41 protein-coding genes and 1 pseudogene are annotated in these 43,929 nt (G+C 71.5%); 28 read left to right on the top strand and 14 right to left on the bottom strand.

Translation table 11 applies throughout. The features are described from left to right. Positions 1 to 44 precede the first annotated feature (44 nt). From G6048_RS21930 to G6048_RS21885, 10 genes are all read left to right on the top strand, one after another. A complete protein-coding gene (locus G6048_RS21930) occupies positions 45 to 233 on the top strand; it encodes a ferredoxin (RefSeq protein ID WP_165341283.1) in 189 nt (62 codons plus the stop codon). Positions 234 to 238: 5 nt separating this feature from the next. Further along, entirely contained in the window at positions 239 to 1,447 is a 1,209-nt protein-coding gene (locus G6048_RS21925; protein ID WP_328826625.1) for an NAD(P)/FAD-dependent oxidoreductase, read from the top strand. 10 nt (positions 1,448 to 1,457) lie between these two features. Beyond that, on the top strand, positions 1,458 to 2,270 hold the full coding sequence (locus G6048_RS21920; protein WP_165341282.1) for an acetoacetate decarboxylase family protein: 813 nt from the start codon (positions 1,458 to 1,460) through the stop codon (positions 2,268 to 2,270). A 134-nt stretch (positions 2,271 to 2,404) separates the two neighbouring features. Further along, on the top strand, positions 2,405 to 3,865 hold the full coding sequence (locus G6048_RS21915; RefSeq protein WP_165341281.1) for an aldehyde dehydrogenase: 1,461 nt from the start codon (positions 2,405 to 2,407) through the stop codon (positions 3,863 to 3,865). Beyond that, positions 3,858 to 4,784, top strand: a complete 927-nt coding sequence (locus G6048_RS21910) for a 3,4-dihydroxyphenylacetate 2,3-dioxygenase (protein WP_165341280.1) — start codon at positions 3,858 to 3,860, stop codon at positions 4,782 to 4,784. Before G6048_RS21915 ends, G6048_RS21910 begins: the two co-directional genes overlap by 8 nt. A 14-nt stretch (positions 4,785 to 4,798) precedes the next feature. Continuing rightward, positions 4,799 to 5,644, top strand: a complete 846-nt coding sequence (locus G6048_RS21905; RefSeq protein ID WP_165341279.1) for a fumarylacetoacetate hydrolase family protein — start codon at positions 4,799 to 4,801, stop codon at positions 5,642 to 5,644. 25 nt (positions 5,645 to 5,669) lie between these two features. Next, a complete protein-coding gene (locus G6048_RS21900) occupies positions 5,670 to 6,329 on the top strand; it encodes a TetR/AcrR family transcriptional regulator (protein WP_165341278.1) in 660 nt (219 codons plus the stop codon). Between the two features lie 184 nt (positions 6,330 to 6,513). After that, complete coding sequence (locus G6048_RS21895; RefSeq protein ID WP_165341277.1) at positions 6,514 to 7,983, top strand: APC family permease; 1,470 nt, start codon at positions 6,514 to 6,516, stop codon at positions 7,981 to 7,983. A 204-nt stretch (positions 7,984 to 8,187) separates the two neighbouring features. Continuing rightward, entirely contained in the window at positions 8,188 to 9,678 is a 1,491-nt protein-coding gene (locus tag G6048_RS21890; RefSeq protein WP_165341276.1) for an aldehyde dehydrogenase, read from the top strand. Then, the gene (locus G6048_RS21885) at positions 9,675 to 10,400 is read left to right on the top strand and encodes a gamma-glutamyl-gamma-aminobutyrate hydrolase family protein (protein WP_165341275.1); all 726 of its coding nucleotides are present in this window, start codon (positions 9,675 to 9,677) and stop codon (positions 10,398 to 10,400) included. Before G6048_RS21890 ends, G6048_RS21885 begins: the two co-directional genes overlap by 4 nt. An 8-nt stretch (positions 10,401 to 10,408) precedes the next feature. On the opposite strand, the gene G6048_RS21880 is transcribed toward G6048_RS21885, so the two are convergent. From G6048_RS21880 to G6048_RS21860, 5 genes are all read right to left on the bottom strand, one after another. Beyond that, the gene (locus G6048_RS21880) at positions 10,409 to 10,981 is read right to left on the bottom strand and encodes a MarR family winged helix-turn-helix transcriptional regulator (protein WP_165341274.1); all 573 of its coding nucleotides are present in this window, start codon (positions 10,979 to 10,981) and stop codon (positions 10,409 to 10,411) included. Between the two features lie 130 nt (positions 10,982 to 11,111). Further along, on the bottom strand, positions 11,112 to 12,809 hold the full coding sequence (locus G6048_RS21875) for an amidohydrolase (RefSeq protein WP_165341273.1): 1,698 nt from the start codon (positions 12,807 to 12,809) through the stop codon (positions 11,112 to 11,114). 35 nt (positions 12,810 to 12,844) lie between these two features. Next, a complete protein-coding gene (locus G6048_RS21870) occupies positions 12,845 to 13,843 on the bottom strand; it encodes an ABC transporter permease (protein WP_165341272.1) in 999 nt (332 codons plus the stop codon). Further along, positions 13,840 to 15,393, bottom strand: a complete 1,554-nt coding sequence (locus tag G6048_RS21865) for a sugar ABC transporter ATP-binding protein (protein WP_235990153.1) — start codon at positions 15,391 to 15,393, stop codon at positions 13,840 to 13,842. Before G6048_RS21865 ends, G6048_RS21870 begins: the two co-directional genes overlap by 4 nt. 9 nt (positions 15,394 to 15,402) lie before the next feature. Then, positions 15,403 to 16,443, bottom strand: coding sequence for a sugar ABC transporter substrate-binding protein (locus tag G6048_RS21860; protein ID WP_165341271.1), 1,041 nt, complete (start codon positions 16,441 to 16,443; stop codon positions 15,403 to 15,405). A 248-nt stretch (positions 16,444 to 16,691) separates the two neighbouring features. On the opposite strand from G6048_RS21860, the gene G6048_RS21855 reads away from it, so the two are divergent. From G6048_RS21855 to G6048_RS21835, 5 genes are all read left to right on the top strand, one after another. Beyond that, the gene (locus tag G6048_RS21855; protein WP_165341270.1) at positions 16,692 to 17,714 is read left to right on the top strand and encodes a helix-turn-helix transcriptional regulator; all 1,023 of its coding nucleotides are present in this window, start codon (positions 16,692 to 16,694) and stop codon (positions 17,712 to 17,714) included. Further along, positions 17,711 to 18,655, top strand: a complete 945-nt coding sequence (locus G6048_RS21850) for a TIGR03619 family F420-dependent LLM class oxidoreductase (RefSeq protein WP_165341269.1) — start codon at positions 17,711 to 17,713, stop codon at positions 18,653 to 18,655. Before G6048_RS21855 ends, G6048_RS21850 begins: the two co-directional genes overlap by 4 nt. Positions 18,656 to 19,247: 592 nt before the next feature. Continuing rightward, complete coding sequence (locus tag G6048_RS21845) at positions 19,248 to 19,556, top strand: hypothetical protein (RefSeq protein WP_165341268.1); 309 nt, start codon at positions 19,248 to 19,250, stop codon at positions 19,554 to 19,556. A 50-nt stretch (positions 19,557 to 19,606) separates the two neighbouring features. Further along, entirely contained in the window at positions 19,607 to 20,866 is a 1,260-nt protein-coding gene (locus G6048_RS21840) for a nucleotide sugar dehydrogenase (RefSeq protein WP_165341267.1), read from the top strand. A gap of 197 nt (positions 20,867 to 21,063) precedes the next feature. Then, entirely contained in the window at positions 21,064 to 21,597 is a 534-nt protein-coding gene (locus G6048_RS21835; protein WP_165341266.1) for an EF-hand domain-containing protein, read from the top strand. A gap of 103 nt (positions 21,598 to 21,700) precedes the next feature. Here the strand turns inward: G6048_RS21835 and G6048_RS21830 are convergent, their stop codons facing one another. The 6 genes from G6048_RS21830 to G6048_RS21805 all read right to left on the bottom strand — a co-directional run bounded on the left by G6048_RS21830 (position 21,701) and on the right by G6048_RS21805 (position 27,551). Next, on the bottom strand, positions 21,701 to 22,117 hold the full coding sequence (locus G6048_RS21830) for a DUF6917 domain-containing protein (protein ID WP_328826617.1): 417 nt from the start codon (positions 22,115 to 22,117) through the stop codon (positions 21,701 to 21,703). Positions 22,118 to 22,143: 26 nt separating this feature from the next. Beyond that, positions 22,144 to 23,094: a Gfo/Idh/MocA family protein gene (locus G6048_RS21825; protein ID WP_165341264.1), complete on the bottom strand. Its 951-nt coding sequence runs from the start codon at positions 23,092 to 23,094 to the stop codon at positions 22,144 to 22,146. Further along, positions 23,091 to 24,218 carry an Ldh family oxidoreductase gene (locus G6048_RS21820; RefSeq protein WP_165341263.1) on the bottom strand — a complete coding sequence of 376 codons (1,128 nt, stop codon included), beginning with the start codon at positions 24,216 to 24,218 and terminating at the stop codon, positions 23,091 to 23,093. The genes G6048_RS21825 and G6048_RS21820 overlap by 4 nt, the downstream gene beginning before the upstream one ends. Positions 24,219 to 24,281: 63 nt before the next feature. Continuing rightward, the gene (locus tag G6048_RS21815; RefSeq protein ID WP_165341262.1) at positions 24,282 to 25,574 is read right to left on the bottom strand and encodes a M20/M25/M40 family metallo-hydrolase; all 1,293 of its coding nucleotides are present in this window, start codon (positions 25,572 to 25,574) and stop codon (positions 24,282 to 24,284) included. Beyond that, the gene (locus tag G6048_RS21810) at positions 25,571 to 26,476 is read right to left on the bottom strand and encodes a sugar phosphate isomerase/epimerase family protein (protein WP_165341261.1); all 906 of its coding nucleotides are present in this window, start codon (positions 26,474 to 26,476) and stop codon (positions 25,571 to 25,573) included. Before G6048_RS21810 ends, G6048_RS21815 begins: the two co-directional genes overlap by 4 nt. A 1-nt stretch (position 26,477) precedes the next feature. Then, positions 26,478 to 27,551 carry a Gfo/Idh/MocA family oxidoreductase gene (locus G6048_RS21805; protein WP_165341260.1) on the bottom strand — a complete coding sequence of 358 codons (1,074 nt, stop codon included), beginning with the start codon at positions 27,549 to 27,551 and terminating at the stop codon, positions 26,478 to 26,480. Positions 27,552 to 27,907: 356 nt separating this feature from the next. Here G6048_RS21805 and G6048_RS21800 point away from each other — a divergent pair, with 356 nt between their 5' ends. From G6048_RS21800 to G6048_RS21750, 11 genes are all read left to right on the top strand, one after another. Beyond that, positions 27,908 to 29,002 (top strand): DegT/DnrJ/EryC1/StrS family aminotransferase, encoded by a 1,095-nt coding sequence (locus tag G6048_RS21800; protein WP_235990151.1) that lies wholly within the window; start codon positions 27,908 to 27,910, stop codon positions 29,000 to 29,002. After that, the gene (locus tag G6048_RS21795; RefSeq protein WP_165341259.1) at positions 28,999 to 30,141 is read left to right on the top strand and encodes a DegT/DnrJ/EryC1/StrS family aminotransferase; all 1,143 of its coding nucleotides are present in this window, start codon (positions 28,999 to 29,001) and stop codon (positions 30,139 to 30,141) included. The genes G6048_RS21800 and G6048_RS21795 overlap by 4 nt, the downstream gene beginning before the upstream one ends. Positions 30,142 to 30,253: 112 nt before the next feature. Then, positions 30,254 to 31,228: a UbiA family prenyltransferase gene (locus G6048_RS21790; protein WP_165341258.1), complete on the top strand. Its 975-nt coding sequence runs from the start codon at positions 30,254 to 30,256 to the stop codon at positions 31,226 to 31,228. Next, positions 31,225 to 32,595 (top strand): FAD-dependent oxidoreductase, encoded by a 1,371-nt coding sequence (locus G6048_RS21785; RefSeq protein WP_165341257.1) that lies wholly within the window; start codon positions 31,225 to 31,227, stop codon positions 32,593 to 32,595. Before G6048_RS21790 ends, G6048_RS21785 begins: the two co-directional genes overlap by 4 nt. Next, entirely contained in the window at positions 32,582 to 34,165 is a 1,584-nt protein-coding gene (locus G6048_RS21780; RefSeq protein WP_235990150.1) for a class I adenylate-forming enzyme family protein, read from the top strand. The genes G6048_RS21785 and G6048_RS21780 overlap by 14 nt, the downstream gene beginning before the upstream one ends. A gap of 247 nt (positions 34,166 to 34,412) precedes the next feature. After that, on the top strand, positions 34,413 to 35,234 hold the full coding sequence (locus tag G6048_RS21775; RefSeq protein ID WP_328826612.1) for a methyltransferase domain-containing protein: 822 nt from the start codon (positions 34,413 to 34,415) through the stop codon (positions 35,232 to 35,234). Continuing rightward, positions 35,231 to 37,042, top strand: coding sequence for a CoA transferase (locus G6048_RS21770; protein ID WP_328826610.1), 1,812 nt, complete (start codon positions 35,231 to 35,233; stop codon positions 37,040 to 37,042). Before G6048_RS21775 ends, G6048_RS21770 begins: the two co-directional genes overlap by 4 nt. Next, entirely contained in the window at positions 37,039 to 38,742 is a 1,704-nt protein-coding gene (locus G6048_RS21765; RefSeq protein WP_165341255.1) for a class I adenylate-forming enzyme family protein, read from the top strand. Before G6048_RS21770 ends, G6048_RS21765 begins: the two co-directional genes overlap by 4 nt. Before the next feature lie 161 nt (positions 38,743 to 38,903). Continuing rightward, positions 38,904 to 39,041, top strand: coding sequence for a hypothetical protein (locus G6048_RS21760; RefSeq protein WP_235990148.1), 138 nt, complete (start codon positions 38,904 to 38,906; stop codon positions 39,039 to 39,041). Positions 39,042 to 39,264: 223 nt separating this feature from the next. Further along, entirely contained in the window at positions 39,265 to 40,680 is a 1,416-nt protein-coding gene (locus G6048_RS21755; RefSeq protein ID WP_165341254.1) for a DEAD/DEAH box helicase, read from the top strand. Between the two features lie 214 nt (positions 40,681 to 40,894). After that, positions 40,895 to 41,137 carry a DUF5302 domain-containing protein gene (locus G6048_RS21750; protein WP_165341253.1) on the top strand — a complete coding sequence of 81 codons (243 nt, stop codon included), beginning with the start codon at positions 40,895 to 40,897 and terminating at the stop codon, positions 41,135 to 41,137. A gap of 219 nt (positions 41,138 to 41,356) precedes the next feature. On the opposite strand, the pseudogene G6048_RS50985 reads toward G6048_RS21750, so the two are convergent. Then, positions 41,357 to 41,752 (bottom strand): annotated as a pseudogene (locus G6048_RS50985) (MmyB family transcriptional regulator); the annotation flags it as partial. After that, complete coding sequence (locus tag G6048_RS51450; protein WP_328826627.1) at positions 41,640 to 41,912, bottom strand: hypothetical protein; 273 nt, start codon at positions 41,910 to 41,912, stop codon at positions 41,640 to 41,642. The pseudogene G6048_RS50985 and the gene G6048_RS51450, both read right to left, overlap by 113 nt. A gap of 324 nt (positions 41,913 to 42,236) precedes the next feature. On the opposite strand from G6048_RS51450, the gene G6048_RS21740 reads away from it, so the two are divergent. Beyond that, on the top strand, positions 42,237 to 42,680 hold the full coding sequence (locus G6048_RS21740; RefSeq protein ID WP_165341252.1) for an NAD(P)H-dependent oxidoreductase: 444 nt from the start codon (positions 42,237 to 42,239) through the stop codon (positions 42,678 to 42,680). Between the two features lie 335 nt (positions 42,681 to 43,015). Here G6048_RS21740 and G6048_RS21735 read toward each other — a convergent pair whose 3' ends face one another. Then, a complete protein-coding gene (locus tag G6048_RS21735; protein ID WP_165341251.1) occupies positions 43,016 to 43,300 on the bottom strand; it encodes a hypothetical protein in 285 nt (94 codons plus the stop codon). 75 nt (positions 43,301 to 43,375) lie between these two features. Between G6048_RS21735 and panD the strand changes: the two genes are divergently transcribed. Next, positions 43,376 to 43,804 carry an aspartate 1-decarboxylase gene (gene panD / locus G6048_RS21730; protein WP_165341250.1) on the top strand — a complete coding sequence of 143 codons (429 nt, stop codon included), beginning with the start codon at positions 43,376 to 43,378 and terminating at the stop codon, positions 43,802 to 43,804. Positions 43,805 to 43,929: the final 125 nt, after the last annotated feature.

Below are 43,929 nucleotides of genomic sequence, written 5' to 3'. Positions count from 1 at the left end.
CTCCCCGCCCTGCTCCGACGCCCTCACCCCCTGGAGGACCGGCCATGAAGGTCGTCGTCGACATGAACAAGTGCCAGGACCACGGCCAGTGTGTCTTCGCGGCCCCCGACGTCTTCTCGCTGGACGACGCGGGCCACCTGGCGTACGTCTCCGATCCGGACGACGCGCTGCGCGACGAGGTCGAGGAGGCCGCGGACGTGTGTCCGCTGCAGGCCATCCGGATCGAGGACTGAGCACCGTGACCGGACGCATCGTCGTCGCCGGCGCCTCGATGGGCGGCCTGCGCGCCGCCGAGCAACTGCGTGCGGCGGGCTGGACCGGCGCGATCACCGTCGTCGGGGACGAGCCCCATATGCCGTACAACAGACCGCCGTTGTCGAAGGACGTGCTGGCCGGGAAGGCGCCGTTCGAGTCGCTGGCCTTCACGCCGAAGGCGTCGACGGCCGATGTGGAGTGGCGGCTCGGCGCAAGAGTCGTCGCGGCCCGCCTCGCCGAGCGGACCGTGGAACTCGACGACGGATCGGCCCTCACGTACGACGGTCTGGTCGTCGCCACCGGTATGCGGCCCCGTCGGCTGCGCTGCCCCGGCCCGCTCGCCGGCCGCCACACGGTCCGTACGCTCGCCGACGCGCAGGCCCTGCGAGCCGAACTGACCCGGCCCGGCACGCGTGTCGTCGTGGTCGGTGCCGGGTTCATCGGCTGCGAGGTCGCCGCCACGGCCGTAGGACTCGGCGTTCGCGAGGTGACCGTCGTCGACCCGCTGCCCCTGCCCATGGTGGGCCCGCTGGGCGAACTGCCTGCCCGCGCGCTGCTGAAGCGGCACGAGGAGCGGGCGGTGCGCTTCGCCCTCGGCACGGGAGTCGCCGGGTTCGAGGGCAACGACCGTGTGACCGGTGTCGTCCTCGCCGACGGTTCCGTGCTGCCCGCCGACGTGGTCGTGGAGTCGGTCGGCTCGGTCGCCAACACCGAGTGGCTTCAGGGCAACGGGCTCGACCTGTCCGACGGCGTGCTCACCGACGAGCACCTGCGGGCCGGCGGCCATCCGGAGGTGGTCGCGGTCGGCGACGTCGCCCGCTTCCCCAACGCCCGCTACGACGGCGTACCTCGTCGGGTCGAGCACTGGTCGATCCCCACTGACACCGCAAAGCACGCCGCGAGGACGCTGGCCGCTCATCTGGCCGGTGGGGCCGTGGAGTTGGCGCCCTTCGCGCCGCTGCCCACCTTCTGGAGCGACCAGCACGACTTCCGGCTCCAGTCGTTCGGGGCGCCCGGTCTTGGCCGCGAAGACGTGCGAGTGCTGGACGGCGAGCCGGACGGTGACGTCCTCGTCGGTTACCACGTCGGCGGTCGACTCGTCGGCGTCGTCGCGCTCGGCGGCCACGCGGCCGCCCTGGGTGCCGCCAAGTATCGCGCCCACCTGCTCAAGCAGCCCGCCCTCACCGCGTAAGGAGCTCCAAGTGGCCAGTCTCCGTGGTTACTTCCATCCCAAGACGGCAAGTGGTGCCTCGTCGCTGATTCCGTCGCCGCCGTGGCGTTACTCCGGTGATCTGCTGACCGTCGAGTACCGCACGGATCCCTCGCGGGTGCGTGAACTGCTGCCCGAGCCGCTGGAGTTGGCCGACGAGGACCCGGGTGCGGTAGCGCTGATCTGGGCCGACTGGCAGTCCTGCTCCGAGTCCGGGGCGGAGCTGCTGGATCCGGTGCTGTCCCAGTACAAGGAGGCCTTCGCCGTCGTGCGCTGCAAGTTCCGGGGGCAGACGTATTCGCGGTGCGTGTACATCTGGGTCGACAAGGACTTCGCCATCGCGCGCGGGCTGCATCAGGGGTATCCGAAGAAGCTCGGGTCCATCCATCAGACGCGGCCCCATCCGTACGGGCCCGCTCCGCGGGTTGAGGCGGGTGCCCGGTTCGGGGCGACGCTCGCGGCAGCCGACCGGCGGTTGGCCCAGGCCGTGGTCACGTTGCGGGAGCCGTCGGAGACGAACGGGTTCGTCAACGGGCATCCCATGGTGCATCACCGGTGGCTGCCGTCCATTGAGAAGGGCAAGGGGCTTGCTCTGGATGAGCTGATCGAGTCCGGGGCGGCGTCGTTCGAGGGCGGGCAGCCGTGGGTGGGCGAGGCCGAGTTGGAGTTGTTCGAGGCGTCTACGGAGGAGCTGGCGCGGTTGGAGGTCCGGGAGCCGATTGCCGCGTACTACCGGCAGGTTGGGGTGGTTTGGGACGGCGGGCGGCTGCTGGAGGTCGGTACGTCGGGAGCGTTTGCCGGGTGAGGTTTGTGGCCCGCTGCGGGGCGTATGTGGCTGGTCGCGCCCGCGCGGCGGAGCCGCATATCGATACAGCCCCGCGCCCCGTCGGAGCGCTCCCCCACCCCAAAAGAACCCTCGTTTAGATGGAGCCCTTTCTCATGTCTGACCTCATCACCGTCGCCGGTGTTTCCGTCGACACCCGGCACTGGATCGGCGGTCGACGCGTCGCCTCCGCCGACACCTTCGCCGACCTCTCTCCGATCGATGAAAGCGTCCTCGGCGAGATAGCCCGCGGCACCCCGGTGGAAGCCGCCGCCGCCGTTGCCGCCGCGAAGGCCGCGTTCCCCGGCTGGGCCGCCACCCCCCGCGCCGAACGCGCCCGCATCCTGCACGCCATCGCCGACGGCGTCGAGAAGCGGATCGAAGAGCTGGCCATCGTCGAGACCACCGACAACGGCGCCCTGCTCCGCTCCCATCGGCGGGGCGTCATGCCGCGCGTCGCCCACAACTTCCGCTTCTTCGCGGACTGGCTGCTGAGGCTCGACCACGAGGACTTCGAGACGCGAGGCCACACGAACCACGTGAGCTGGGACCCGGCGGGCCCCTCCGTGCTGATCACCCCGTGGAACGCGCCGCTCATGCTGGCCACGTGGAAGGTCGCCCCGGCCCTGGCGGCCGGCAACACCGTGATCCTCAAGCCGGCCGAATGGTCCCCGCTGACCGCCTCGCTGCTCGCCGACATCGCGGCCCAGGCCGGGCTCCCGGCCGGTGTCCTCAACGTCGTCCAGGGTTACGGCGCCGAGATCGGCGACGCCCTCACCTCGCACCCGGACGCACGCCGGATCAGCTTCACGGGGTCGGTGCCGACGGCGCGTCGTATCGCTGCCTCCGCCGCGCCGAACCTCACCCCGCTCAGCCTCGAACTCGGCGGCAAATCACCCCTGTTGGTGTTCGCCGACGCCGACATGGACCTCGCCGTCGACCTCGCGGTGGAGCAGTACGACAACGCCGGGCAGGTCTGCCTCGCCGCGACCCGCATCCTCGTCGAGGAGCCGGTCGCCGAAGAGTTCACCCGCCGCTTCGTGGAGAAGACGGCGCGGTTGAAGCAGGGCGACCCGCGGGAGGAAGCCACCGACATCGGGCCCAGCATCCACTCCCGCCAGCTGGAGAAGATCGACGGCTTTGTGCGGCGGGCTGTGGAGACCGGGGCGCGCGTCGTCATCGGCGGGTACCGCAAGGAGGGGCAGTACTACGCGCCGACGCTCCTCACGGATGTCGCCCAGGACTCGGAGATCGTCCAGGAGGAGGTCTTCGGACCGGTACTGACCCTCCAGACCTTCGCCACCGAGGAAGAAGCCGTCCACCTCGCCAACGGCACCCGCTTCGGGCTCGCCGCCACCCTCGCCACCGGCGACCACGAGCGCGCCGAACGCGTCAGCGCCCAGCTCGTGGCGGGCACGGTCTGGGTCAACTGCTTCTTCGTACGTGACCTCCAGGCGCCCTTCGGCGGCTCCCGCCTCTCCGGTGTCGGCCGGGAGGGCGGCACCTGGAGCTTCGACTTCTACTGCGACCTGAAGAACACGGTCACGGCCCCGAACGGATGGAACAACCATGGGTGAGATCGTCGGGGCGGGCCTGCTCGCCCATGTCCCCACCATCGTGCTCCCGGAAGCGGACCGGCTGGAGCTGAACGAGGGCAAGGAGATCACCCTCGTCACCGGCCTTCACCAGCTCCGTAAGGACGTCTTCGAGCGCGGTGCCGCCGACGACTACGACACGGTGGTCGTCCTCGACTCCCACTGGGCCACCACCGTCGAGTTCGTCGTCACCGCCCAGCAACGGCGCGCGGGCCTGTTCACCTCCGAGGAGCTGCCGCGCGGCATGTGCCGGATGCCGTACGACTTTCCCGGCGACCCCGAACTCGCCCGCAACATCGAGAAGTTCGCCGACAAGCACGGCACCTGGATCACCGCGATCGACGACGACTACCTGCCGATCTACTACGCCACCATCAACCTGTGGAAGTTCCTCGGCGAAGGGCTCCCGGACAAGCGGTGGGTGACCATCGGTGTCTGCCAGACCGGCGACATGGAGGACCACCTGCGCCTCGGCCGTGCGCTCGCGGACGGTATCGCCGCCACCCCCGGGCGACGCGTCCTGCTCATCGCCTCGGGCGCGCTGTCGCATACCTTCTGGCCGCTGCGCGAGATCCGCGACCACGAGGCCAGCGATCCGGTGCACATCCGCACGCCGGAAGCCCGCGAGGCCGACTACGAACGCATCGCCTGGTTCAAGGAGGGTCGTCACGACAAGGTCCTGGACACCATGGGGGAGTTCTGGAAGGTCAAGCCGGAGGCGAAGTTCTTCCACTACCTGATGATGGCGGGCGCGCTCGGCGAGCAGGCGTGCGTCGCGAAGGCCCGCCAGTACGGCGAGTACGAGAACTCCGTCGGCACCGGCCAGGTCCACCTGTGGTTCGACCGCCCCGCCGACGGCTGGACCGGAAACGGCCTGCCCACCCCCGCCGCTCAGTCCTGACGAGGAGTACCGCCATGCCCGAATACCGCCGCATCCTGCTCGACGGCGCCGCCGTCCAGGTCACCGTCGACGGTGACGAACTCGTCGCCGGTGACGGCCGCCGCGTCAAGACCGACGAGGCCCAGCACCTGCCCCCGGTCGTCCCCTCCAAGGTGATCGCGGTCCACCTCAACCACCGTAGCCGCGTCGACGAGTTCCAGATCCAACTCCCCGACACACCCACCTACTTCCACAAGCCGACCTCGGCCCTCAACGCGCACAAGGGCGCGATCGTCCGCCCCGAGGGCTGCAAGTGGCTCAACTACGAGGGTGAGGTCGCCATCGTCATCGGGAAGACGGCGCGCAACATCTCGCCGGCCGAGGCGGGCGAGTACATCGTGGGCTACACCGTCGCCAACGATTACGGCCTGCACGACTTCCGCGACACCGACGCCGGCTCCATGCTCCGGGTAAAGGGCTCCGACACCCTCTGCCCGCTCGGCCCGGGGCTGGTCACCGACTGGGACTTCCACGGCAAGCGGCTGCGCACGTACGTCAACGGCGAGGTCGTCCAGGACGGTTCGACCGACGAGATGAAGTGGGACATGCACTACCTCGTCGCCGACATCGCCCGCACGATCACCCTGTACCCGGGCGACGTGCTGCTGTCCGGCACTCCCGCCAACTCCCGGCCCGTCCAGCCCGGCGATGTCGTCGAGGTCGAGGTCGAGGGCCTCGGCCGCCTCACCAACCACGTCGTCACCGGCCCCACCCCCATCCGCACCGACGTCGGCGCCCGGCCCACCGAATCGGAGGAGGTGCTGTCCACGGCGCTCGGCGGCGACTGGGAGTTCCGTGGCATCCGTCCGCCCGAGCGGTGAACGGCCGGGCGGTAGGGTCACCAGCATGACGGAGTCCGCCGAGCAGCCCGAGGGTCGTGAGCCGCGCAGGCGCATGAACTACGGGGAGGGCCGCGAGGCCCTGCTCAACGCGGCTGTGCGGGTCGTGGCGCGGGGCGGGCTGCGCAAGCTCACCTACCGCGCCGTCGCGCAGGAGGCGGGGACCACGCACGGGCTGGTCGTCCACCACTTCGGCTCGCGGGACGCACTGATCGAGGAGGCGCTCGCCCACGCGATCCGCACCTCGCTGAGCACCAGCGCGCTCGAACCAGGCACGGGCAAGGTCGCCGACTTCTCGGTCGGGCTCTCCGAGATGGTCACGGCGGATCCGGACATACAGGCCTTCCAGTACGAGCTGCTGCTCGAGGCCCGGCGCCGGCCGGAGCTGCTGCCGCAGATCCGCGCGCTGTACGACGCCTACTTCGACGCCACCAAGCGCGAGCTGTCCCGGATCCTGCCCCACGACGCAGGCCACCCCTTGACCCGACTGGTCTTCGCGGCCCTTGACGGGATCGTGCTGCACCAGCTCGTCTTCGGCGAGCCCGAGACCACCGACGCGGCCGTCGAGGAGCTACGCCACCTGCTCCGGCTCCTCGAAGCCGAAGCCGAAGCCGAAGCCGAAGCCGAAGCCGAAGCTGACGGCGACAGCGGCTCGGCAGATCGCTAGGCAAGGTCCAACGGGCCGTCCCGGCCGGGCATTTGGGCCTCGTTCGTGCTGCCCGGAAACGTGCTGAGGACAACTCCGGCGGAAATCCCGGAGCACCCCCTTGCCAAACGGATAGTTCCCGCCCACGATGAGGCAACTCGTTTGGCCTGAAACGACCCTCTTCCTTCTCTGGCAGGTGATCCGAGTGGACAGTCAGACAGCGGTCGGCAACCAGACCGCGCCCGACGCCTCCACCAAAGGCAAGCTCAAACCCAACTCCCTCGGCGTCCTGGGCATCCTCTTCTTCGTGCTGTCCGCCCAGGCACCGCTCACCGGCGTCGCGGGCGCCGTCCCCCTCTCCGTCGCCCTCGGCAACGGACCCGGCGCCCCTGCCACCTACGTGGCGGCCGGGGTCATCACCCTGTTGTTCTCGGTGGGCTTCGTGGCCATGGGCCGGCATGTGGTGAACGCCGGCGCCTTCTACACGTACATCGGCAAGGGTCTCGGCCGGCACGTCGGCACCGGCAGCGCAGGCGTCGCGCTCTTCGCGTACTGCGCGATCCAGGCCGCCATGTACGGCCTGTACGGAGCGACCGTGAGCGGACTGCTGGCACACCACACCGGGGTGGACGTGCCCTGGTGGGTGTGTGTTCTGGTCACCATGGCGATCGTCCAGGTCCTGGGGGCCTCGGGCATCGAGATGGGAGCGAAGGTGCTGGCGGTCTTCGTGCTGGCGGAGTTCAGCATCCTCAGCGCCTTCGCGCTCGTCACCTTCGTCCAGGGCGGCGGACCCGAGGGCCTCGGCTTCAGCCAGTCCTTCTCGCCGGGGGCGGCCCTCGACGGGGCCCCGGGCGTGGCGCTGATGTTCTCCGTCGCCTCGATGATCGGCTTCGAAGCCACCGCGATCTACGGCGAGGAGGCACGCGAACCCCGCAGGACAGTGCCCCGAGCCACGTATCTGGCCGTCGCCCTCGTCACCGGCTTCTTCGCCTTCGCCTCCTGGATGCTGATCTCCGCCTACGGCGCCTCGAGCGCGACCGCGGCCGCCGGCAAAGCCCTGGAGAGCGGCGACTCGACTGCCTTCGTCTTCGCGCCCATCGCGGACCAGTTCGGCACCTGGGTGAACGACGTCCTGCCCATCCTGCTGGCCACCTCGCTCTTCGCGGGCATCCTCGCCTTCCACAACTCCGCCAACCGCTACCTGTTCTCCCTCAGCCGTGACGGGCTGCTGCCCCAAAGGCTGACGTCGATCAACCGTCACCACTCCCCAGGCGTGGCAGGCCTCGTCCAGACGGCCGTCGCCGTCCTCCTGGTGATCCCCTTCGCGCTGGCCGACAAGGACCCCGTCCTGACCCTGTTCTCCTGGGGCAGCGGAGTGGCCGTCCTGGGGATCATGCTGTTGTACTTCCTGACCTCGGTCTCCGTCATCGCCTTCTTCCGCCGGGAACGCCTGGACGCCCGGCCCTGGAACACCCTGATCGCCCCGGCCCTGGGCGCCCTGGGCATCGTCGGCGCGATCTGGCTGATCGTCGAGAACTTCACCACGCTCATCGGCGGCGAGCAGAGCACCGCCGTCTGGCTGGAGCTCACCGTCCCGGCCGTCCTGGTCGCGGGAGTAATCGCGGCCCGGTTGACGCGCGGCAAGGCGGCGGTCGTCAACTCTGACATGCGGTAGGCGGCCGTCGTCGGCTGACGTACGGCCAGGAGGCTGCCCCGGTGGCGTACGCGCGCCCGTGCGGTCCGGTCCCGACCGGGGCCGGACCGCACGGGCACGGCTCTCCTGGGTCGCCGTGAGGAGTTGTCGGGGCTTTCAGAGGGCCCTGCGACTCATATCGCTTGAAATCAAATGATAAGAACCGCTGTGAGCTGGAGGCCACGCATGCCGGACATCACCCACGACGAGTGGCTGCGCCGCGCCAAGACCTTCGAGGTATCCGGTGCCCATCACATCGACGGCGCCGAGGAGGACGGCGGGGGAGGGACCTTCGCGGCCGTTTCGCCCCGGGACGGCCAGGTCGTGACGCGGATCGCCGACGGGGGCAGCGCCGAGGTGGACGCGGCCGTGGCCGCCGCCCGCCGGGCGTTCGACGCCGGTCCGTGGCCGCGCCTGGCACCCGCCGAGCGGGGCCGCGTGCTGGTGCGGATCGCCGATCTGCTGGAGGAGCGGCGCGAGACGCTCGCGCTCGCCGTCAGCCTGGAGATGGGCAAGCCGATCACGGACGCGTACGCGATCGAGCTGCGGGCCGTCATCAACACCTTCCGCTGGTACGGGCAGTTGGCGGACAAGCTCACCGACGAGTCCCCGCACACCGCGCCGGACGCCCTCGCGCTCGTCACCCGGGAGCCCGCCGGGGTCGTGGGCGCGGTCGTACCGTGGAACTTCCCGCTGACGCTGGTGGGTTGGAAGATCGCCCCGGCGCTGGCCGCAGGCTGCACGGTCGTGCTGAAGCCGTCGGAGAACTCGCCGCTGTCCGCACTGCTGCTGGGCCGGATCGCCACCGAGGCCGGGCTGCCGCCGGGGGTGCTCAACGTCGTCAACGGCAACGGGCCGGTCGCCGGACGCGCCCTCGGCCTCCACCCCGACGTCGACGTCCTGGCCTTCACCGGCTCGACCGCCGTAGGCCGTCATTTCCTGCACTACGCCGCCGACTCCAACCTCAAGCGCGTCTGGCTGGAACTCGGCGGCAAATCGCCCAACATCGTCCTTCCCGACGCCCCCGATCTGGAGAAGGCCGCCGCCACCGCCGCCTGGGGCATCTTCTTCAACCAGGGCGAGATGTGCACCGCCCCCTCCCGGCTGCTGGTGCACTCCTCGATCGCCGAACGCGTCGTCGAGGCCGTCGTGGCGCGCGCCCGGAAGCTGCGGGTCGGCGACCCCCTCGACCCGGCCACCGAGATGGGCGCCCTGGCCGGCGAGGCCCACCTGAGCCGCGTACGGGACCACATCGGCACCGGCATTGACGAGGGCGCCCGGCTGCGGACCGGCGGCGACCGCATCCTCACCGGCACGGGAGGCACGTACCTGGAACCGACCGTCTTCGACCGGGTGGACCCCGGCATGCGGCTGGCCCGCGAGGAGATCTTCGGCCCCGTCCTGTCCGTGCTCACCTTCGACGACCTGGAGGAAGCGGTACGGCTGGCCAACGCCACCGAGTACGGCCTGGCGGCGGGCCTGTGGACCTCCGACTTGTCCACCGCGCACAAGGTCTCGCGAGCGCTGAGGGCCGGCACGGTATGGGTCAACTGCTATGAGGAGGGCGACCTGACCGTCCCCTTCGGCGGCATGAAGCAGTCGGGCAACGGCCGGGACAAATCCGTCCACGCCATCGAGAAGTACACCGAACTCAAGACCACCTGGATCCAGTTGTGACCCGTACACCCGCGCGGCCCCTCATCGCGATCCCGGCCCGCTTCGCCGCCACCACCTCCGCACTGCGTTACGCCGCCGAAGTCAACGCCCGCGCCCTGATCGAGTCCGTGTGGCGGGCCGGCGGCGAACCCGTGAGCATCCACCCGGCCGACCCCTCCGACACCGACGCGGCGGCCCGCCTCGCTCGCTTCGACGGGGTCCTGCTCCCCGGCGGCGGCGACCTCGCCCCGCACCGGTACGGCGCCACCGACACGCACCAAAGCGTCTACGACGTCGACGACCTCCAGGATGCCTTCGACCTCGAAGTCGCCCGCCGGAGCCTGGACTTGAGCCTGCCCCTGCTGGCTGTCTGCCGGGGCATGCAGGTCGTCAACGTCGCCCAGGGCGGCACCCTGGAACAGGACATGGGCGGTCCGCGGGGCGAACACCGGCACCTCATTCATCCGGTGTCGATCCGCCGCGGCACGCTGCTGGAAAAGGCCACCGGAGCGGAGAAGGCCGAAGCCTCCTGCTACCACCACCAGCGAGTGGACCGTCTCGGTGAGGGTCTGGAGGTCACCGCACGGGCGGCCGACGGTACCCCGGAAGGCCTTGAACTCCCCGGAGCGCACGGTTGGTTCACCGCCGTCCAGTGGCACCCCGAGGACACCGCGCACGAGGACGCCGCCCAGCAAGGTCTCTTCGCGGCGCTCGTGCGAGCGGCCCGCGGAAGCTCAGAGTGAGGGGGCTCTCAGCCCTTCGGGCGCCGGCCGCTGCGGCGGGGAGCGGGCTCGGCGCCGTTCAGCAGTGACTGGCGGCGCTCCTCGCCGTTCTCCTCGACCTGCAGCACTACGCTCCGCAGGCCCTCGGCCAGGTTCCGGCACTCCTCGTCCGTCAACTGCCCGGTGACGAACGCCTCTTCCTCGTTGAACTCCGGGAACAGCCGCCGCATCAGCCGCTCACCCTCGTCGGTGAGGCTGAGCAGGACCAGCCTGCCGTCCGACGGATGACCGGCCCGCCGGAGCAGCCCACGCGATTCCAGGGTGCGGGAAACACCGGTGAGCGTCCCCTTGGAGATCCCCGCCTCCTCGGCCACGTGCCGGGTCTCCGACTCGCCCCACACCCATACGACCCACAGCACCACGAACGCCGTCCAGGTCAGGTCGGAGCTACGCAGCACCGAGTTCTCCAGGTGCTGGCGCACAGCGGAGGCGGCCCGGTAGATGTTGGCCACGGCCGCCATCTGATCCCGGCGTATCGGGATGCCGCCGAGTTTCGCCGCGGCGAGCTTCTCGGCTTCGGTGATGGATCGCTGGCCGGGCACGGGCGCTCCCTCGTACTGCCTCGTACTGCGTCGTACTGCATTGACCGTTCGGCCTCAAATTGTACGAAGAGAGTGGCCGAGGGCGGTGCCGGCCCTCGGCCACTCTTCCGGTGCCACGACCGCGTGGCGCTCAGCGCTCGTGGACGACGCGCCCGTCGAAGACCGTCAAGTCCACCTCCACGTCCGTGATTTCGTGGGGATCCAGTTCCAGCAGCGGACGGTCCATTACGCACAGATCCGCGACCTTGCCGACCTCGACGGACCCCTTCCACTCCTCCGCGAAGTCCTGACGGGCCGCATTGATCGTGTACGCACGCACGGCCTCGGCGAGGCCCACACACTGCTCCGGACCGCTGCGCCGGCCGCTCGCCTTCGACTCCCGCAGCATCATCGCGGCCACCCCCTGCCGCCAGTCGGGCTCCGTGATCGGCGCGTCGGAGCTGGCGCAGACCGCGATCCCGGCCTCGACGGCGGACCGTACGGGCCACTGGTAGGCGGAGCGTTCGGCACCGACGACCTCGTCCATCAGGTCGGAGATGGTCCACTTGATGGCCGGGTTCATGTTGATGCCGTAGCCGTGCGCGGCGAGTTTGACGAGGCTGCCGGCGCCGATGAAGTCGCCGTGGATGACGTAGTGCCGGGCGTCGGGCCGCGGTGCCGCCTCGTCGGCCGCGACGAACGCGTCCACAACAGTGTCGATGGCCCGGTCGCCGGTGACGTGCACGCCCAGCTGGAAGCCCGCCTCGTGCGCGATCCGGATCATCTCGCGCAGCTCGTCGACCTGGAGCGCGGGAGAGTCGCCGTGCACGCACAGCGCGCCGTGGCCGCCGTCGGCGTACGGCTCGTTCATCCACGCCGTACGGTTCGGCGGTACTCCGTCGGCGAAGATCTTGACGCCGATCGCACGCAGGAGACGCGGGTCGGCCGACTCCGGGCGGCGCAGTTCGGCGAGGCCCTTGCGTACGTCGTCCGCGGAGCCGCCCATCGGCGCGGGCAGCAGGAGGACGCTGATCCGGGCCTCGAGCCCGCCGGTGGCCGCGAGGTCGGCGTACGCGGTCCAGTTGTCGGTGCTCAGCCCGCCGAACAGGGTCGTCGTGCCGCCGGGGCCGAGGCCGGGCTCGGTGTAGCTGGTGATGCCGCGCGAGTGGAGTTCGGCGATCACGTTCCGGATGGCCTGGCGGCGCTGGGCGACGGTGGGGGAGGGGAGCGCGGCCTGGACGAGTCCCTGGGCGGCCTCGCGCAGGATGCCGGAGGGCTCGCCGTCCGGGTCGAGGTCGATGACGCCGCCCGACGGGGGCACACTCGACGTGTCGATGCCGCACTGGCGCAGGGCCGCGCTGTTGACCCACACCATGTGCGAGGAGAAGTCGGTCAGACAGACCGGGTTTTCCGGCGCCACGGTGTCCAGGTCCCGGCGGTGCGGGAAGCGCCGGGGGTCGGCGAGGCACTCCGCCAGGTAGCCGGGGTCCCAGCCGAGGCCGATGATCCACTCGCCGGGCCGGGAGGCTTGCACCTGACTCCGTACGGCGGCGGCGATGTCGGCGATCGACGCCACCGCCGGATGGCCGACGGCGATGGCGAAGGGCGGCTTGGTCATGCCGTACGCGGCCCCGTGCAGATGGGAGTCGTTGATGCCGGGCAGTACGGTCCGGCCGCCCAGTTCGACGACACGTGTGCCAGGCCCGGTCAGTGCGCGGATCTCGGCGTCCGTGCCGACGGCGACGATGGTCCGGCCGTGCACGGCGACACCTTCGGCCACGGTGAAGCCGTCGTCGACGGTCAGGACCTGTCCGCCGGTCAGGATGAGGGTGGGGGCGCTGTCGCTCACGCGAAACCTCTCTGGGACGAAGGTCGATAGACGGGTCACCGCGTCAGCCGCGGACCGAAGTAGGCGAGCGCCGCGCCCGCCGCCAGGGCGATGCCCTGCGCCATCTGCTGCCAGAACGTCGGCACGTTCAGCAGCGTCAGCCCGTTCTGCAGACAACCGAGGAACAGTACGCCGAGCAGTACTCCGAACACGGAGCCCGAGCCGCCGGTGAGCGCGACTCCGCCGAGCAGGACCGCGGTGAGCACGGTCAGCTCGAAGCCGGCCCCGGATGTTCCGGCGACCGCGCTGTCCAGTACGGACGCTTTGATCGCGCCGGCCAGGGCCGCCGCGACCGAGGTGACGACGAACAGTGCGAAGGGCGTACGGCGGACGCTGATGCCGGAGAGATGGGCGGCCTCCCGGTTGACGCCGATGGCGAAGACGTGCCGCCCGGCCGGGGTGAGCGCCAGGAACAACGCACCGGCGACGAGCACCAGCAGCGCGATGACGACCGGCGCGTCGATCCCGGCGATACGCGACCCGCCGAGCCAGGCGAACCCGGAGCCGAAGCCGCTCAGCGGCAGCGGGAAGAGCTGCTGCGCGAGTCCGCGCACCGCGGTCAGCATGCCCAGCGTCACGATGAACGAGGACAGCCCCAGATAACAGCACAGGATGCCGTTCACGGCGCCCACCGCCGCCCCCACAACGAGTGCGCCCAGCACGGCGACGACCGGTGACAGGTGCTGCTGCCCGGCGAGCCAGCCGGCGACCAGCCCGCCCAGCGCGACAGTGGAGCCGACCGACAGATCGAGGTAACCGCTGATCACCAGCAGCGCCAGAGGCACCGCCACGAGGGTGAGGGTGGCCGCGTCGGTGGCGATCCCGCGCAGGTTGCCTCCGTCGAGGAAGCTGCCGGTCGTCAGCTGGAACACCAGCACCATCAGGGCGAGGACGACGAGCAGCGGATGCCTCCGCACGGTGTCGAGTCCGCTGCCGGCCAGGGCGCGCGGGCCCGGAACGAGGCGGTCGGCGGGGGAGGTGGTCGCGGTCGTCATGCCGCTCCTTCCGAGGTCGCGGGGGCGGGGTCGTGGACGGCCGACAGGAGCGCGGCCTCGGTGAGTTCGGCGCCGCTGAGTTCTCCGGTGATCCGGCCGGCGGAGACGATCAGGCAGCGGTGGGCGAGCGCGACGACCTCCTCGGGGTCGCTGGAGGCGAACAGCACGGCGGTGCCGCCCTGCGCGGCGAGCGAGGAGACGACCTGGTAGATCTCCTGCCGGGCGCCCACGTCGACGCCTTGGGTGGGCTCGTCGAGGAGCAGGACGTCGACGTGGTGCGCCTCGTTGATCCAGCGGCCGAGCACGAGCTTCTGCTGGTTCCCGCCGGAGAAGGCGGCCGCCGGCAGGCCCGGCCGGGCCGGGCGCAGCCCCACGGCCTCGCACAGCGCGCCGAAGATCCGCCGCTCGGCACGCAGCGCCCGTACGCCGCGCCGGGCGAGCGGACGTATCGCCGGCAGCAGCGCGTTGTCCTGCGCGCTCAGCACCGGGAACAGGCCCTGTCTGCGCCGGTCCGCCGGTACGAGGGCGATCCCCGCGGCCAGTGCGTCGGCGGGCCGGGTGGCTTCGACGGCACGGCCTTTGACGCGCACGGTCCCACCCGACGCACGGCGCCTGCCGAAGAGCGTCTCCAGAACGCGCGTACGGCCGGAACCGATGAGCCCGAACAGGCCGACGATCTCGCCCTCGGCCACGTCCACGTCGACGGGACCGAATCCGGGACCCCGCAGGCCGTCCACCGTGAGGCAGACAGGGCGCGGCGCGTCGGAGCGTGCCGGGGCACGCGTTGTCGTGCCCGGCGAGACGGGAGGCGCCGGGCCGACGATCGCGTCGACCAACTCCTGCCGGCTCCGCCCCGACACCTCCGACTGATGCGTCACGCGCCCGTCCCGAAGCACCGTTACGGTGTCCGCGAGCCGCTCCACCTCGGCCAGCAGATGAGTGACGTACACGATGGCCAGCCCCTGGGTGCGCAGGTCCTCCACCCGCTCGGCCAGCGCGTCGCTCTCGGCCCCGGACAGGGCGGCGGTGGGCTCGTCCAGGACGAGGACCGAGGCGCTGCGGCTGAGCGCCTTGGCGATCTCCACCAACTGCCGTTGGCCCATGGGGAGTTCGCCCACCCGGTCGCGAGGGGAGCAGTTCGCCGCCACCCGCTGGAGCAGTCCGGCCGCGACGTCCTCCTGGGCCCGGCGGTCGATCCGGCCGTACTTGGTCCACTCCTGGCCGAGGAAGATGTTCTCGGCCACCGTCAGGGAGTCGACGACGCTGAGCGTCTGGAAGATGATCGCCACTCCGGCGGCGATCGACTCGCGCGGGCTCAGCCGTGTGTGGCTACTGCCACCCACCTCGATCGTGCCCGCGTCCGGCGGGAAGGCCCCGCCGAGGCACTTGATCAGGGTGGACTTGCCGGCGCCGTTGTGGCCGAGGAGGGCGTGCACCTGGCCCGCCGGGACGGTGAGGTCCACGCGGTCCAGTGCCCGGACCCCGCCGAAGGACTTGCTGAGTCCGCGGATACGGAGATTCGGTTCCGCCATGCCTGTCTTGCCCGTCATGCCGGCCGCCTAGGAGTTCTGCGCGAGGAGGTCGTCGATCCGCGCGGTGTCCGCGTGCTGGATGAGCGTGATCGGCACCTGGGCGCTTGGATTCGCCTTCCCGGCGGCGACGGCCAGCGGCACGTCGACGATGGCGTTCGCGATGTCCTTCGGCGCCAGCGCGGCGGAGGCCCGGTAGAACGTGCCCTGCTTGATGGCCAGGAGGGAAGGGGCGGCGCCGTCCTGCCCTCCCACGAAGGTCTTGGCGTCGGCCTTCGCCCGCCCCGTCTGCTGGAGGGCCTTGAAGCCGCCGTACGCGGCGGCGTCCGTGACACCGAGGAGGATATTGAGGTCGGGGTGCTTGGCAAGGATGGCCCGGGTCTTCGAGAGCCCGGTGTCCGGGTCGATGGCCTGCTCCTTCGCGACCACGTCGACACCGGGCGCGTGCTTGGTGAAGGCGTCGATCATGCCTTTGGTGCGCTCACGGCCCAGCTGGATCGTGCTGTCGGTGAGGAAGGCGATCTTGCCCTTGCCACCGAGTTGCTCGTCGGCCCACTTCGCGGCGGCCTCCCCGAGCAGGGTGCCGCCCTCGAGGAAGCTGAACTGGATGTCCGCGCTCTGGTGTTCCAGCGTTCCGCCGTACGTGACCCAGATCAGCCCGGCGTCGAGGGCCCGCTTGGCGGTGGCCTCGGTGGCCTCGAAGACCATCGGGAACGACACGATGGCCGGGACCTTCTGGGAGACCCAGGCACTCAGATTGGTGGCCTGAGTGTCGGCGTTGCTCGCGTCGCTCGTGGTCAGCAGGGTGACGCCGTGCTGCTTCGCGGCCTTGGTGGAGAGTTTCACCAGCGTGGAGTACAGGGGGAGTTGAGTGAACGGATAGTCCAGGCCGATCTTGCTGAGCGTCTTCGCCTCCGCCGACGAGCCGGCGGCCGCGGCGTTCGAGCTCGCGCCGTCGTCCGGCGCCGAACAGCCCGTGGCGGCCAGCGCGGTGGCCGCCGTGATGCCGCCGGACCATGCGAGGAACTGCCTGCGTGAAGCCGTGGACGCGGCTTGCTGGAATCGGGTCATGGCGGGGCTCTCCCAGGGAAACGGGCCCGTCACGGCGGGCGTCCGGCTGTGCCGAACAGGAAAGCGCCGGCCGTTCTGCCCCGCCATCCGTACAAATACCGACTCTCCGAGCGCACGGGCGCCGACCAGGAGGGGCGTGGTCGCGGAACGGCAGAAGGCTTGTCCGGCGCCCCGGACCCGCATATCGTTAGGACCCAAACAATCGGGTCGACAATCTTCGTAGCGACAAGAGCCGTCGGGAGGTTCGCATGCTCGGCCCCCAGCAGATCGCCGCCGCGACACGCATCGGCATGCTCACGCGCGAGCGCGACACCGCCACGGCCTGCGCCCAGGCCCTGCAGGAACTCGGCCGGGCCCTTCCGTTCGACGCCGCGTCCCTGCTCGGGATCGACCCCGTCTCCGGGGCGCACCTGCAGATCGCCGGTGTCGGCTACCCCGCCGCGGCCTCGCAGGCCCTGGCCGCCGAGTTCGTCTCGACCTCCTGGTACGCCAACGTCGTACGGCAGGAACTGCCGCCCTCCATCTCTGAGGACGCAGACGATCCCGGACTGCGCTTCCGGCACGGCTGGTTCTACGCCGAGCGCGTCCGCCCCGCCGGCTTCCGTGACGGGCTGACCGGCGCGCTGCGCCACCAGGGGCGCCTCGTGGGCCTGATCCACCTCTCCGCGGAAGGCGCCGACGTTTACGACACCGAGGCGCGACAACTGCTCGCCTCGATCCTCCCCGCACTGGGCGCCCTCGCCGACCCCACCGCCCACGCCGGTGGCTCCCACGAACTCCCGGCCGAGGCGGCGGCGAACCTCGTCACCCCCGACGGCGTCATCGAGCTGCCGGGCCGGGCGCCCGCCGGGGCGCTGGACGATGAGGACTTCCGACGGATCACGGAGGCGTTCACCCTCTCGCGGGGCCTGCGACTTCGGGTCCTGTGGCCGGTCGGCCCCGGATGGTGCCGAGTGGTGCTGCAACGGTGCACGGCGGGTCCGGCGGCACGCGAGGCGGTCCTGGTGTACGAGGAGCGCGCCGAGCTGCCGTACGGCCTGAGCCCGCGCGAACTCGAAGTACTCACGCGAGCCGCCCGGGGCCAGACCAATCAGGCCATCGCGCAGGCCCTGTTCCTGTCGCCGCGCACAGTGCACAGCCACATCGAGCACCTGCTGCGCAAGACCGGCTGCGCCTCCCGCGCCGAGGCGACGGCGCTCGCCGTACGTGACGGTGTGCTGCGGCCCGCGCCAGAGGACCTCGAGTACTTCGTCGAGAGGGAGCCCAGATGACCACCACGCAACCCCGCATGCTGCTCGTCCTCAGCGAGAACTGGACCCTGACCGGCGGCCGCGCCGACCTGCCGAAGGCGGTCCGGTGGGCCCGCGAGGCCGAGGAGGCCGGCTTCGACTCGGTGATGGTCAGCGAACACATCGTGCTCGGCCCTGACGCCGGCGCCGACGGCATCATGGGCAACCCCCGCGACTACGCCCTCCCGGGCAACCAGGACCCGTACACCCCCTGGCCCAACTCCCTGCTCCTGCTCGCCGCCATCGCCTCCGTCACCGAGCGCCTGCGCCTGGCCGCCGCGGCCGTCCTCGCTCCGCTGCGCCATCCGCTGCTCATGGCACGGGAGTTGGGCACCCTCGACCTGATCAGCGAAGGGCGGCTGCTGGTGCAGCCCACGGTCAGCTGGAGCAAGGACGAGTACGACGCGCTGGGAGTGCCCTTCGGCAGGAGGGGCCGACTGCTCGACGAGCACCTGGAAGTCTGGGCGAAGGCATGGGGACCGTCCCCGATCTCGCACGACGGCGAGAACTACCCCTTCCGGGACGTCTACTTCGAGCCCAAGGCATACCGACCGGAGGGCCCGCGACTGTGGTTCGGCGGCCAGCGCCTGCACGGCCCCGTCCTGCGTCGACTAGTCCAGTACGGCCACGGCTTCCACCCGCTGGGCCGGCCCACACCGCAGGACATGCAACTGCTCAAGGACGCTATGACGGCGGCCGGCCGGGACGTCACCGAGCTGGAGATGATCGGCGGCACCCAGGCCGTGTTCCCCGACGACCGCTCCACGGCGGATCTCGGCGCGGCCCTGGCATCGATCCCGGAACAACTGGAACAGGGCTTCACGACCTTCTGCATCAAGCCGAACCAGTTCATCGACGACCCGGACGGGGTCGGGACGTTCTGTCATGAGGTGATGCGGCGGGTGACAGGGCTCACCGCGTAGTGCGGGCCTTCAGCGGCTTACCCGGCCCGGTTGCGCTGTGGTGAGGATCTCGGTGTGCCTCACGACGTCGTTCCGTACCCCGGTCCGGAGAAATAGCAGGCACGGTCTCGGTCGCCGGGGCGACGGTCAAGTGACGCCATCGTGGTGCGGGGCTCGGTCGGCGAGTGGTAGAAGGTCAGTCCTTGTCTTGCATTGCAGTAGACCTTGAGCGACTCGCATGCGAACCGTTGACACTTGATGGGTAGTCAGTTGAGTCGGCAACTGGTCAGCATCACGTTCGGCATGTTGCGCCCCGAAGCTCCGCATTCGAGTTCGCAGGCAACGCGGCTGAGGGGCGGCACGATCTTCCCCGGTGGCCGCTGGCCAGCAGCCGCCGAGGGATCGCCTGAGCCGGAACCGGTTTCTCGCCGCGCCGGTGAACCCGTGCCCGGCCCGTCCCGCGTCCGATACCGACGGGACGCGGATCACCGACCGAGGCGTCAACTCCATTGAGGGCGTCACTGGTTCGAGCGCATCAGGGTGGGTCCGTGCTTAACGTGTGCATCTCCTGAAAAGAATCATTTCGACAACACACTGCCGAAAGGACCAATTCATGCGCTGTGCCCGTGTCTTCATGTTCGCCGCTGCCGGTGCGCTGCTCGCGGCAAGCGCCGCCACCGGCACCGCTGCCGCGGCGGAGCAGGGAGATGTGGTGGTGTTCACTACGGAAGCGACGCCGCTGACTGTTTATCGCGATCCGCAAGGGTGCCAGAAGCTTCCGCCCGACGCGCATGTGCTGACGAACCACACCGATCGTCCGGTCACCGTCTACGCCGACCCGTTCTGTCTGACCCCCGGCCTCACCGTGGAGCCCGGATACGGCTCGCACGTGGCGCCCGGCAGCGGCAGTTTCTCCGCCTGAGCCACCGCTGTTCCCGTTCACCCCCCACAACCTCAGGAGAACGTACGCACATGGCCACCGATCTCGTCGTCATCGGGCTGGGGCATGTCGGGCTGCCGCTCGCCAGAGCCGCGGTCTCGGCAGGTCTGGCGACCGTGGGGTACGACGTGTCCGGCACGGTGGTGTCGGGACTCGCCGCAGCCCGTTCCCATGTCGGCGGCGTCTTCGACGCCGAGGTCGCGGTCATGCTGGACGCGGGCTTTCATGCCACGACCGACCCAGCAGTCCTGGACGGCGCGCAGACCGTGGTGATCTCTGTGCCGACCGGACTCACACCGGAAGGCTTACCCGACCTGTCCGCGGTCGAGGACGCAGCCCGGGTCGTCGCCGCCCGGCTGCGCCCCGGCATGCTCGTCGTCCTTGAGTCCACCAGCTATCCCGGCACCACGGAGGACGTCGTGCGGCCGCTGCTGGAGCACAGCAGCGGGCTGCAGGCGGGCGAGGACTTCCACCTGGCGTATTCGCCACAGCGCATCGACCCCGGCAACGAGACGTGGACCATCCGCAACACGCCGAAGATCGTGAGCGGTTGCAGCGCTCTGTGCGCCAAGTACGCCGTCGCGTTCTACTCCCGGTTCGTGGACCACCTCGTCGTCGCCCGTGGAACGCGGGAGGCGGAGATGGCCAAACTCCTCGAAAACACCTACCGGTACGTCAACATGGCCCTGGTCGACGAAGTGGCACTGTTCTGCCACGAGACCGGCATCGACATCTGGGACGTGCTGCACTGTGCCGCGTCCAAGCCCTTCGGCTTCGCACCCTTCAGGCCCGGACCCGGCGTCGGCGGACACTGCATTCCTGTCGACCCCCGCTATCTCACCGCGCGGGCCGAATCCCAGGGCTTCGCCTTCCGCACGCTGGCAGCCGCACACGAGGTCCTCGGCCGCATGCCGAACCATGTCGTGGACCGAGCGCTGGCCCTGCTCACCGATGCCCGCGGCCGCCCTGAGGGCGCACGGGCCCTGCTCCTCGGAATCACCTACAAAGCGGATGTGGCCGACGTCCGGGAGACGCCGGCGCACCCGGTGGCGGCAGGACTGCTCGCCGCCGGTGCCGACGTGTACTACCACGACCCGTACATAGCCGAGTTCACTGTCGGCGGCCGGTCTCTGCCGCGCGCCGAGAACCTCCAGGAAGCCATGGCCCACGCCGATGTGGCGATCCTGTTGCAGGATCACGCCTGTTACGCCAGGGAAGCACTGGGCCAGGCTCGCTGCGCCCTGCTCGACACCCGCGGCAAGGCCGTGGGCAGCCGGGTCACCCTTCTCTGATTCCCTCGCTCCGGCTTGAGCCGGTGCCTCCTCGCTCCGGCTTGAGCCGGCGTCTCCTCCTGCCGGCCGTCGCCGGCCCCAGAGCCCGCGCAGCGGTACTGCCCTGCGCGGTCGCGGCCCTGTCCAGGTGCCGCGGTCCGTCATCCATCCGACACCACCCGAGACCATCGGACTCCGTCCGAGACATGGAGAGACACATGAGCACCGCAGTGGCCAACGACCGCCTGGCAAAGCGCTTCGAGAAGTGGGACACCGACGGCAACGGCGTCCTGGAGGCGAGCGACTTCCAGGGCGAGGCCGCCCGGATCGCCCAGAACCTCGGCAAGATCGCCGACTCCCCGGAGGTGCAGGAGCTCCACAGCGCCTTCCAGGGGCTGTACCAGCACCTGGCCCAGAAGGCCGGCGTCCCGGCCGGTGGCGCCATCAGCCGGGAGCAGTTCCTCGACGCCACGGGGGAGATGCTGTTCAAGGAGGGGGAGGCAAGCTTCAACCGCGCGCTCTCTCCCATCGTGAAGGCGCTGGTCCGTCTGTGCGACGACAACCACGACGGCGAGATCGACGCCCGTGAGTTCCAGGGCTGGCTGACCGCCGTCGGCGTGCCGGCCTCCCAGGCCGGGGAAATCTTCCAGAAGGTGGACAGGAACGGCGACGGAAAGCTGTCCGAGGACGAACTGCTGCAAACCGTCCGCGACTTCCACTTCGGCCAGCTGGAGGTCGAGCTGCTCGGCTGACCTGCCGCAGCGGCAGCTGTGACCCGGGTGGGCGACCACCCGGGTTCCACGGCACCGGATGGCGGCGCCCGTTCAGCGGGTCGGCGCCATCCGGGATCGCCCTTCAGGTACCGGGCGGCGCGGGAACCGTGCCGTGGTCCCCGGCCCGGCCCTGGACGAAGGTGACGACGGTCTCGGGCCGCAGGCCCAGGTCCCGGCCGCTGACCGGACGCGCCGCGTGGATCAGGATGTTGTAGTGGTTCGGTAGGTGGCAGGCGTCGAAGCCGAGCACCGCGCCGACCGCCGTGTCCCCGATCCGCACCAGGTCACCCCGGTCGATCACACCGCCGCACAACAGCTCGGCGAAGCCCAGGAAACCCACCCGGTCGATCCGGGCGCCCGGACGCGGGTCCCACTGGTCGGTGGTGACCAGTTCGTGCACCTCGCCCCGGCGTACGCAGCGTGCCGCGTGCTCCTCCAGCCGCATGCCACGGTCCGTGCGGCGGTGCACCAGCACCTTGACCAGTGATCCACGCACCACGCGCTTAGGGCCGTCCTCCGCTGAATTCACCGGTCCGCCTCCGCTGCCGTCGCATCCAACGCGGGCCGGGCACAGCGGTAGGCCGCCTCAGCCAGTTCCAGCGCGGCCAGGCCGCCGTGCGCCCCGGGGCCGGCCGGGGCCCCGGGGCGGACCAGCCCGGCGAACTCGGTGAGGATCGCCTCGTACTCGTGCCACAGCGACGCCTTGAAGCCGGTGTGTCCGGCCAGCATGTCGGCGTGCAGCACCTCTCCGCCTGCCAGCTCCACCTCGATGTCCTTGCGCTCTCCCGGGTACGACCAGTCCAGCTCGACCGACGCCGTGGTTCCCATACGGCCGCGCAGGCGGATCACCGCTTGACGGTCGACGCCGGAGCCGTCGCGGTGGATTTCGCAGCCGGTGACGGCGAGTTCACCGAGCAGGAGCCGCACCAGGTCGAGGGCGTTGGGGCCGTTGTCCGCCACACAGCCGCCGCCGCAGCGGGCCGGGTCCAGGTACCAGTCCTCGCCGCCGAGATGCTCCTCGATGCGCTCCAGATAGCGCACCCGGACGGAGCGGATCTCCCGGCCCGTCGTCCGGCGCGCCAGTGCGCGGACGGCGTCGTTGTAGCGGCGGTGGAACGCCGTCATCAGCGGGACTTCGTAGCGCCGCGCCAGATCCACCAGCAAGGACCCCTCGGCCGCGGTCAGGGCGAGGGGCTTCTCGACACAGACAGGGACGCCGGCGGACAGGGCGTCACGGCACAGGGGCAGGTGGACATCGTTGGGCACGGCCACGACGAGGGCGTCCGGTCGTGCCCGGTCCAGAAGCGTGCGGTGGTCGCTGAAGCGTGCCGCCCGGCCGGGGAACTGCTCCAGGGCCTCGGCGCGGGCGTCGCACACGGCGGTCAGCCGCCAATCGGGCAGCCGTTCCGCGGCGGCCAGGTAGTAGGGGGAGATGGCGCCGAGACCTACGACGCCGAGCCGCAAGGGCCCGGTCATCGCGGGCTCCCGGGACCGCCGAGGAGACCGAGGGCGGTCAGCTCCGCATGGAGGTGCGGAGGCAGGGGGATGCCGTGGCGGCGGCGCTCGCCGGCGAGTTCCGCCTCTCGCCAGCCCGGATAGCGCACCGGCTCGCCGCCGGGTACCGGTGGGCAGTCGACGAGTGCGCCGAACAGGGACCGGGTCGCGGCGGCCACGTCCGCCCCGGGGCGCAGTACCTCCGGGGCGATCGCGAGGAGGAAGAAGCCGATGCCGTCGTCGCTGCCGTGCGGTCGGCCGTCGCCTTCCAGCGCGGAGGGCGCGGGCCCCACGGCCGCGCCGGACACCACGGCGGCCAGCAGTTCCACGGCGATGCCGAGCCCGTAGCCCTTGTGGACGCCGGTCTCGGCCGTGCCGCCCAGCCAGCGCAGGAAGGCCTCGCCGCGGTCGAAGGCGGACGGGTCGGTCACCGGGGCGCCCGCCGCGTCCTCCAGCCAGCCGGCGGGCACCGGGGTGCCACGGCGGGCGGCGACGCGGACCCGCCCGGTGGGCGCGACGGTGGTGCTCATGTCCAGCAGGAACGGGTGTCCGTCGAGGGCCGGCGCGGCGACGCTCAGCGGGTTGGTGCCGAGCATCGCCGCCGCGCCGCCCGGGGGCCGTGCGATGCGCTGACCGCCGCAGTTGCTCGCGACCACGCCGATCATCCCGGCGTGCGCGGCGCGTACGGCATGGAAGCCGGCGCACCCGAAGTGGGTCCCCCCGCGCACCGACACCAGCCCGACCCCGTGCCGGCCGGCCCGTGCCACGGCGTCGTCCATGGCCTCGGCCGCGGCCCACAGGCCCAGAGCGCGTCGAGCGTCGACGACCACGCAGGCGCCCAGGTCGGTGAGGGCCTCTGGTTCGGCGCGGGGGTCGCAACGGCCGGACTCCAGCAACGGCAGGTAGAGCCGGGTGAGGTTGAATACGCCGTGCGAGTCGAGCCCGGTCAGGTCGCCGTGACACAGCGCGTCCGCGGCGAGCCGGGCCCGCGCATCAGGGATGCCGTGGCCGGTGAAGAGGCCGGTGAGCGAGGCATGCAGCTCCGCGTGGTCGACGAGGACGGTTGTGCGCTCGACCGCCGCTCGCGGGGCGGTGGGTGCCGTCATACGGGATTCCTTACAGGGCGGGCCAGTTGTCTTCGTAGGTCGTTCGGTTGGGGGTGTGGTGCTCTACGGAGGTCGCTGCGCTGACGCCGTCGGCACCGCTTCGGCGAAGAACGTGACGAGTCGGCGGACCACGCCGGCGAACTCCTCCAGGTCGGCGAGGTCGACGTACTCACCGGGCGCGTGGGCGCGGTTGGCGGCGAGACAGCCGGGCCCGAGGACGGTGGTGAAGGCGTCGTCCAGACCGGCCGCCCAGATGGCGTCGCATGTGAAGCCGGGATCGCCGGCCGCCGGCCGGGCTCCCGCGCGGGCCAGGAGTTCCTCGGCCCACGGGTCGGAGTCGTCCAGGGCGGGCAGGCCCTCTTTGTCCCAGCCGAGCCGGGTGATCCGTGCCGCGTCCCGCGCCGTGCGCGCGAACTCGCGGGTGTGGGCGAAGAGTTCGGTGAAGCGGCGCAGGCCGTCGGCGACGTGCCGGGTGACCTCGGTCTTCAGGCGGTCGCCGTCGGCGGTGCGGCGGTACGACAGGTTCATCAGCAGCGTGCCGGTGCCGTGGACGCGGTTGTGCGTACGGCCGGTGTGCAGTCCCGCGACGCACACCCGCGTACCGGGTACGGCCCCGTCCAGGCATGCGGCGAGGTGCTGGGACAGGAATCCCAGCAGGACGGTGGCGTTGTGTCCGGCGTCCGGATGGTCGTCCACGGCGTCCTCGCCCGAGACGGTGATCCGCGCAGTCATCGCGGCGGTGGCCCGGGGCAGCGCGCGCAGCGCGGTCGGCTCGCAGAAGACGTTGAGGCGGCCGTGGTGCCCGTCCTCCAGCAGCGGGCGGGTGCCGTAGGTGCCCAGGGCGCCGCCTTCCTCCCCGGCGACGGCCTGGAGCAGCACGGTGACGTCCCGTCCGACGGCGGGGTGGGACGCGGCGGCCCGCAGTCCGGCGAGCAGGGCCACGGCGGGTCCCTTGGCATCGACCGCGCCACGGCCGGTGAACCGCACGCCGTCGAAGGCGGGCGGGGTGTGCCCGGCGACGGTGTCCAGGTGGACGTTGAACATCACGGTGTGCGCACGGGGACGCTCGGGTCCCAGCCGCAGCAGCAGGCTGGGCTGGTCCGCGAGGAAGCGCGGATCGCGGGCGGCGGCGCGGACCGTGGACGGCACGCCCGGGCGGTCCAGGCAGGCGGCGGGCGGATTGGCGAGGCGGAGGGTGCGGAATCCCGCTTCGGCGGCGGCCGTGGCGTACCGCTGGAGGATCTCGGGCAGCCGGGACGGCGGATCGTCCGGGCCGGCCTCCAGGGGGTTGACGCTCGGCAGGCGCAGCAGGTCCAGCAGTAACTTTCGGTGCCGGCCGGTGAAGAGGTCGCTCACACCGGGCCGTCCAGCGGGCCGGTGACCGGCTGTCCGGCGCCCAGCAGCCCGACGAGAGCCTGTCCGGCCCGGACGAACAGGTCGGCGGCGTCCTCACCGGCCCGGGCCAGCCCCTCGTGGGGGCGAACCGCGAGATGGGGTTCGAGGGACAGTGCTCCGGTGTAGCCGTGGGCGGCCAGCAGCTCAAGGCATTCCACAACCCCGGCCTCACCCTCGCCGGGCAGGGCGTAGGCGGTGCCGCCGTCCGGCGTGCGGACGGCGTCCTTGATGTGCACGTGGACGACGTACGGGGCGAGGTCGCGGAGCATGTCCGGGGCGCGGTAGCCGTACGGGACGCCGTTGCCGGTGTCGAACAGCAGCCGCAGGGCGGGGCTCTCCACGGCGCGCACCAGTCGTAGCGCGCGGTCGGCCCGCTCCCCGGCCCAGCCCGCGCAGTTCTCGTGCACCAACACCACGCCCGCGCGCTCGGCGCGGTCCGCCAGGACGGCGGTGCGGGCCAGGACGCGGTCGGCCCACTCGGTCTCCGTCAGACCGTCGTTGGGGTACGACATGATCCGCACCAGACGGCAGCCGAGGGTGGCGCAGTGCTCGGCCAGGACGTCGAGTTCCGCCAGGTCCTGGCCGAGGTCGCCGGTGACGGGACGGGACCAGTTGCCGATCCGGGAGGCGACGGCGGTCACGGCGACGCCTTCGTCCGCGAGCCGCCGGGCCAGCGTGCCGAAGGCGGCCGCGGAGAGGTCGGCGAGAGCTGTGCCGTCGACCGTGCGCAGTTCGATGGCGTTCCAGCCAAGCCTTCGCAGCGCTGCCAGTTGCCCGTCGGTGCCGGGTGCCGCCTCGTCGCCGATGCCGGTGAGCGGCCCGAACCCTCGGACGCCGGATCCGGCGGCGCAGTGCCGGGACATGTCAGCGGCTCCCGGCGCCGGCGCGCGGTGTGACGGCGCAGTGTTCCCGGGCCGCGCACAGCAGCCGGGCGGTCGCGCAGGCGAGCGGGAAGTTCCCGACGCCCCCGGCGCCGGAGGAGAAGCCGCGGTAGGCGTCGTCCAGGAAGTCGGTCAGGGCGTCGTCCCGGAAGACGTGGTGTCCGATCCCGGGCACTCCGTCCGCGTCGAGGACTCCGGTCGGCGGGGCAGCCGTACCGCGATCGAAGGGGGCGACGACCAACTGCGCGTGGTCGTCGTCCTCGCTGAGTGGGAAGTGGGCCGTGGCCGTCCCGCCTTCGAACTCGCAGACGACGCTGCGTTGCCGGACGGGTGCGCCGAGGTCGGAGCGCAGCAGCGTCTCCACGCCCGAACGGTGCTCCAGTTCGACGTGCGCGCCGCCCAGGCGGGGCAGTCCGCGGTCCTCGCAGCGCAGGTCCCAGCAGCGCGCGGCCCGGAGTTCGGCCGGTCCGGCCAGATCGAGCGCGAGCGCCAGGGAGTGGGGGATCTCCACGTCCAGGGCGGACGGATGCCCGTCGGTCGCCAGGGACCGCAGGAAACGGGGTTTGTGCTGGTCGACGGTGATACGGCGCAGGGAGCCGAGCCGTCCGCCGCTCACCAGCCGGCGTAACCGGCCGGCGAGCCGGGAGGTGATCCAGTGGGCGACGGTCACGAGATCGAGCCCGGCCTCCTGACGCAGCCGGATCAGGGCGTCGAGTTCGTCCATGGACGCGGCGAGGGGTTTCTCCACGATCATTCGGCGAAAGCCGTGTCCGGCCAGCTCCGCGAGGAGGTCGTAGCGCAGCCGGGGCGGTGTGCACACGTGGACCACCGCGGTGGCGGGGTCCACGTACCGCAGGGCCTGTTCCAGCGTGGTGACGGCCGTGACCTCGCCGGGCATGCGCAGGGGCAGATCGACGGCGCCGGGGTCGCAGCCGACCGCGGGCAGGGCGACAAGCGGATCTCCCGTGGCGGCGGTCCGCCGGGCCAGACGGACGAGCGTGTTCAGATGCAGTCCTGATCCGGACCGGCCGAGCCCGACCACGAGGGGCTGCAGCACAGGGCCTCCTAAGAGGGGAACGGGAAGGAAACGGGCGTGCTCAATTCGCTGCGCCGCGCACAACTTCGGGGCGCCGCACCACTGTTGGGGCCCCGTGCGGAAATGGTCAAGACGTCCGGTACCTCATTCCCCAGAACGTGTGAAGATGATCCTTTCCTTTCTCCGTCGACCGGAAGTCCGATTAGCGTGGGCATTCCGCTGACACGACGGAGACAGGTGAGAGATTGCCTTCCAGTGGACAGATTCCGGCGCGCGCCGGGGATGCATTACCGACTGCGCCGGGAACGGCCGATCGAATTCCCTTCTTCTCTCAGGCCGCGACTTTCGAACGACTGTGGCCTTCCATCGAAAAGGCGTTGGATGACGTTTTCCACAGCGGCAAGTTCTCCCACGGCAAACAGGTCGGGCAGCTCGAAGCGGCGCTCGCGGACTACACCGGCGCCCGGCATGTGATCGGCGTCAACAGCGGCACAGACGCGCTGGTGTTGCTGCTCCGCGCCTGCGGACTGCGCCCCGGCGACGGTGTCCTGGTGCCGGCGTACTCGTTCTTCGCCACCGCCTCGGCCGTCGTACTGGCAGGCGGGACACCGCAGTTCGTCGACATCGATCCGGAGACGTACGCGATCGACCCCGCGGCGCTGAAGGCGGCCGTCACTCCGCGGAGCCGGTTCGTGATGCCGGTGCATCTGTTCCACACGATGGCCGACATGGCGGCCGTCACCGCCGTCGCCCGGCAGCACGGCCTGACAGTCGTCGAGGACAGCGCGGAAGCGATCGGCATGCGCCGGCACGGAGTGCACGCGGGCGTGCACGGGGTCGGCGGCGTCCTGTCCTTCTTCCCTTCCAAGACGCTCGGCGCGCTCGGCGACGCGGGAGCCGTGCTCACCGACGACCCGGAGGTGGCGGCCACCGTCGCCGCGCTGCGCCACCACGGCAGGACGGGCCGCACGCTGAACAACTTCCCGGCCATCTCCACCGAAAGCGCCCTGCCCGGCGCGAACAGCAAGATGGACGACATCCAGGCGGCCGTCCTCCTCGTCAAGCTGTCCCTCCTGGAGGAGAACATCGCACGTCGGGCCGAACTGGCGGACGCGTACACCGCCCGTCTGCGGGACGCGCCGGGGATCGTCCGCCTGCCGCGGGCCACCGCTGGAACACCGGACGACCGCGACGTGTACTACGTCTACCTGATCGAGACCGAGCACCGGGATGCCCTCGTCGACCACCTCGCCCGGCACGGCATCGACACCGAGGTCTACTATCCGATGCCCCTGCCCCACCAGCCCGCCCTCGCGCACCTGGGCCACCGGCAGGGCGAGTTCCCTCACGCCGAGGCGGCGGCCCGACACGCCGTCGCCCTGCCCTTCCACCCCGATCTCGGATCCGACGACCTGGACCGCGTCTGCGACACCATCCGCTCCTTCCTCGCCGGAACGAGGACGACCGCATGACCGCATCGCTCCCTTCCACCGTCCCGTTCTTCCCTCCCGCCCTCTTCGAAGCCGACCGCTCCGCACTGATCGGGCTGGTCCGCGAGGTGGGCCTCGACCCGGAGCAGCGGTTCATCCTGGGCAGGCGCACCGCCGCCTTCGAGGACCTGATGCGCGAGGACCTGGGGGCCGCCGACGTGGTCGCCTGCTCCAGCGGCACGTCGGCGCTCTCGCTGGTGCTGCGGGCCATGGACGTAGGTCCCGGTGACGAGGTCATCGTGCCGGCGTTCGGCTGCGCGCCCCTGGCCGCCTCGGTGGTCGATGTCGGGGCCATACCGGTCTTCGCCGACATTCGGCCGGACACCATGACCATGGACCCGGACGAGGCGGAGCGGCTCGTCACCGAGCGGACCAAGGTGGTGATGCCGGCTCACATGTTCTCCGTCATGGCCGACATGCCACGCTTCGCCGAACTGGTCCGGCGGCACGGACTGCGCCTGCTGGAGGACTCGGCGGTCGCTCAGGGCGGCGTGCTTCGGGGCGTCCCGGCCGGGCTGTGGGGCGAGGCGGGGCTCTACTCCTTCGTGCAGGTCAAGACCTGCGGCATGCCCGGCGAGGGCGGCGTGGTCGTCACCCGGGACCCGGCACTGGGCGAGAAAGTGCGGATGCTGCGCAACCACGGCCAGTACGCCGGTCGCCGGTTCGTCCACCACACCGTCGCACTCAACAGCCGCTTCGATGAGATCCAGGCCGCCTTCCAGACGTACCGCTACTCCGGTTTCCCGGCGCGGCTGGCGCGACGGGCGGAGATCGCCGCGTACTACACCGAGCGCTTCACGCCGCTGGCCGGCCGCGGTGTGGTCCCGCCGCCGCCCGGCAGGGACGGCCGGTGCTTCTACGTGTACACGGTCCTGGCCGAGGACCGGGACGGCCTCGGCGCCCATTTGACCGAGTCGGGGGTGGCCACGCACGTCTACTATCCGTGCCCCCTGCCCGCCCACCGTGCCTTCGCCCCCTACGCGTCGCCCGGTGCCCGCTGGCCGCGCGCCGAACAGGCTGCCCGCCGCCATCTCGCCCTTCCGGTGCACCACCTGCTGACCGACGCACAGGTCGAGCACGTCGCCGACCTCGTGTGCGCCTTCGCCACCGAGCGCAGCTGACCCGCGACCGCCCGCCTCGAACACCGTTGACCCGCGACCGCCCGCCTCGCCCATCCCGCTGCCCGGGCGAGCGGCACTCCCCCTTTGGACGCAGACACCCAAGAGGTCACCCATGACGGACAGCATCGCGGCCGGCAGTCCCGCCGCGACCGCCCACGGCCACAGCCGGCTGCGCGCCTACGCGCGGCTCGGCAAGCTGGACGTGTACGACTACTACCTCGGCATCTTCCTCGCCCTGACCGCCGCGCTGTTCCCGGCCGGCGCCTTCACCGCCCGGCAGGCACTGGTGATGGCCGTGTTCCTGGCCGGCGAAGTCGCGGTCCTCATGGCGATGGTCGCCCTGGACGACGTCACCGGGTTCCGGGACGGCAGCGACCTCGCCAACTACGGTCCTGACAACCCGCTGCGCAACAAGGCACGCAAACCCCTGGTCGCCGGGGCGCTGACGGTTCCCCAGGCGCTGCGCTTCGCCTGGGTCTGCGCGGCGGCCGGGGCGGTGCTCTGGGCCGGCGCCGCCGCGCTCGCGCCGCACCACCCGCTGTGGGCGCTGGTGACGGCGGGCGCGCTGTTCGCGGTGTCGCTGCAGTACTCGTACGGCCTGAAGATCAGTTACCACGGTTTCCAGGAGGTGTTCCTGGTCGCCCTCGGTGCCGTGCTGGTGATCGTTCCGTACGGCCTGGTGACGGGGGGCTTCTCCGGTTTCCTGATGGTGCAGGCGGTGCTGTTCGGGTTCGGACCGCTGATGTTCGGCGTCTACTCCAACACCAACGACGTGGCCGGCGACCGGGCCGTGGGCCGTCCGACCGTGGCCGCCCTGGTCTCCGAGCGGGGCAACGCCGTCTTCATCGGAGCCCTGTCGGTCGCCGAGTTCCTCATCGGCGCGGTCGCCTCGGCCACCGGGGTGGCCCCCTGGTGGTTCGTGCTGTTGATGCTGCCGGCGACCGCGCTGCGGGCCCGTCAGTACCTGACCGGGTTCGTCCGCGGCGACATCATGACCGCCCGCCGGACGGGCTTCGCGGTGCACAGGCTGAGCGTGGTGCTGATGACCGTGGCAAACGTCGTCGTCGGAACGGGAGCCGCCCGATGAAGCCCGAAATCGACGTCGCCGTCGTCGGCGCGGGCATCGCCGGTCTGACCGCCGCCCATGAACTGCGCCGCGCCGGGCTGGCCGTCCGGGTGTACGAGCAACTGCCGCAGGTCGGCGGCCGGATGCGCAGCATTCGCCACGAGGGCTGGACCGTGGACACGGGCGCCGAGCAGGTCCCGTCTCGCGGTTACCGCGCGACCTGGGAGCTGCTGCGCCGGCTGCGCGTCACTCCCGCGGACGTGCCCCGGGTCGGCGGCGCGGTCGCCGTCTGGCGCGGCGGACGCGCCCACCTGGGCGTCGGCGGGAGCACGGCCGTGGTCACCGGAGCGGGCCTGTCCGCCCGGGCGCGGCTCGACCTGGCCGCCTTCTCCGCCTGGACCGGTCGCCGCCGCGCCGGATTCGACGGCGACCGTCCCGAGCACAGCCCGCTGGGCGCCGCCACCGTGCGGGAGGTGTCCGCCCGCTACCACCGCGACCTGCACGACTACCTCTTCCAGCCGGTCGCCAGCTGCTTCTTCGGCTGGGACACCGCCCGGTCGACGGCTGCCCCCATGGTCAGCTTGCTGCTGGAGGCCGGTTCCCCCGCCGCCTGGCGCACCTACCGCGACGGCATGGACTTCCTGGCCCGCCGGCTGGCCACCGGCACCGAGGTCGTCACCGACCGCGCCGTACGCGAGGTCACCGACGCGGGCGGGCACGCCGTACTGCGGTTCGACGACGGGCAGGTCACCGCGCGGGCCGCCGTGCTCGCCGTACCGGCACCCGTCGCGGCGGCCCTCCGCCCGGACGCCCCCGCCGACGAGCAGCCGTTCCTCACCGCCTGCACCTTCACGCCCATGATGAAGGTCAGCTGCCTGCTGGACCGCCCTCTCGCCCCAGCCGCCCGGCGGCCGGTGCACATCCTGCTCACCCCGGCCGCCGAGGAGGACGTGCTCTCCGGCGTCGTCGTCGACCACGCCAAGGATCCCGGCCGGGCCCCCGTCGGCCGGGGCTTGGTCACCCTCGTGGCCGGTCCGCGCCGGGTCCCCGAGCTGCTGGACGCCCCTCCCGACGAGGCCGCCGACCTCCTCGTCCGCATGGCGGAACGCTATGTCCCGGGCATCGGCGACGCCTGCCGCCACCGTCTCGTGCACGCCTTCCGCCACGGCCTGCCGGAAGCCACACCCCAGGCCCTGCACGAACGCGCCGGCTTCCTGTCCCGGCCGACGCGCGCCGTGGAGTACGCCGGCGACTGGCTCATGCTGCGGCCCGCCTCCGAAGGAGCCGTGCGGGCGGGCGCGCTGGCCGCGTCCCGCGTCCTGAGCAGGCTCGGACGGAACACCCCGGCCGGCCCCGACCGAGCGGAGGAGACCGTTGCGACCGCATGACATGGGCACCCTGTTCGACGAGGCGGCGGCAGGCGGCGCCCGGACCGTGGTCCACCTGGACCGGCCCTTCGACATCGCCCCGCGGGCCGGCACCCGGTGGGCCGTCACCGAACTCGCCGACCTGGTCCGCGCCACCGCGGCCCGCCTCGCCGACGCCGGAGTGCGGCCCGGGGACCGCGTGGCGATCGTGAAGGACAACCACTGGGACTACGACCTGCTCGCCTGCGCCGCGGTCCGCCTCGGCGCCGTACCCGCGCTGCTGTCCGCCCGGCTCGACACCGCGCACCTCGTCACCCTGCTGGAGCGGCTGCGGCCCGCCGCGCTGATCACCACCGCTGCGGTGCTGGCCCGTTGCCGGGACACCGCCGCCGGCGCACCGGCCCGGATCGTCGTCACCGTCGACTCCGCCGCGCCCGGCGCGGCCCACCTGGCCGCGCTGGACGCGTCCCGCCCCTGCGTACCGGTGCGGCGCCACGACGACGAACCGCTGGTCATTCATCACACCTCGGGGACGACCGGCGTGCCCAAGCTGGTGGTTCACTCCACGCGGACACTCGTGCACAAGCTGGCCCGCTTCGAAGCGGTGCGCTATCCGGGCATCGGCATCCGCCCGGACGACGTCCTGGCCAACGCCAGCGCGTACGGACACGGACGCACCTTCTGCTGGACGGCCGTGGTCATGTCGCTCGCGCCCGCCGGGATCGTGATCCTCACCGGCGACGACCCGCGGACCGCCGACCCGCTGCTACGGGCCCACCCGCCGACTGTCGTCGAGGCCCTGCCCGCCTCCTACATCCGGCTGCGGCCGCTCACCACCCGGCTGGACAACCCCTTCCGGCGCGTCCGCCTCTACATCAGCACCTACGACGCCGTGCACCCGCCAGCCCTGCGCGCGTACCTGACCGCCAGCCGCCGCGCCCGCCCGCTGTGGATGCAGGGCTGGGGCCAGACCGAGACCGGACCCCTGACCTTCCGCTTCCACACCCGGCGCTCCGCGCTCGCCCCGGACGCGGAGACCACGGCGCGCCGGCTCGGCCGTCCCGTGCCGGGCCGGACCCGGCTGCGCGCGGTGGACCCGGACACGCTGAGCCCGGTGCCGCGCGGCCGTCCCGGCCTGCTCCTCGTCCGCACCCTCGCCCTCGCCCTGGGCTACGTCGGCGAACAAGAACGCTGGGACGCCAAACGCGTCGGCGACTGGTGGTCCACGGGCGACATGGGCGTGCACCACCGCGACGGCAGTGTCAGCATCCTGGACCGCGCCGCCGACACCCTGCCTGGTATGAGCTGCCTGCGGACCGAGGACGTACTGGAGCAGCGACTGCCGCAGGCCTTGGAATGCGTGATCCTCGGCGCCCCGGACGGCGATCCGCTGCCCGTCGTGGTCACCGCCGACGGCCGGCTGGACCCGGACGCCTGGAAACAAGCCACGCACGGGCTGCCGGCGCTGCGCGACCCGGCCGTCCTCACGTGGGACGAGGTGCCCCGCACCGGGACCGGCAAGGTCCGCCGCGCGGCCCTGGCACGGCAGCTCACCGGCACGGCACCCGCCGGCACCGGCCGGTGGACGTGACCGGGCCGTCGTACGACGGCACCGGGCTGTGCGGGCGGCTGTTCGACGGCGCCGTGCTGTCCGGGCCGCTCCCCGGTGAGAGGAGTCTCACCGCGGCACGGCCGGCCTTCCGCCCGGGTGCGCGCCCGCCCCGCAGGGTGCAGGGCGGTCGCATCGAGCCTGTCGGCGTCGGCCGCCGGGTCAGTCCGGGCCGTACATGACGACCCCGGGCCCGTCCGGGCCGCGTTCTGATGAGAGGAGCCACACCGTGTCCCAGCCCGCCCCCGCCCGGGAGGACACCCACCCGGTCTTCGGCAACGGCACCACGCACAGCCGCGACCAGCACCGCTGCCTGGCCGCCGCCTACGACCCGGTGACCCTGCCCCGCCTGGCCGCCGCCGGTGTCGGCCCGGGCTGGCACTGCCTGGAGGTCGGCGCCGGCGGTGGCAGCATCGCGCGCTGGCTGGCGGGCCGGGTGGCACCGGGCGGCTCGGTGCTCGCCACCGACCTCGACCCGCGCGACCTGGCACCCGGCCCGGGCCTGGAGGTCGCCGCCCTCGACGTGGCCCGGGACCCGCTTCCGGAGGCGGCCTACGACCTGGTGGTGGCCCGCCTGGTCCTGCAGCACCTGCCCACCCGCGACGCCGTCCTGCACAAACTGGTGCGCGCTCTCAAACCCGGCGGCCTGCTGCAGATCGACGAGATCGACGCCTCCTACGAGCCACCGCTGCTGACCCCGGACGCGGAGGCCGAGGCGCTCTATGTCCGGTTCCTGCGGGCCAAGACGGCCGCGCTGCGCGCCGCGGGCGGCGATCCGCACTGGGGACGGAAGGCGCCCGCGGCCCTGAGGGCGGTGGGGCTGACCGCCCTTGACGTCCACCTCCACATCGGCGTACGGCACGCCCAGGACCCCGGCCTCGGGCTCCAGTTGAACCACACTCGCAATCTCCGGGACCGGCTGAGGGAACGGGGCATGACCCAGGAGGAACTGGACCGGGTGGGACGGCTGATGCAGGACCCGAACTTCCGCGCCGCATCCAGCGTCCTGTACTCGGTGCAGGGCCGCCGGCCCGGCCCGGAGCGATCGTGACACCGCGCCTGCGCGCCGCGGCCCGGCCGGCCGTCGCGGCCACGATCGCCGACCGGCTGCTGCGGCACACCGCGCCGGGCCCGCGGGATCCGACCGGCCCAGGCCGGGACACGATGCGGTACACCGTCGACTGGGCGGGTCCGGTCAACGCTGATCTGCCGGACGAGCGCGCCGTACAGGCCGCCTGCGGTCTCATGCAGGTCCACGGCCGGGCGACGAGCGGGCCGCTGCCGCTGGCTGTCGACTACGCCTCGGTCGTGGCGGGGCTTCTCGCCGCCCAGGGCGTCACCGCTCTCCGCATCGCGCGGGCCCGCGGGCTGGACCTGCGCGAGGTGCGGACCTCGGTGGCGCAGGGGGCGCTGCTGGCGGTCGGCCAGTACCTCGCCGCCGAGACGGCCCGTGCCAACTCCGGTGCTGCCGAGCCGGATGTGCCGGTGACCCCATTCGACGTACCCCAGGCAGACGGCCTGGCGACCCTGGAGACGTCCGACGACGCCCGCGTGGAGGTCGAGACCCTCGATCCCCTGGCGTGGCGGGAGTTCTGGGACCGGCTCGGCGTGGCCCCCGCGCCCGCCGGCCGCGGCTGGCTGCCCTTCCAGCAGCGGTTCGCCACCGCCGTCTGCCCGTTGCCCGACGAACTGAGGCAGGCCGCCCGCCGCCGCACGCTGGCGGAGCTGCGGGCCGCCGCGCACCATACCGGCGTCAGTCTCCTCACGGTCGGCTCCGACCCGGCTCCCGCCGTCCGCCCGGCACCTTGGTGCCTCACTCCGGGACCGGCGCCGTTCCCCAAGGCCCGGGCGCACCTGGAGACCGGCGTGCCCGGCCCACGCCCGGCCGTCCCGGTCTCCGGTGCCGTCCTGCCGCTGACGGGCCTGCGGGTGGTGGAATCCACCCGCAGGGTGCAGGGCCCGCTCGCCGGGCACGTCCTGCGGATGCTGGGTGCCGAGGTGGTCCGGGTCGAACCGCCCGGTGGCGACCCGATGCGCTGGCTCCCTCCGCTGGCAGGAGACTGCTCGGCCCGGTTCTCGGCTCTCAACGCGGGCAAGCCGGTGGTCGAGGCCGACCTCACCACCGCGCCGGGCCGGGACATGGTTCGCGCGCTGACCGCCGCGGCCGACGTCTTCTTGCACAACTGGGCCCCCGGAAAAGCCGCGCGGCTCGGCCTGGACGCGTCCGATCTGCTGCCCGGCCACCCCGCTCTGGTTTACGCCTGGGCGTCCGGCTTCGGGGACGCCTTCGGTGACCGGCCGCCTCTGGGCACCGACTACCTCGCCCAGGTGCACAGCGGCCTCGCCGCGGCGGTACGGCCGGCCGACCAGCCCCCGGCCCCCTCCCTGATGACCCTCACCGACGTGCTCGGCGGGCTGGTGTGCGCCCAGGGGGTGCTGGCCGCGCTGGCTGCTCGGGAGGCGACCGGCCGGGGCAGCCGCGTCGACTCCTCCCTGGTCTCCGCGGCCGCTCTCGTCCCCCGTCCCGCGCACCGGGCCCGCTGGACGGCACTGGACCGGCCGCTGCGCACAGCGGACGGCCATCTGTGCCTCGGTCCCGAGGCCCGGGCGTGCCCCGAGGCGGTGCTCCGCCTGCTGGACGGCGTCGGCGCCACGGCCGCCGAGGACCTCGCGTCCCGCTTCGCCCGCCGCACCACCGAGGAGTGGACGGCGCGGCTGGCCGAGGCCGGTCTGACCGCGACCCCCGTACTCACCGACCTGACGGCTCCGGCCCGCGACCCGGCCTTCCGGGCGGCCGTCGCACCACCTGATCCGTCCACCGGGCACGCACGCCCGTACGTTCCCTGGGAGTTCGCATGACGGCAGCCCCCGCGACCCGGCACGGTACCGCCCCACCCGCGAGCCGGGGCGGGCAGCCGGTGTGGACCTCACGCGCCGGAGCGCGCTTCCCGGATCTGGTGCCCCGCGCCCAACGACGTGCCTGGGTGACGGCGGGCCTGTGCCCGGACACCGACCTGTACACACTGTTCACCGACCGGGTCCGCGAACAACCGGACCGCCAGGCGCTGGTGGACGACGCCGGAGTGCTGTCCTACGCGGCGCTGGACGTCGAAGTCCGCCGGATCGCAGCCTTGTTCGCCCAGGCTGACCTGGGAGACGGGGACGTGGTGGCGCTCCTGCTGCCCAACGGACGCGACGCCGTGGCCGCGGAACTCGCCGTCTACGCGATCGGCTCGGTGGCCCTCCCGATCCCCCCGGGAGGCGACGACCGGGACATCCGGGCCCTGCTCGCCCGCTCGCGGGCCCGCGGCGCCGTCCTCGCATCGGCCCGCCGGGCACAGGCCGTTGCGGATCTTCCGCACCTGCGCACCGTGTTCACCTCCGGCCCGGTTGACGGACGGACGCACGGGCTGCACGCCCTGCCGACCCTGGCCCGGCGTCCCTGGCGGTCACGGCCGGCCGACCCGTACGGGCCCGCCCGCATCCTGGTGTCGTCCGGCTCCGAAGCCGAGCCGAAGATGGTCGCCTATAGCCATCACGCCCTGGCCGGAGGCCGTGCGCGGTACGTTCGGAGCCTGCACCCCGACATCATGCTGCCGCCCCGCCACCTGGTCCTCGTCCCGCTGGCCTCCTCTTTCGGTTCCCTGGGCACACCGATCACCCTCGCCGCCCTCGGCGGCACCCTCATCGTGCAGTCGGCCTTCGACCCGGCCGGAGCGCTGCGGATGGTCGCCGAGCACCGTCCCACCCACCTCTTTGCGGTGCCCACGATGCTCCGGCGCATCGCCGACCTCCCGGCACGGCCGGACGAGGACACATCGTCGTTGCGTTCCGTCGTCTCCAGCGGCGCCACTCTGCCGGCGGCCACCGCCCAGGCATGCCGCGAACGGTTCGGCCGACCGGTGGTGACCGTCTATGGCTCGTCGGACGGCGTGAACTGCCACACGGCCGGAGAAAGCCACCCGCCGGGCGACAGCGCGGGCACCCCGGACCCCGTGGTGGCTCGCATCCGGATCACCGGACCCGACGGCACGCCGCTACCCACTGGGCGGACCGGTCAGATCGAGGCCCTGGGCCCCATGACGCCGCTGTGCTACGTCAACGCGCCTGAACTGGACGCCCGTTACCGCACCTCCGACGGCTGGGTGCGCACAGGCGACCTCGGCCGGCTGGACGAGCGCGGAAGGCTGCACGTCCTCGATCGGCTCAAACGCATCGCCGTGCGCGGCGGGCTCAATATCAGTCTCGCCGAGGTCGAACGCGAACTGGGCACCCATCCAGCGGTGGCCGAGGCGGTCTGCATCCCGGTGCCCGACCCGGACCTCGGGGAACGACTGTGCGCGTGCATCCGCCCGGACCCGGGCACACCCGTTCCCACGCTGTCCGACCTCACGACCCACTTGGGGGACCGTGGCCTGGCACGCCGGAAACACCCCGAACGTCTCCTGGTCCTGAAGGAGATGCCCCTCGGTCCCACCGGGAAGGTCTGCTACCGCACCCTGATGTCCCGAGCGACCGCGCGCTCCGCTGGAGAAACCACAGGGCCCTCGCGAGGCTGAGGAGAGCAGCCGGGGCAGATCCCACAGAACGCCACCTGCGGAGCCGGCGTAGGGGAAGCTTCCCCGGGACGGGAGACCCAGGCAGCGAGACCCGACCCTGTGAAGGGGTCCAGGAACCGGAGTACGTCCGTGAGAAGGCGGCCATCCCGGCACTCGCCTACGTGAAGAAGGCGCTGAGGGCCGCGGACGAGTTCCTCGCGCTTGAGATCGTCATGACGGTGGGCTGGGGCTTGCGCAATGGTGAAGCCCGGGCGGTGAACATCAACACGTCGGGGCGGACGACGTCTACCGCTCGGTGAGTTGAGGTCTGGACCAGGTAGGCCGGAAGGGCTGTCGGGCCGCTTCGGGTCATCGACGCGGGAGGGGCGACCGGTATCACGGCGCGATGTTATGCGCCGTGTTAGCCTCATGCGTTTGCGTGGTCGTCGCGGTGGGCGATTCTGCCTGTTCGGTTCCGCTTGTGTGTGGGCTGTTCCATCCTGCCGAGCCTTCCTCGGTACGTTCCCCTGCGGAAGGCTGTTCATGAAGCATCCCGATGACTCCGGCATCGCTCACGGCGGTCCCGCCAAGCCCGAGGCCACGACCCCGGTACTGCTCCCGGCAGTCTCCTTCGCCGGTCTGGAACTACCGGTGGAGGTGCTGCGGACGCTGAGCGGACTCGGGGTGCGCGAACCCTTTCCGATCCAGGCCGCCACACTGCCCGATGCCCTTCAGGGACGCGACGTTCTGGGGCAAGGGCGCACCGGATCGGGCAAGACGCTCGCCTTCGGCCTGCCGCTGCTGACGCGTACGGCTGGGCGGCGCGCCGAACCGAAGCAGCCCCTCGCTCTGATCCTTGTGCCTACCCGGGAGCTGGCCCAACAGGTCACCCAGGCGCTGGCGCCGTACGCCGAGGCACTACGGCTGCGGATGGCCACGGTCGTCGGCGGCATGCCGATCGGCCGGCAGGTCGCCGCGCTGCGCCAGGGAGCCGAGGTGGTCGTCGCCACCCCCGGACGCCTGCACGACCTGGTCGAGCGCAACGCCTGCCGCCTGGGACGGGTAAGGATCACCGTGCTGGACGAGGCCGACCAGATGTGCGACTTGGGATTCCTGCCGCAGGTTGTCGACGTGCTCGACCAGGTGCACCCCGACGGTCAGCGGATGCTGTTCTCGGCCACTCTGGATCGCGACGTCGATCAGCTGGTCCGCCGCTACCTCCACGACCCCGTGGTCCACTCGGTCGACCCGTCCGCGGGCACGGTCTCGACGATGGAGCACCACGTTCTGGTCGTGCACGGCCCTGACCGCTACGCCGTCACCACGGAGATCGCCGCCCGCGACGGCCGCGTACTGCTGTTCCTCGACACCAAGCACGCCGTCGACCAGCTCACCCGGCATCTGCGGGCCAGCGGGGTGCACGCCGGGGCCCTGCACAGCGGCAAGTCCCAGCCACAGCGCGCACGGACCCTGGCGCAGTTCAAGAACGGCCAGATCACCGTTCTGGTGGCGACCAATGTCGCGGCCCGTGGCCTGCACGTCGACGACCTCGATCTCGTGGTCAACGTCGACCCGCCCACCGACTCCAAGGACTACGTGCACCGGGCCGGCCGCACCGCCCGCGCCGGTGAGTCCGGCAGCGTGGTCACGCTCGTGCTGGCGGGCCAGCGCCGCGAGACGAGCCGCATGATGGCCGGGGCCGGCATCGAGGCAACCGTCACCAAGGTGCGCTCGGGCGAGGCGGAGCTGAGCCGGATCACCGGCGCCAAGGCTCCCTCCGGCACCCCGCTCGATGGCGGGCCCGCCGTCCCCCGACCCAAGAACAGCAACGCTCCCTTCCGCGGCCTCGGCACCAGCAAGGACACCTCCCGCGGCGCCGGCGGCAAGTCACGGAAGGCTGGCGAGGCCCGCAAGCTCGCCGAGGCCCGCAAGGCCGCCCTCGTGCGTCGCAACGGCTGAGGGGCACTGCCCTGGGAGTGAACGTCCTGGCCACGGGATCGACAACCCTCGGCCTGGCCCGAAGCCGTCCTGTGCGCCTCACCTACCAAGCGAACGCCCTCGACCGCGAGAGGGATACCCGCCGAAACGGAGCAGGATGATGTTGCCGGCGTCCCGCACTGCGCCCGGCATGACAAGCTGTGCTTGCCCACCCCCCCGAACTCAGGAGGTCACCATGACCGCAGAGCCCGTATCTACGGAAGGTTCGGAGCAGGCTGCCCCGGAGACGTCCCCTCTGGCGCCGGACAGCGACGGCAACTACGACCTCAAGCGCAAGTTCCGCGAAGCCCTGGCGCGCAAGCGCGGTGCGCAGGCGGACGCGGCCGATGTTGCCGCCAACCCGGATGCGTCGAAGGTGCGTGCGGCGCACGGCCCGGCTGCGAGCCAGCGGTCGTTCAGGCGTAAGAGTGGCGGCTGAGTTGTCCCTCCCCTCATAGCGTGAAGACCCTGACTGCAGGGGAAGTTGGGTGGGAGCTGTTCCTGCCCTAGGAGTGGGCGGCGGGCGACAGGTGACGCGAGGGCTACGGCCCCAGCGTCACCTTCCGGCTCGCGCTGGAGGAGCGCGGCTGGTCATACCTCATGGCGGTCGACCCGAACGGAACCGCTCGGCTGGCAGCGGCCGAGCCGTTTCAACCGATCAGTCGGGTGTCTCGGTCGAGTCGGCCGGCTCGGAATCGTCGGCCGGCGTGGACCGCTCGATGTCGTCGTCCGTCGCGGCCCAACTGGCCAGCAGGTTCAGAGCGTCCTGCGAGGGGGAGGCGGGCTCGGCGGTGTAGGTGAGAAGGAACTGGCTGGGGTCGCCGCCCACCGGGAAGGTCTCGAACGGTAGGTCGAGGTCGCCGACGACCGGGTGGTGCAGAAGCTTCACGCCGGTGGTGTGCATCCGGACGTTGTGGGCAGCCCAGCGGTGACGGAACTCCTCACTGCGGGTGGACAGTTCGCCGATCAGGTCCGTCAGCCGCCGGTCGTAGAGATCGCGGCCGGCCTCGGCGCGCAGCATGGCGACGGCGTCGCCTGCCACCTGGTCCCAGTCGCGGAAGAACTCGGTCGCGTGCGGATTGAGGAAGATGAATCTGGCGTTGTTGGGCGGCTGCAGGGTCGGCGTAGACCGGGGAGAAGCGGGTGCGCCCGAGGTGGTTGGCGGCCAGGATGTCCCCGCGTCCGTTGAGGACGAAGGCGGGCGTGCCGGTTATGGAGTCGAGGAAGCGCCGTACCGCGGGCCGGATGCGCTGCTGGGCCGGTCGGCGGCGTGGCGGGCGGGTGGTGCCGGCGCCGCGCAGGAGGTCGATCAGGTGGATGCGTTCGGCTTCGTCGAGCTGCAGCGCCTGCGCGATGCCTTCGATGACACTCTCCGATACCCCGCCGGTGAACGCCACAACGAGGCCAACATGGCCGGCATCGACCGCTGACCGCTGTTCCCAGCTCAACCAGCGCTCCTGGACTTCGCGAAGGACTGACGCCCGGCGAAGCCCCCTGACCCGTCACACCGACCCACCCGCGTCTATTCACCCTCTCCTTTGCACGACCTCTACGCCACCTACCCTGACTTCCAGATCGACGTCGCTGCAGAGCAGGCGCTGCTGGCCGACCATGATGTGATCGTCTTCCAGCACCCGGTGTTCTGGTACAACACCGCCCCTTTGTTCAAGCAGTCGCAGGACAAGGTCTTCACCCTCGGCTGGGCCTTCACCATGGACGGCTCTGCCTCGCAGTTGGCCGGAAAGAAAGCCGTCATCGCCGTCACCACCGGCGTCCCCGCCGACCACTACACCCCCGAAGGCTCGAACAAGGCCACCATCGAAACCCTCCTGAGCAACTGGAAGGCGACCCTGCGGCTGTGCCAGTTCGACATCCAGCAGCCCATGGTCAAGGTGTACGGCACCGCCTTCGGCCTCTCCGACGAGGACCTGGCCACCTCCGCCAAGCAGTACAACGAACTGCTCGCCTCTTTCGCCGCCTGACTGCCGACCGCGCCACCGCGGCCGCTTGCCCTCAGGTGACTCGGTGGTGCTGGGGCACACCGGTCTCCGGCCGCTCTTCGCCGTATCGGCGTCGAGCGGCCGGAGAAATGACTGCGCAACCGCAAGGTTCCCAACGCCGAGCAGCTTGCCGAGACGACCCTCCAGGTCTTGTGCGACCAGCGCAACAGCCTGGCCGGAGGGCAGCTGACTACCCAGCTGATACACACTCGGAGCGGGCTATGTCCCGGTAAGAAGCCGCAGCTCAACCGATCATGGAACGTGCGGGTCGAACAGGTCCCTCGCCGGGGCGATCTTGCTCGCCGCGTTCTCCTTCGTCAGCGGGGCCTCATGCCGTGGAGCAGGTGGTGGACCAGGGTGTCCACGCTTGCCAGGGCCGCCTCCGGGGGCAGCATGCAGCTGGTGATGAAGGCGGCCATGCCGTGGAGGGAGGCGCTCATGACGAGTTTCAGGCCTTCGGGGTCGCTCGCGATGATCTCGCCGCTTTTCTGGGCATCCGCGAGGACCTGGGTGCAGCTGCCCAGCGTCCGTTCGAGCGGAAACGCAGGCAGGGAGCCTTCTCGCCAGAGTGAAGCGATGTTCCTCACAATCTTCGAGTCCAACGCCTACCGGTGTACGGTAGAGACCGCCCTTGACCTGCAGAAAGCTGGCAGGGAGCCGTCTTCCAGGAGTTCAAAATGCTGCGCACCATGTTCAAGTCCAAGATCCACCGCGCCACCGTCACCCAGGCCGACCTGCACTACGTGGGATCGGTGACCATCGACGCCGATCTGCTCGACGCCGCCGACCTGCTGCCCGGCGAGCTCGTCCACATCGTCGACATCACCAACGGCGCCCGCCTGGAGACGTACGTCATCGAAGGCGAGCGCGGCTCCGGCGTGATCGGCATCAACGGCGCGGCAGCCCACCTGGTGCACCCCGGCGACCTGGTGATCCTCATCAGCTACGCCCAGGTCTCCGACGCCGAGGCCCGCGCCCTACGGCCCCGAGTCGTGCACGTCGACGCCGACAACCGGATCGTCGCCCTCGGCGCGGACCCCTCCGAGCCGGTGCCGGACTCGGACCAGGAACGCAGTCCGCAGGCCGTGCCCGCGGTCACCGTCTGACCGTCCATCCGGGCCCCGTACGTCTCGCGACGGGGTGAGTGGGCGTACGGCCCACGGGTACGCGTGGGACAAGTCCAGGGCCGACGTTCCACATGGCTGGAGGACACGATGACCCACCCGAACCC

The sequence above is a fragment of the Streptomyces ureilyticus genome (genome assembly GCF_011045025.1).
Lineage (GTDB): Bacteria > Actinomycetota > Actinomycetes > Streptomycetales > Streptomycetaceae > Streptomyces > Streptomyces ureilyticus.
Note: the sequence above shows the minus strand (reverse complement) of the source record. Positions and strands in the feature narration are given on the sequence as shown.

Bases quoted from the DNA above. Each gene is read 5' to 3' on its own strand.
- G6048_RS21910 (WP_165341280.1), top strand. From the start codon at position 3,858: ATGGGTGAGATCGTCGGGGCGGGCCTGCTCGCCCATGTCCCCACCATC.
- G6048_RS21825 (WP_165341264.1), bottom strand. From the start codon at position 23,094: ATGACCGGGCCCTTGCGGCTCGGCGTCGTAGGTCTCGGCGCCATCTCC.
- G6048_RS21900 (WP_165341278.1), top strand. From the start codon at position 5,670: ATGACGGAGTCCGCCGAGCAGCCCGAGGGTCGTGAGCCGCGCAGGCGC.
- G6048_RS21750 (WP_165341253.1), top strand. From the start codon at position 40,895: ATGACCGCAGAGCCCGTATCTACGGAAGGTTCGGAGCAGGCTGCCCCG.
- G6048_RS21845 (WP_165341268.1), top strand. From the start codon at position 19,248: ATGCGCTGTGCCCGTGTCTTCATGTTCGCCGCTGCCGGTGCGCTGCTC.
- G6048_RS21865 (WP_235990153.1), bottom strand. From the start codon at position 15,393: ATGACGGGCAAGACAGGCATGGCGGAACCGAATCTCCGTATCCGCGGA.
- G6048_RS21890 (WP_165341276.1), top strand. From the start codon at position 8,188: ATGCCGGACATCACCCACGACGAGTGGCTGCGCCGCGCCAAGACCTTC.
- G6048_RS21860 (WP_165341271.1), bottom strand. From the start codon at position 16,443: ATGACCCGATTCCAGCAAGCCGCGTCCACGGCTTCACGCAGGCAGTTC.
- G6048_RS21840 (WP_165341267.1), top strand. From the start codon at position 19,607: ATGGCCACCGATCTCGTCGTCATCGGGCTGGGGCATGTCGGGCTGCCG.
- G6048_RS21930 (WP_165341283.1), top strand. From the start codon at position 45: ATGAAGGTCGTCGTCGACATGAACAAGTGCCAGGACCACGGCCAGTGT.
- G6048_RS21870 (WP_165341272.1), bottom strand. From the start codon at position 13,843: ATGACGACCGCGACCACCTCCCCCGCCGACCGCCTCGTTCCGGGCCCG.
- G6048_RS21915 (WP_165341281.1), top strand. From the start codon at position 2,405: ATGTCTGACCTCATCACCGTCGCCGGTGTTTCCGTCGACACCCGGCAC.
- G6048_RS21790 (WP_165341258.1), top strand. From the start codon at position 30,254: ATGACGGACAGCATCGCGGCCGGCAGTCCCGCCGCGACCGCCCACGGC.
- G6048_RS21820 (WP_165341263.1), bottom strand. From the start codon at position 24,218: ATGACGGCACCCACCGCCCCGCGAGCGGCGGTCGAGCGCACAACCGTC.
- G6048_RS21810 (WP_165341261.1), bottom strand. From the start codon at position 26,476: ATGTCCCGGCACTGCGCCGCCGGATCCGGCGTCCGAGGGTTCGGGCCG.
- G6048_RS21835 (WP_165341266.1), top strand. From the start codon at position 21,064: ATGAGCACCGCAGTGGCCAACGACCGCCTGGCAAAGCGCTTCGAGAAG.
- G6048_RS21855 (WP_165341270.1), top strand. From the start codon at position 16,692: ATGCTCGGCCCCCAGCAGATCGCCGCCGCGACACGCATCGGCATGCTC.
- G6048_RS21850 (WP_165341269.1), top strand. From the start codon at position 17,711: ATGACCACCACGCAACCCCGCATGCTGCTCGTCCTCAGCGAGAACTGG.
- G6048_RS21795 (WP_165341259.1), top strand. From the start codon at position 28,999: ATGACCGCATCGCTCCCTTCCACCGTCCCGTTCTTCCCTCCCGCCCTC.
- G6048_RS21905 (WP_165341279.1), top strand. From the start codon at position 4,799: ATGCCCGAATACCGCCGCATCCTGCTCGACGGCGCCGCCGTCCAGGTC.
- G6048_RS21785 (WP_165341257.1), top strand. From the start codon at position 31,225: ATGAAGCCCGAAATCGACGTCGCCGTCGTCGGCGCGGGCATCGCCGGT.
- G6048_RS21765 (WP_165341255.1), top strand. From the start codon at position 37,039: ATGACGGCAGCCCCCGCGACCCGGCACGGTACCGCCCCACCCGCGAGC.
- panD (WP_165341250.1), top strand. From the start codon at position 43,376: ATGCTGCGCACCATGTTCAAGTCCAAGATCCACCGCGCCACCGTCACC.
- G6048_RS21755 (WP_165341254.1), top strand. From the start codon at position 39,265: ATGAAGCATCCCGATGACTCCGGCATCGCTCACGGCGGTCCCGCCAAG.